Genomic DNA, 57,671 nt, shown 5'->3' on the forward strand with positions numbered 1-57,671 from the left:
TCGAGAACAAGTAGCTGAACGATTAGAGAGGTTAGGGTATGGTAAGCCATAACAAGGCGCAGCAAGCCGACCTCCGGCGGTTGTGCGCGGCGTTAGGTGAAATCGTGAATGTCTCCAGTTTCGTAGAAACTACGTACAATTTATTCGAGTCGTTCGATAAGCCTGAGCACGCAACTAATATTGATCATTGCGAGGAGTGTCGGGATCATAACGACGAAGTGAATGGCGTAAATCGAAGAGATCTATCGCCAGAACAGATCGGCACCGTCTGCTGGGGTATTTCATCATTTTTAACGCCTCAAGCCACGGGGTATTACATCCCTCGTCTTATAGAACTGGCTGTTACGGGGCAAGATGATAAGGATGGTGATCCTTACATGTGTCTTTTTATCAACCAAATCGGCCTGAACTCTGAATCCGAGCAGTTTTCACTACTTACTAACGAACAGCGCTTGGCGGTTTGTAATAGCCTAGGTATTCTTAAAAATAGCTATATCCAATTACTAATCGAGCACTGCTGGGAAGATGAAATTGATAATGCAATTACCCAGTGGACCACCTAACAAGGGTAGGCACGCAGACTTGCTTTAAGCTGCTTTCGCTACTCGCTCAAACAACTTAAAACAAGCTGGTGCTACCGGCGTTACATTTCACAAGGAGTATGCAGTGTCTTTTTTCAAGAATAGAAAACTTAAGAAAGTAGCAAAAGAAAATAGAATTAACTTTGATGGTCCGATGGGTCTATCAATAAACAATAAGCTTGTGAGTGAGTTCGGCTATTTACTTAGGTATTACACAGAAGGTGAGCTTGAGTCTTTTACAGATCGTGGCCAAATACACAGAGTAAAAGATCAAGTTCTTGACGCAGTTGACCAGGACTTATTCAATTCTCAAACAAGAGAGGAAGAGGCCCTAGGTATATCCAGAGCTACTGCTGAGGCTAACCTTCGAAATCTAAAGGCAATAGTTACAGCTCTATCAAATTACCACGAGGCTGAAGTGGCTTAAAAATGTAACAAGGCGCTGCAAAGAATAACTAAGACACCCATAGTTATTATGTCGTATATATTCAGTTCTGGCGTACTCAGAAGTAAATGAATGTGAGTGTCTTGATAAGCTCAAATAACTAAGACACCCATAGTTATTCTGTCGCATATATTCAGTCTTGGCGCATTCAGAGATCAATATAGGTGGGTGTCTTGATAAGCCCTGTATGGGTCAAGATGGCAATGATCAACGGGAACCTTAACGATCCAAATAACTAAGACACCCATAGTTATTCTGACGCATATATTCAATATTGGAGCGTTCAGAGATCAATATAGGTGGGTGTCTTGATAAGCCCTGTAACCCGGCAACTGAATATCCTGACGAACTGATTGAGTAAATGACTAGCCATCAATCATTTACAAAGCTGTATAAACATACAGTTATATTGGGTGTTTTTGCACTCAGCATAAGCGAAGGGAAAATAGTTCATATAATCAGTGGTCTATAGGTACTGCATTTGGCCTATTATTTCCGGAATTGACAAATAATAGGGCAAGCATACTTCGTCGCGGGTTGATCTTGGTAGTCAGCGGCAATAAGAATTGAAATAACAATAGGTTAAGGTAGTATCTGGGGTTGTAAGCAATAAAATCATATATGCAGGCGTCATATACAAATGTTAGGCGAAAGAAGGAATAAGCAATGCACCCCGAACTTAAGCATATACTTGGCGCATTATTCTATACCGTTGCATATGTTATTTCACCAATAGCATTCGTTGTTGGCGTCGGTATTTCGGGGCCACTGGGTATATTACTATGTATCTTATCCATTGCCAGCATATCAATTGGCTATGTTTGGGCAGGCCTTAAAAAGATTCCTACCACGCCAAAGAATGCGGCAATTGAAATGCTTTTTTGGTTTATATGTGGCTGCAGTGTAATTTTCACCATGTGGGCAATAACAATGAGATCATGGCCCGCATTTTCCATGTTGCTAATTTCGTCAGGGGCCAGCCTACTAGTGTGGCGCCTAACAAGTAAATCAATTAGGACGCGCATAAAACGCGCGCCTATTATTTAGGCGTTATATTCCAAGATGAAACTACTCTGCATAGCCGTATTATCAATAATATTATTCTTCGTATCATACGTAGCGCTACATCCGCTATTTGGTGAAAATGCTGCATTGCTATGTCTATTTATGATGTATATAGGTTTTCCAGCTTTATTTCTTAAGTTCTGGAAAAAAGAATGGGAGGGGCCCGTAGTTAAATTTGGTAACTACATGATTGCCTTAGTAGTTCTCGGGTTTTCTATCTGGTACAGTTATCTTGCAATAATTGGTGAAGCTGAAAAATTAAATGCTGTAATGTTTTTTCTTGTTTATGGCTATGGGGCACTTCATTTTCTCACTTTCGGTAAGCTACATTTTCAAATTAAAAGAAGCAATGAAATATAACAAGCGCAAGCACAACAGGACTGCCAACTGCTTGCGCCTTTTGGGTGGCTTCGCCACTTTAACCCAAAAGCCACAATCAATTGTCAGCCCGTGTTGCGGGCGTTATGTGTAATGAGCAATGAGATCAATGAGGCTATCTGACACTCAAATCCTAGAGAATCTACTCGATGCGTTGGATCGCCTCTTTGATAGGGAATGCAAGGTCATCGACTTGCACGCGCTATTGTATGCTTCACAGGTCGCTTTACGTGAAGGTTCTACGGCGATTGAATTGGGCCATTACACGATAGCGGTCAGTGCTTTAGTTCGGGGCGGAGCAGCAGAAGATATTCAGCGCGAAGAGGCGCTGGAGATTACTAATAATTTGAGGGCGGAGCTAAATGAATTACTACCCGCTTCCTAGCTCACATAACAAGACCAAGCACGGCGATAGCTTTTTCATTGCGGCTTCGCCTTCATTACAAAGCTACGCGTGTTGGTGGCGTTACATTCAGGCAGGAATCTGAGAGATTGAATTACTACGAGCTAACAGACGATATTAACTTTCCCAATAGGTGGTACTTGGGAGATATCGCTTTTGCAGATAACTGGGAGTTATCGCAGCACCTCGACCCTGAAAGAGAGTATGAAATTGAAGTTTGTCGCGATGGTTCAGAAATGGATTACACGTGCAATGAGGCATATGGAGTAAGCGTTGTAAGTAAGAAATTTAAAGAAGCTCTTTCTAGTGTTGCTGATATTGAATTTGCTAAAGCAAATATTGTTGGCAAAAAAACTGACAGTGAGTTCTATATCATGGCTGTACCGAAAGAACTTGAGTGCATTAACGAAGAGGCATCAGAATTTCAAAAGTTCAAGGTAAATGACCCTGTACGTCCTGATAAAGCTGGCGAGTATCGGGGTTTCTTCAAAATGGTGGTCAATCCCAAGAAATGTGAAGGTTTCAATATTTTTAGAGTTAAGGGCTTTAGCATAGCTATTGTCGTAAGTGCTAAAGTAAAACAGAACTTAGAATCAGCAGGGGTTTTAGGTGCGCAGTTCAAGAGCGTATAGCAAGTCAAAATGTAACAAGTCAAAGCACGCGGACTTGGTAAAGCTGTCACCTTTTTTGTTCCAAAAAAGCCGCCAACTTCACCAAGCCGGTGTTTGAAGCGTTAAATTCCTATGAAGACAACTTACATCAGGTTTGTAATCGAAGAAAGAGATGAACAATCTAACGAAAATAAGGGATTGTTTATAGCCATGGATCTTTTACATGAAAAGAATGCATTGTACGAATGGGAAGCTGAATTACAGAAAGAAATCTATCAATGGTTCAAAGATAACTTAAAGGTTCCCAAGGTTCAGTCTAGCGAAAGCGGAAAATTGGCCAAAGTAAGAGCGATAAGTTGGTTTAAGTCCACAGCAATTGAACATATTGATAGAATGCGTCAATATGGACAAATACTGGAAGCTCATGATTTTAAAATATTACAGCTAATAACAGAGCGTCCAGGCAAAGTGTTATACGAAGATGACCATCAAATTGCTGCTATTCCATTTGGTGACACATTTGCGTAGAGAGAATTTAACAAGGCACTGTTGTCGGAATGTTTTTCCGCTGCGCTCCAAAACATCCGCAAAGCGCGGCGTTACATACCCATGGAAGTATCGAGTGAAATTTGAGAAAAAGGCTGTTCTTACTGTACTATTTTTAATAATGCCTTCTATTGCTTATGCAAATGGTGGCGGCCCATTACTGTTATTTATCAGTGGCAGCGCATTTGTTTTGGGGCAACTCTGGATTTTATTCGTAGAAACAACACTCCTTAAAGTGGTTTCTGAAATCAGCTTAAAGAGCGCCTTTACCCAAGTGTTTTTAGCTAATCTTATTTCTACCGTGGTTGTTGGTCTAGGATTCCCACTTCTTCTCGCTGTCGTCACGGCTTTCGGTATGCTCCTCCCTGAGCCATATGGAGATTACTCATCTGCCATAGGCACATGGATATATGAAGGTGCACCAGCTTTCGATTATCTTGGCTACATATCTCTTTTGTGGTTGCTGGTGACTTTCATTCTTACAGTATTCTGCGAGAGAGCTTTTTATAGTTGGTATTGGCGAAAATCTGGTTATACCCCGTCATTTTCATTAAATAAGTTTATAATCCAAGCCCATGCTGCCAGCTATGTTGGTTTGCTAGTTGTTGTTATCGTAATGTGGCATGAGTTGTTGGGTATGTAACAAAGCGCTCATACTGACAGCTTTTCCGTCGCTTGAATTTATGGCGAAAAAGACTGCCATAAATCAATCAACTACAAAGCTGCGGTATAGCGCGGCGTTATAGCGCTAAATACTCCACTCTCTAATCATACTCACACAGCCTACCTCACAACGCCGACTAATCCCTAATCGTCGTAAATTCTTACGGCTATCAGCTACTTGTAACTTTCCATCCAGCTGTTAGTAGGGTACTGTATCTCTCAAATAATTAACAACACAGCTTCGCGGCAGTTAGCATGGACTTACTTCACAATCAGCAACAATGTACCAAGCCCAGCTATAACAAGGCCAATCAGCATTGCCAGCAAAGCTGGCTGGACTTCGCTACGCTCAGCCGCTGTTGGCAGCGTTAGCCGAATAAAGAATTAGAGATATGGCGGGAATATTTAGCTTTACATGTTCATGTTGCGGTGAAGTCCACGAAGGTTCACCAAGCTTTGGTTTCAAAGCTCCCGATCCGTGGTTATCACAACCAGATGAAATAAAAGAGCAAGGAAAGATCAGCGACGATCTTTGCTACTACACAGATGAAGATGGTACACATTACTTTGCAAGAGTAATAATAGAGATACCAATTCACGGTGTTACAGACCCATTCATGTGGGGCGTATGGGTATCTTTAAGTGAGCAAAGTTTTAATCATTATGTTGAGACTTGGGATGAACCAGATACTAGTAAAGGTTACTTTGGCTGGTTCTGTAGTGCACTCCCTCATTATGAAAGTACTCATTCTTTATCAACTGATGTAAACCCTCAAAGTGAAGGCTCAAGGCCTACATTATGTCTACATGAAACAGAGCATGAGTTGTATTATGACTTTATCAACGGCATCAGCATAGAAAAGGCGCAGAAAATTGCAGAACTTTGCATGCACGGCTAACAAGCGGCAGCAAAAAGGACTGCTAACTGCTCGCGCCTTTTGGGGTGGCTTCGCCACTTTACCCCAAAAGTCACAATCAGTTATCAGCCTCTGTGCCGGGCGTTAGGTGTAAGCATGAGAAATAAACACATATTCATTATGACCATAAGTTTTGTGCAGCTTATAACTGGATGCGCCACAGGTTACACATTAACGGGGGACCCTGAAGAGATACACAGAACGTCTTGCGCGTCAGGCTGCGCTACTATCCCGAGAATTTACTCTGGAACAGCTGTGGACTTGTGCGGTATTTTTCCAGGGGATGGCGGGCAAGGCTCAGCCATTATGTTTTACGACATATTCTTCAGTTTGCCAGCAGACACCATTGCTCTTCCATATACAATTTATGGCCAATTTACAAAAGGAAGTCTTTCAGTAAGTGATGAATGTGAGTCAAACCAAACACCTAACAAGGCGCTTAAGCGGGACAAAGCAAAAAACGCTTTGCCCCTTAGCTAAGCGTTAAATTTTTAGGAAGAATCTCATAGCATGTACAACTTATTAGTAACGGCGCATCGAGGTGCTTGGGATGAACCATTCTATGAGTTCGATAAAAGCCGCTTCCTTGAATATACAACAGAGTCGACATCAGAAGCATTTAAGACTCTTAGCTCTAGCCTTATAGAAACCCTCAAGAGTTACCCCTGTGTATTTGCTTACGAAGGGGGCGAGGAAGATCTTCGTATAGGTAGATTTACTTCAATCAAGGAGAGGGGAAGAAAACTTCTAGTTGAGTTCGAATTTGATCAAAACATCCCTCCGATTCCATTTGACGACATTAAGCCAATAGCCCCCCTGCTTGATATACGTGATTGGGAAATGAACAGAACTCACTGGGCTGTCAAGGATGAAGACCTGTTTGGACGCCTTTTAAATGCAGGCGTTTTAGATCAAGCACAAACTGAAGAGTCAGAGAAACAGGAAAAGCCACCTACAAAACGATCCAGTAATCCTAAGGTAACAACGGTTCAAGGATTTATTAAAAAAGTCCTTTCTACTGAACGAGAAATAGGCTCAGAGGTCTTTTACCGAGGGCATTCGAATAAGAATAAATATAAGCTAGAGCCGTCTTTGTTCAGAAAGGACGATGATGGGAATTACCTCTATTTAGATAATGAGCACATACTCTACAGAGAGCTAATTGTGTCAAATTCATCAGATTTTCAGTCTGACGAATATACATTGGATCGGCTGGTGAGAATGCAGCACTATTCTTTGCCTACGAGGCTGTTGGACATAACTTCAAATCCGTTGATCGCCCTATATTTTGCATGCAAATCTTCGACTGATGAAGATGGAGAGGTCATTCTTCTTTCTATGCCAAGAAGTGAAGTTAAGTATTTTGATTCTGATGTTGCTAGTTGTATCGCTAATCTAGCACGACTCCCAAAGGAAGAAAAAGACAATATTGAGATCGAAGAAGAAGGTTTTAATGACCAAACTTCAGTGAAACGATTAATTCACTTTATAAGAGAAGAAAAACCGTACTTCGAGCCAAAGATAATCCCTGATGATCTAATGAAAATCATCTGTGTTAAAGGAAAGCAAAGCAATGATCGAATATCATCTCAATCTGGTGCCTTTCTTTTATATGGAATCGACGCTGTCATGGACGAAGAAGGAACACCTGAGATAAGGGTTATGCGAATAACGGTATCTAATAAAGATTCCATGCTTAAAGAGCTTGATCTCCTTAACATAAATGAAAGCACTGTGTTTCCTTATATTGAGAACTCGGCAAAATACGTCGCCGATAAGTACAAATTTAACAAGTCAATGCAGCCGACCGCTAACGCGTCGGCTGATTGAGGCGTTATGCGCAAAGAGAGAAATCGTGAAGATACCCAATGAGACTACTTCATTCCATGATTTCGTTGAGTATGGCGATCTTGAAATAGCTATCCAAGAAAGCGATTCATTCACGGAAGTAGAAGTTGAAAGGCCCTATGCCAACGTTGGGCTTGAAGAAAAGTGGTTCATAAATAGCCTAAATGGAGAAGTGTCAATAACTAAGACACCCACAGTTATTTTGTCGCATATATTCAATTCTGATGCGTTTAGAGGTAATGAAGGTAGGTGTCTGGATAAGCTCTAATCTTGCTTATACCAGCCATCTATCCACACTACCCACTCGCCATAATCGTCGTAAATCCTTACAGCTATCAGCCACTTGTAACTTTCCATCCAGCCGTTAGTACGGTACTGTATCCCTCAAATAATTAACAACAGGGCTTAGCGGCAGTTAGCATGGACTTACTTCACAATCAGCACCGGTCTACCAAGCCCTGCTATAACAAGGCCAAGCAGCAAAGCTAGCTTGACTTCGCTACGCTCATCCGCTGTTGGCGGCGTTAGGCAAATAACTAAGACACCCATAGTTAATTTGTCGTATATATTCAATCTTGTTGCGCTTAGAGACGATGAAGATAGGTCTCTGGATAAGCTCTAATCTAGCTTATACCAGCCATCTATCCACACTACCCACTCTCCATAATTGTCGAAAATCATTACATTAATCAAACTCTTGCGACTTTTCATTCGGCCATCAATACGATACTGTATCTCTCAAGTAATTAACAATACGGATTAGTGGCAGCTAGTATGGATATCTTTACTGCCATTAACAATACACCAAGCCCAGCTACAACAAAGCCAAGCAGCATCACCAGCAAAGCTGGCTGGACTTCGCAACGATCAGCCGCTGTTGGCGGCGTTAGCATCTTTATCGGAAGGTTCTTTTGACATCAAACTGGGTTCTTTTCATCACAATAGTAACCACTGATGTCATGATGCGAGTCATCATGATTTTTGGTGTGGTAGGCGCTTTATCTTGTGTCAGTTTCGATGCTTTCTTCAACCTGAGATATAGCACTGGCTTATCGATTATCGAATCATTTAGAGTCATCTTTGCATTATGTTTATTGTGGTCATGTTTCGACTTGATACAGGTAGCCTGTAGGTACAGCAAGCAAAGCCATTCTCAAAATATTATAACGCTATTGATATTCATAACGCTGTCAATTACCAACTATAAAATGCATCTGGTGTCTTCTGCCTCATATAGCGCAGGAGAAATAACAATAGGGCTTGAGCAGCTATACAACGAAGGGGATCAATGCATAGGAATAGCTTTTTCTCGAGATTAGCAAGTGACAAGGCAATCAATGCGAGCCTGTTATCGTGCCTTCGTCGTACTGGCTCGCTGCGCTCGACTTTAGCACTCCAAACACACAACAACAGTCCGCATTACCGCGGCGTTATGCTCCTAGGAGGATCATGAGAATTTTACTTTTATCACTAGTCTTACTTTTTTCGATTTGTAGTTTTGCGGAGAAAGATCAGGAATTTCATACTCAAATTCTTGAGCCTACAGGAGGCAAGATCGAAGTGCCACAAAACTGGTTCTATCGAGAGCGTCATGGTGGCCCATACTATGTATGGATACTCTCAAAGGAAGACCCGGACAAGGGCCCGTACAAAACCGGCGTAAAAATACAAAGCATCATGGGCATAGAAGAGAAATCTGGCCAAAGCCCAGAAAGTTTCTTGAGGTCTTTTGCAGCAAAGAAAAAGAAAGAGGTAAAAGTATTAAGTGAGTGTAAGGCACAAGATCAGGGCCTTTTCACAAGGATCTGCCTAGAAACTATAGAGCCAGCGCCAGCGTTCGGAGAAAACCAGAATTTTCGTATCCAGTATTCACTATTCTGGGGCAACGGAATGGATCTGGCGGTTGTAATGGTATCTGGCACATTTGAAGAGCTATGGGCCGAAAATGAGCAGATCTTTAATTCTATGCAGGCTTTTGAGTTTATTGATATGAAGCGCTTCGAATGAGCATTAGAATAACTAAGACACCCATCGTTATTTCTGGGCGTTATATGGAAGGGACGTATATGAGAGTCATAATTTTTTTATTAACACTGGTTGCGCTTAATGCATCTTCAAAAGAGTTTATACAAAATGGCTCTGCTATGTTGCCAACCGTCGCGCATGGAGAAAGTGTCGAAGTAAATATAATCGATTCGATATTGAATGATTCAAATCGTTGGGATTTAGTTCTATTCATTAACCCAAACGGCGATTTTAATACTGTTTTGTCTCGTTTAGTTGGCATACCTGGAGATATAATTGATATTGATGACAATGGATTAAAAATTAATGGTGCTATAGCTAAATTACCAAGCTCTTTGAGTGCCGCGGGTATAAAACACGTCTCATTTTTTAGTATCCTTGATTCTCAATATCACAACCACCTTTATAGGTTGCCTGCCAAATTGGTAGATAATGAATGTTTCATATTAGGGGATAATACTCGTATTGCAAAAGATAGTCGTTTCTTTGGTCCTGTATCATGCAAAAGTATTGCAACTGCTACGAAAAATGGTGCCATATAACCAACGCATGAATAATGGACGCCTAAAGCTTGGCTGGCGCTCATTCTTTGCTAATTTTAGCCAAGATTTATTCGCCTGTTATGCGGGCGTTATGTGTCTGAGTAGAAAATGAATATCAAAGGTCAAATTACTTTAAGAGTTCTGTTCTGGGCAATCGGTTTGGGCTTTATCGGAGGTATACTCCAGACCAAGTCAGCTTCCATTGATCAGACAGAAGTCATCACTGGCATACAGATAGGTAGCGTCATAGGTCTTATGGTTGGCATTGCTTTTCAACAAGCCATAAACCGGAAGCAAAAATGAATTGGCCGCCCCAGTAAATAACTAAGACACCCATAGCTACTTTGTCGCAGATATTCAACCCTGTTGCACTTAGAGACGGTGGAGGTAGGTGCCTGGATAAGCTCTAATCTTGCTTATACCAGCCATCTATCCTCACCGCCTACTCGCCATAATCGTCGTAGATCCATCGAGCTATCAGTCACTTGTAACTTTCCATTTGGCCATTTGTACGGTACTGTATCCCTCAAATAATTAACAACAGGGCTTAGCGACAGCTAGCATGGACTTACTTCACAATCAGCAACAATGTATCAAGCCCAGCTATAACAAGGCCAATCAGCATCGCCAGCAAAGCTGGCTGGATTTCGCCACGCTCAGCCGCTGTTGGCGGCGTTATATGCAAATATGATGAAATTCTTACTGAAAATTTTAGTTTATGGCTTATCTGTTTTGATAGGGGTAACTCTGCTTACTATTTTTTCCTATCCTATCATCGATAAATATTTTCCTTCATATGCTAAGCCTCACCATGATCCAAAAAACTGGGAAGTTGGTGTAAATGGTGAACCTCCTTTTATTCACCAAGTAGATTACAATCAGAGTTACACGGTTTTATATAGTGACTATTTAAAAGCAATTGACTTACTTTTTAGCTTCTCAAACCAAGAAGGCTTTCATACGATTCAGTTTGGGGAGTGCTTTAAAAATGTACTTAACTACAGCCATAAAAATGAACAACTGCCATGCGGAGCAGTGTATCTAGAAAAGGGAGCTCCAACTAAGTATTTGGCTCGCCTCGTTATTACAGACAAACAGATTCTGGGGTGTAGGTATTCTGGACCAAACTATATAAACTTAGACATTGTTATTACTAGTTCAGGTAATAACAAGTTGGCAAAAAACTTTTCTAATAGTTCTGAGAAAAAGTTTAAAGAACTAGAAAGTAAGTATTATCAGTTAAAAGAGAGCTGGGGGGAATCAAATTGTCGCAGCATATAACAAGGCCAAGCACAAAGGACTGCCAACCGCTTGCGCCTTTTGGGGTGGCTTCGCCATTTTACCCCAAAAGCCACAATAAATTGTCAGCCTGTGTTGGCGGCGTTATGGTAATAATTTATTTCAACCATTAAGGGAAACATAAAATGATTAAAACAATAACTTTAACAATAGCCATAATACTTTTGGCATCTTGTTCATCAACGCCATTGCCCGAGTCAGTTGTAACAGATGTGAACAATCTAAAAAATGAATATTTTCCTGTTGAGCCCCTAATTGCCAAAAGTAAAATAGAAATTCCTGTTAAGGGCACTATGGTTACCAAAGATATTCGAACTCTTACAAATAAAGAGAAATTAGATTTTCTTGGTGACACTAGAGTAGTTGTAAAACTAGCGAAGGTCACAAAATCAGGTGAGCTTTCATACCTCACGGGGAAAGTAACTTCAGAAAAGGGAAGTTATGTAGCTTTTATGGACTATGCCAATTTTTTTATCGACGATTTATCTAATGGCGATGAGATAGTAGGCCGTGCAAGAGTTGGTGTTGGATTGAGATTGATTGCTAAGGTAAAAACCAACAAAAAAGGGATTGACCTAGGTAGTGTTTTAAAAATCGGATTTGCTGCGAATAAGAATGAGCTTTCTGGTGAATTAGAAGTTAGGGCAATTGGAGTGACATCGAAAGAAATCCAAGATCTATTACCAGGCTCACTTCCGAACTTAGATGAATCTTCAATTCAACGTGCACTTGAAGCAATGGCTGCTGTTAAAACAAAGATTCATGACACAAATACAAGTGTTCAGCCAAGAATCATGTCTGTATCTCTAAACAATAGAAACATGGTTCAAGCAGCTGGAGTAAAGCCAGCATCATAGACTAATAACTAAGACACCCATAGTTATTCTGTCGTATATATTCAACCTTGTTGCGCTTAGAGACGGTGAAGATAGGTGCCTGGATAAGCTCTAATCTTGCTTATACCAGCCATCTAGCCTCACCACCCACTCCCCACCATAATCGTCGTAATTCCTTTCAGCTATCAGCCACTTGTAACTTTCCATCCAGCCGTTAATACGGTACTGTATCCTTCAAATAATTAACAACACGGCTTAGCGGCAGTTAGCATGAGCTTACTTCACAATCAGCAACAATGTGCCAAGCCCGGCTATAACAAGGCCAATCAGCGTCGCCAGCAAAGCTGGCTGGACTTCGCTACGCTCAGCCGCTGTTGGCGGCGTTATGCATCAATCAATACACCGAGAATTACACAATGGAAGAAGTAGAAATACCAGAAGTACTAAAGCAGTTTTCGGACGGTTTAATAGCTAAGCAAAGACCATATGTATCTATCAAGGCAACGCCTTTGCATTGCGAGCTAAATAAGGATCCTTTGGACGTAAAGGGTAGCAAGTTTTTGGGGGTTCCATTTATTCCTGAAGGGATGGAGTATCCAACTGATAAAAATAGTGACCCGCTAGTCTTAATCGCTCAAATTAATTTTTGCGAATTGCCATCGTTGGATGGATTCCCAAATGAAGGAATCCTCCAGCTTTATTTCAGCAAAAAAGAGTGGTGGGATATGTCGGGAGCGGAAAAGTTTATTTATATATCGAGCAATGAGATGAACAAGCCTCAGCGAAGTGATCTTCCGTCAATAGATAAGGATATGTACGAAGATCTTCCCGTTTGGAAAATACATAAATTAGAATTTGTAAAAGCTATAGATACCGGAAGTAGTGAGGATTGTCAGTTTTCATTTGATTTTGGTGGTAAAGATTATTGGGACTTTGAAGAGTCATTATCGGAAGAAGATAAAAAAGCATTTGATGACTATTTTACTGGTGAGGGTCATAAGGTAGGCGGGTATGCTTACTTTACTCAGGGCGACCCACGAGATTACAAAGATCACCAGCGAAATGATCTGCAAATTCTACAAATCGATGTTGATGATGAAATTATGTTTGGCGATAGTGGCATAGGTCATATTTTTATTTCACCAGAACACCTCAAAAACAGAGAGCTTGAGAAGTCCTACTTCTATTGGGATTGTTGCTAAAAATGCATAACAAGTTACTCAAAAGGACGCAAAACGCTTGGCTTGTGCTCCTTCGTCGCCAATTTTAGCCAAGCATTTATGCGCCCATTAGTAAGGCGTTATAGCGCTAAAAGCTTCACTCTCTAATCATACTCGCACAGTCTCTCTTCCAACTCTCACCACTTCCCGTATTCATTGTAAATTCTTACAGCTATCAGCCACTTGTAACTTTCCATCCAGCCGTTAGTACGGTACTGTATTCCTCAAATAATTAACAACACAGCTTAGCGGCAGTTAACATGGGCTTACTTCACAGTCGGCAACAATGTACCAAGCCCAGCTATAACAAGGCCAAGCAGCATCGCCAGCAAAGCTTGCTGGACTTCGTTACTCTCAGCCGCTGTTGGCGGCGTTAGTTCTTACTACTTTGGTAATATTTACTTTTTTTAGATCTATAAGTTAGAAAAATGGAAAGAATAATCACATAATGGACAAATAAAATGAAAATGAAAATCTTCCTTGCTACAGCATTAATTCTCTCAGCATCATTATCGAGCGCTACAACTGTTACTATAAACGATCCGGCGGGGCCGCCTTCTTACCATACAAACTCTAGCTCTTCAGGTCCAGAGCTGCATATTGTTAGTGTTTATGAAACTAGAAGTGATCATAGCTTTGGAGACCATCCGCAAGGCACTGCGAATGTGCATATTGTCAATGGTGGGAGTGCACCGATAACTTTAGTACTTTCATCCTACGAGCCGACGCTGTGGAATTTTTCCATAGACTCAGGTGTAGTCATTGATCAGGTAATATTAAATGGGTACCACGATCAAGAAGCTCAAGGAATTGACAGTGGTTTGATAGTAAACAAGTACGGAGTGGGAAATTATTTTGCCGCTTGTGCTTTTACTTGGCCTTCAGATACGCAAGGCTGCAATACCCCTGGATTAGTGTCTGCTTCCGAAGACTTTACGGGGCTGGAGTTAACCTCATTTTCAGCAGCTTATAGAGCAACAGATTTTACGGTTGTAACAAGTCATATTCCTGTCCCTGCTGCGGCATGGCTGTTTGGCTCAGCAATAATAGGTCTCGCCGGACTAAAAAAGAAGCTTACTTAGACTTTACCCAAAGCTAACAATCATAGAAAGCCATGCAACGCTGTTGGCGCGCATGCTTTTGGCGTTAACCGTCTTGATAAACCCATCAAATATTAAATTTCGGGAATAAGTTGGAAATTTCAGAATAAAATACAGGAAGATTTGATACTGAGAAGACACCACCAGATATTCTTGATGAGGTTTCCTTTTATATGGATACTAAAGATTCGAGAAAGACACCGGCTTTTAATAGTTATCGTCCAGCTAACCATGTAAATGACGAATGTTGCACTTCAGGACTTCATGTCTATATAGATAGAAAGAAGGTCTATCCAGGCGACACAGCTTATGCATACATAACTTTTCTGTCTCCCGAGTATTATCCTCACTGTCTTTGGGCTGACAAGATGAGAAATAACTAACCGTCGCTAATGCACACCACCATCAAATTGTAGCTTTAGGTCATACTGTCAGTATGTTAGACTTTCGCCCATATAAATAACAAGTTATCGTAGCGGCAGCGATCATTAACTTTCTTGCTATCATAAAAGTACAATATGCTAGCTATAACAAAGCTATAAGTAGGGCCCTCGCAAAACTAGCTGGCCATCGCGACGCATAGCCGCTGTTTGATATTAACATACAACCAACTTATGTAATAAGTCCTTAGTTCGCTTTCCCAAAGTCCACGAATAATAAATTACTATAAAGGTAGAAATGATGATTAAAAGATATGTTGCAGCAATATTAGCTTCAAGCGTTGTGTCAACTACTGTTAATGCATTGGACTGCTCAGCCAATGTATTATCTGTCCGTATTATGAAAACAGGAATATTAGAGCTACAAATGAATGGTCCAGTAGAAAATAACTATATCAATATCTGCAACATCACTAAAGACTTTAATGATGTGCCGCCAGAGGTATGTAAAAGCTGGCTTTCAATTGCGCTAACTGCAAAAGCAAGTGAAAAGGAGCTTAAGCTATGGGGGGTACAGGGTGAAACCTGCGCCACAGGGTATAATACAGTACTTGAGAAAGTCAGTATTACACAGTCTTGACTCTTATAGGCATAGCAAACAAAGAGAAATTACAAAGACACCCATAGCTAGATAAGGAAACTAAATCTAGCTTTGACAGGCACTCAAGCACAGAGGCTTCGCCCTTTGACTGTAAAATCAGTGCTAGATTCAATAACTAAGACGCCCATCGTTAGAAACAACTAAGACACCCATCGTTATTTCGTCGCATATATACAATCCTGTTGCGCTTAGAGGCGGTGAAGGTAGGCGCCTGGATAAGCTCTAATTTTGCTTATACCAGCTATCTATCCACACTACCCACTCCCCACCATAATCGCCCCAGCTATCAGCCACTTGTAACTTTCCATCCAACCGTTAGTACGGTACTGTATCCCTCAAATAATTAACAATACGGCATAGCAGCAGTTAGCATGGACTTACTTCACAATCGGAAAAAATGTACCAAGCCCAGCTATAACAAGGCCAAGCAGCATCGCCAACAAAGCCGGTGGAATCTCTACGCTCAGCCGCTGTTGCCAGCGTTATGTAATAGGAACCCAGAAAATCTGATGAGAAGATATATTTTTATTATATTTATCCTTTCTTTGCTACAAGCCTGTGTAAGCACTAGTGATGTAGTCAGTGATAAGTTTAAAGCTGGCGAGCACGCTCAACAGGCAGAAAAGGAGAGACGTCAAGGGGATGAAGGTGCAGCAATTATTCATGAAAATCTCTCGCGACATTATGAAGAAAGATCAGATAGAGCGATGGACGACTTAAGTTTCTTTGATATTATATTGTCAATCATATTTGATTAGCTTATCCATAATTATAACCTTGCACTAGAAAAGTAACTAAGCCCCCCATCGTTATTTTGTCGTATATATTCGATATTTTTACGTTTAGAGACGGTGAAGGTAGGTGTCTGGATAAGCTCTAATCTTGCTTATACCAGCCATCTATCCACACCACCCACTCTTCATAATCGCCGAAAACCCTTTCATTAATCAGACTCTTGCGACTTTTCATTCGGCCATTAATACGATACTGTATCTCTCAAATAATTAACAATACGGATTAGCGGCAGCTAGTATGGATATCTTTACTGCCACCAACAATACACCAAGCCCAGCTATAACAAAGCCAAGCAGCATTGCCAGCAAAGCTGGCTGGACTTCGCTACGCTCAGCCGCTGTTGGTGGCGTTAGGCTCTTTACGAGACTGAATGGATGACTAATGTTAAGTTCAAAAGTAGTCTGATCTATCTTATTCAAGGAGAGAAAACCGGCTTAATAAAAATCGGAAAGACTAATGTTTCCATTGAAAATCGTTTAAACCAAATTCAAGCTCTTTCTCCTGATAAGCTAATTTTTCTCGGTGGCACTTTTGAACCCACTTACTTAGAAGATAGGCTACACCTCAGATTTGAAAGGTTTCGTGAGCATGGAGAGTGGTTCCAGCCGAACAGTGAAGTTATGGATTTCATAAGCACTTCGTGCTTTCAATCATTAGATAGCCTGTATTGGGCGTACTTTAAAGTAAAAGCAGGCGATGCTAGTTACGAAGACTTAATAGCACTCAACAAAGAAACGATTGATAAAATTATTGAGTCCGAAATAGAGGAGTCTGTTAAAGGCCTTTGGAAGTCAGATTATTTTAAGGTCCTTAAATAACGAACAATAACTAAGACGCCCATCGTTAAGCAAGAAGACTAAATCTCGCTTAGATCGACAATCAAGCACAGGGGGTTCGCCTTTTGGCCGTAAATCCCAGCTAGATTAGAAGCAATAGCACAGGGAAAGGTGCAGTTTTCATGAAGGTGAGCGGCATTTGGCCGCAGCGAGCCACGGCTTGAGGGTTAGCCAATAGCAGTATATGTTGTTTTGTTGTTTATCTAACCAAAGAGCGCACGACACGCTGTTGCGCCGTGGCGTCGTCTTCGCTTGTGGTGTCGGCAGTAGTTATCCAGGCTTTTGGTGGCACCTACAGGACCGGTAAAGAGTTGCTCGAACGAGGTTGTTAGCTGTAGCCAGTTTTCTGTCGGGATGTTAAGCCGCGCTAGAACGTCTTCAGCGTTGCTACTGATGCAACCGCGTTTATTTTTGCGTATCACTCGCCCGGTTTGATCGACAAGCGAAACGTAGTCTTTTAAGTTGAAGCACAACCCCTTGGGCATCTGTTGACGCTCGTTGCCAATAAAAGGGAGTAACTCTTTGGGCTGTTCGCCTTTATGAGCGGCGGCGATACGCAACCTGATACTGGTGTGCTCTGACGTTTCGGGCGTCTTCGCCATCTTAGCCCTAACCAGGTTCAAATCCACGTAAGCCATGCACGCGAGCAGAGCCCCTTCATCGAGTAGCGCTTGAGACTTGAAACGCCCCTCCCAGAAACGGCCGGTGCAGCCATCCTCCTGATTGGCCTGCCGTGCGATTGGTTCGTTTAACGCACGCATAAACCAACTAATGTCGGCTAAGCGACGACGATACTCCGTGATGATACTGTCGAGCGTATCCCGCTCGTAAGGTGCGATAGCTTGGCCTCTGGCAAAGCGTTGTGTCAGCAGGTTGCCCTTGTACAATTGATGCCATCGCTCGACGACGTCTCGTTGGCTCCATTGCTGGGCTTCAGCTTCATCTACACGTAGCACCAGGTGGGCGTGGTTGCTCATAACAGCGTAGGCGCAGATATCGATAGCAAATACCCGGGCAAGCTCTAGGGCGCGAGATTCTACCCAGCGCCGGCGATGTTCGTAGCTCTCACCGCTGTACGGATCACTACCACAGAGAAAGGCACGCCGCACACAGCGAGAGACACAATGATAGTAGGGGGTATCAGCTAGGCTGACGAGCTGTTTACGTGGTATTGGCATCGGTAGTCCTCCATGACTTATCTCAGTCTAGGAGGAAACACTTATGTATGACAATAATGGCTAGTGTCTTAATAAGACATCTTTATCATGGGGTGAAGACGATATGTCATAATTATTATAGACGTCTAGCCATCGGCTGGGTTTACCGCTCATCAAATGCCAAATAGCAACCGCCTTTTACCTTTTTCCCGTAAAGTGCAAAACATGCAAAAGAATCTCCACCTTCAAATTCATCGGACAGCAGTCTAACTTTATTATCGATTGTGTCATACTGAATCAGTGCGTAAGTAGCTTTACCATTGTGTGAAATATTTGCTTTAGCTATTACATTAGCTCCGTCATTAGTCCAGCTCAGGTATTTCACCTTAATGTATCCATCAAGCCCCTTCAATATATCAACGCTATGAGTAGACATAGTAGCGATATCGATGACCTGCAATTGTTTATCAAAATATACTGCTGTTAAGCCATCGGGAGACAGCTCATAATCCATCATATCATGATCTGATTGACTATTAATCACAATGACTTCTTGCGTCTCCAATATCACTCGAGTCGCACGTATTGTGTTATCATCAGCGGTGCTATAAATATACTCAATATATGAACCGTCATCAGACCATCGAAAGTCATATAAAATAGAAATATTCTTGGCATAAGTATCAGCTATATCGATAGAGCTACCATTTTTATAAATATTAATTTTAAGTCCATCAGCAAAAGCAGAATCAACCACATACATAATGGCGTTATCCACTGGCGACCACATAGCGGATCCACTGATGCTTGATATTTCATTTATGTCGCCGAAGTTATCATTATCATAATTTATAAGAAGGAGCTTTTTGTTATAGTGGTCACGCACAGTCACCATACTTTTATCGTAAGACCATTGCAGGTCGTCAATTCGCTCGACCCCCCAACTGCTAACATCAATCATTTCACTAACTGGGCTTCCACCATCATCTAGCCTTAGAATATAGAGGTTATCTTTATCATTACTATTATCACGGGCTGAATATATAACAGCCGTGTCATCTATGAAAGACAGAAAAGAAATGCTGTACTTGTCTTCTGCAACTACGACCCTATCGCTGCCATCATAGTTAGCTATATACAGTGAGCTGCCAGCGAGAAAGTCATGTTTTTCGATGAATAATAATCGTTCATCACCCAACCAATACATTCGCCTTACTTCTTTATCTGGATCACCACTTGATACCTTTACATTCTTAGTCCCGTCGCTATTGGAGACGAATAATTCGTAGTGATTATCTGTTTCCTGGTCAGCAATATAGCTGATTTTTTTACCGTCAGGAGAGATCGTTAGCGTGGCGACCTTTGCACCTGTAGTCATCTCATCAGAGATTGCTATTTTATTATTAGTTAAGGTATTTATCTTATAGATTGCTTGCTGATTTTCTTCTACAGCAATAACCACAATGTCATTATCGGTTAGAGGAGCGCTATCCCAAGATGGCTCTTTGCTTTTCACCGCCTCAGTCCTCTCCGGTAAGCCGCCACCGCCACCGCCACCGCCACCGCCACCGCCACCGCCACCGCAAGCAGTTAATTCTGGCACAGATAATATCAATAGAATCCAGACAATATACTTCATTAATTAAAGCCTTATATTATAATTTATTTGGCCAGAAAAAGAGATTTCTCGCTGCTTTTAACTCAGAACAACGATATAACCTGTACCACAAGAATGGTATTTGAGGTGACCAACAGCCTCTTAGGAATTAACTTAAAATTCTAACACATTTGATTGACTTCGATCAAACCAATGGCTTTCTCAGGCTTTCATAAAAAATGGTCGAGATAGCTAAGTCACTAACTCTACAAAATAACCAAGACACCCATAGTTATTATGTCGAATATATTCAATATTGTTGCGTTTAGAGGTGGTGAAGGTACGTGCTGGACAAGCTCTAATCTTGCTTATACCAGCCATCTATCCACACCACCTACTCCCCACCATAATCGTCGTAAATCCTAACAGCTATCATTCACTTGTAACTTTCCACCCAGCCATTAATACGGTACTGTATCACTCAAATAATTAACAACACGGCTTAGCGGCTGTTATCGTGGACTTACTTCATAATCAACACCGGTGTACCAAGCCCAGCTATAACAAGGTCAAGCTGCATCGCCAGCAAAACTTGCTGGACTTCACTACGCTCAACCGCTGTTGACAGCGCTATGTAATTCTAAGGAGTCAGATATGACGATCAATTTAAAAGAAGTCGAAGGTGTAAAGATAGGCTTAAAGCATAAAGCTACTTGCCATTGCGGAACTGTTGAAATTGAACTGGACTTACCTGATGGTTTAATTGATATTCGTCGATGTGACTGCTCAATGTGCCGTAGAAGAGGAGCAATAGCTGCTTCTGTACCTCTATCAGGCATCAGTATTGTTAAAGGTGAAGAGGCTTTAAAGCTTTATCAATTTAATACGAAAGAAGCAAAACATTTTTTTTGCAGTAACTGCGGTATATATACTCACCATCAACGCCGCTCTAATCCCGAGCAATACGGCTTTAACGTAGCTTGCCTTGAAGATATTAACCCACTAACAATACAGGGCATCCCAACCTACGATGGTGTTAACCATCCAGCAGACCGTAAATAAAACACATAACAAGCTCCTATCGTCGATGGTTTCCTGCTGTACTCGAAACTATCGACAAATACGTATGTTAGATTGAAGAGCTCTACATTGAGCTAAAGTCAATACTTAAATAACCTCATGGAAAGAAATGATACGAATTGCAGAAATCAAAGATAGCTCTGATATTGCAGCACTTTCAATACAGGTTTGGCTCGATACATATGCAAAAAAAGGAATAAGAAAGTCCATTTCGCAGTATGTACTGAATGAATTCACAGAGAAAAATATTCAAAGCAAGCTGACATCTAAAAATGATGTCTATTTTGTAGCAATAGAAAAGGGTCATTTGATCGGATATGTCTCTTTGAAACTTTCTGCTAAATGCCCTATCACAGCAAACACAATCCCAGAACTGGATAAGCTGTATATTCAAGAGAACTTCACTGCGAACGGTGTCGGCTCTGTACTACTGCAACAAGCTTTATCATTTTGTAACTCTATTGGGCACGAGCAAGTATGGCTCACTGTATTTCACGAAAATACACGGGCACTAAAATTCTACGAAAAACACGGCTTCCAAGAAGTAGGTGTAACATATTTCGAGCTCGATAACGAAAAACATAAAAATCATGTTCTGTGTAAATCAACAGCTGCATAATCAAATAACTCATAATATAGCTTAGCGTCAGCCAGTATGGAATTACTCCACGACCATCAGTGCTGTACTAAGACCAAGCGACTAGACTTACTTCTACAAACAATTACACAGACAGCCATAGTAAATTAGAATATTAAAACTAGGAGCTTCTGCATTGGCAATTACAAAGCTTATCAAATGCACGATAAAACCTGACAAAGAAGAGCAGTTTCACCAAAGACAGCTCACTTGGAGTGAGCTAAGTAATTGCGATGATTTTGAAGGCCAACTAGGTGGTTGGAAGAACGATGAAGAAGAAACAGTACAATGAAAGATGCAATTGCAGTCAGATTAGCGGCATTTATGTGTGGCAAGCCTGAGTGGGATGGTTAGCCGTAGTAGTATGCTATTGCGCCTGGGTGTGTCTAAGAAAAGAGCGCACGAGACGCTATAGCGCCCTGTCGTCATCTTCGCTAGTGATATCGCTGGTAGTCATTCAAGCTCTGCGCTATACCCACTCTATGCATTCTAATACGTCACTTCAAGCTGGGTTAGCTGTTACCAAGAGGCATTCCATTTATATCTCGCTATAACTTATTTAAGCCAGAGAAATCCTTTTTGCAATGACATAAGATGCATTAACACAAAGCTCTTAGGCATTAACTATTGGCGTTATTTCGAGATTGCTTAGAGTTTGCGAGCCACAAATATATGTTGGTGCCAAAGAAAATGATAACTAACCCCACAATCAGCAAAGCGCAGGCAGCTAACTTGAATACACCAATCGTCTCGTCAAAAAATACCGACGAAGCAGCCATGCCAAAGACAGGCACAAGCAAACACATAGGGACTACTTGTGTTAATTCATACTTGCAGATTAATCCATTCCATAGCCAGTAAGTTAATAGCGTGCCTATATAAGCTTGAAATAAGATAGCGAAATAAAACAAGTCACTTTGCGATAACAGAGAACTAGAAATATTGTCTAAAGCCCCCGTAAACACACAAATCACTAGCAGGGCCATTGAAGCAAAACCACAGCCATACACTAATAAGCTCAATAAGTTATCGGTCTTTAGCTCCTTCAATACAACATTAGATAGACTGCATGCCACTGCTGCAAATAATATTGCACATACGCCAAATATGCTGACACTTCCATCGGCTATCAGCAGCATGCTCAATACGCTCATTAAGGCAACCGAGCAGCCTATTTTTTTTGATAAACCAAAAGACTCTTTAAAGTATATTACACCTAATACAACAGAACTAAACGCCGTAAATTGAACGAGCAAAGAGGCCATTCCCGCTGACACACCCAGCACAATACCTAAATTGACCATCCCCCAAAATGCCCCTCCAAATAAAGACCCATAAAGGGCGAGTTTATGCCAAGGTAAGTTAGGCTTTGGCACAAAAAAGCAAAATGGAACCGCGCATAAAAAGAAGCGCATAAAAGCAACTAGCCAAGGGTCGTGTAAAACAGTAGAAACTTTTAACAAAGAGAAATTAAAGCCCCAAGTAGCGGTAATCATAACCGCTATTAACGTATCAAACTTAGTCATGAGGATGATGCCTTAGATGCATGTAAGCAATAGGCATGAGTTGAAAAGTCTACCTCACCCTGCTCATTTTTCGGCATACAATTGACGATATCAGACAAGTATTCCTGTTGGCTCTGCACAGTAAGGTCGCACTCTCTGAGCTCTGACATCCAGCCTGATATATATTGCTTGAACAAATCTGTGCCACCGGGTAACTTAAAATGCGTTAAGCCATCCGATACAACCTGCATATTATGTTCCTGACAAGCTGATTGAAATATCAGCTCAAATGCAGCTGTATTTTGAACGCCCAGCGGGATGGTATAGTTTTGTGTATAGCGCTTCAAACTATTTTGTCTAGCCTGTGATAGGGTTGTTTGGTCAATAGGTAAAATAATGACCAGATGCCCCCCTGGAGAGAGCCTCTCTATCATGGCGCTAAACACTTGCTTTATTTCGCAGTTACTTAGCCACTGCAGACAAAAAAATGAAGTAACCAACTGGTAGCTCTTGTTGATGCGAGCGAGCTCTCGTGCATCGAGCACTTTAAAATCAGCAGTACCAGGTGCATTGTTCTTTGCTTCTTCTATTAAGCGTGCTGATAAGTCTATCCCAGTACGCAAAATAGATGGCTTATCGATAGAATAAGCATTCATCAACTTGCCATCACCACAGCCGACATCTAACCAAGTTAAATATTTAAAATCATTGCCAAGCATCGATTGTAAATAGTGTTCTGCTGCTTGAAACTGCACATCGTTAGACTGGCTGTAATTTGCTGAAAAGGCATGCTTTTCATTAGTTTTTATCATCTTATATCTCAACTACTCGGCGGCAACAGAAGCCAACTCAATTTCATTGCGAGTACAATTAACCACTTGCTCCCAAAAGTTGACCCAGTGGCGGCCCATTCTTTCGTATTCAGCATAAAACTGTTGCTTTTCAACATCAGAAAAATCCTTATACTCTAGAATATTTAACACCTCTTGATAATGCTCAGGCTCAAGCACGGCATGCAAAGTAAAGAACTCCAGGTCATCTTCCGTGAACACCTTCATTTTCCTGAAAGAATCTAACAGCGGCTGATAGACATCTACCGCTGATTTCTCCAGGAATAGCCAAGTGGCTAGTGACTTTGCTTCATTCGAAGTTAACGCATTAAAATTCTCATACATTACGCTTAAATAATCTTTAATAGCCGGAATCATCTCCCCTTCTAGCTGCACTGCTGGAATTGACAACCCCGCTGCTTTAAAAAACTTTTCAAAAAGCGCTGAATGGGTTTTATCAGGATTGCCATTACCCCACTCATCAGCGATTGCTTCAGCCATGGGGGCTAGAGCACGCCGATCATGAGGTTGGATTAGCGTTAGAATTTGGCTAAATGCATGAATTTGTTGCAGTGAAAAGTAGTAATAATTTTTGCAATATACGGATAATGCGATGTCTGGGCGCTCGCTTGATTCAAATAGCTGCGTAAGCTCACTGATATGCTGATTAAACGCAGATTCATCATACAGTGCTAGAGCTGACTCTAAATTAATATCCATATTATAAAATCCTTATTATTTGTTACTTTTATTTTTATCAATAACGTATCACCGTAGGTTTACGAGGTCAATTCCGTCTCAAGCCACGCCATGCCCCATCAGCCAGTTGTAACTTTTCATCCAGCGATTGGTACTGTAGAGTATCGCATGAATAGTCAACAACAGAGCATGACGGCAGTTAATTTTGGCATACTTTACAGCTACACTCAGTCGATTATGGCGGTGTTATATGTTGCTAGTCATAAGGCGTCGCAATTAGAGGATTTACGTGTTTACAATAACAAAGGCTGACGATTTAGGTTTTGAATCGCTATACGAGCTGATCTATCAAAATATGTACCAATTACAATCCGAGCTTGGCTTAGCTTGGAACACCGAAAATATAAAAAACCATTACAGGAAAAAAGATAATTGGCTACTTAAAATTGACGAAGTTATTGTTGGTGGCTTTTCAATTGAAGCGATGGAAAATTGTCTATTTATCCATTCACTACAGATAGCCGAGACAGAGCAAGGCGGTACATTAGGTTATAGAGCATTTAAACACATTATTAAACAAGCGCATTCACTGCAAGCTTCTTTTATTAAGTGTTGTGTATTTGACAACAACAAAGCTAAAGAATTGTATAGTTCTATTGGCTTTGAACAGTTAAATATATCGAAAGGCATATTAGAACTGCAGCTTGATTTAAAGGATAAAAACAATATATTTTTACGTAGATTGAATAAACTACAAAGACAGTCATAGTTAAATACAATTTATTGATCGACACAACGATACCGGAGGCAAGTCACTAAGAGATAGTTTTGAAACCTATTTAATGTAACTAGACGTTATCCTGCACCACTTTAACAGCACATTCATTTTTTCTTCTATTGCCGAGTGCTGACTTCACGTCCACTCGCAGAATAAGAAAGGCTGACACACCGACAATCAGCCCCCAAAAGGCCGCACCCAAATTAAACAAAGTAAGACCCGATGCTGTAGCAAGAAACGTAATGATGGCAACATCACGATCGGGAGCGTGCTGCATGGACATGGATAACGCATTTGCAGTGCTGCTAAACAGAGCAATACCCGCTATACCAAAGACAAGCTCGCTGGGCAGCACCTTCAGAAGGGCGCCTACTGTTGCCCCAAAGAATCCCACCAATATGTAAAACAACCCAGCAGCAATACCAGCAGTATAGCGTTTCTGCTTTTCTTTGTGAGCCTCTTCACCCAAACAAATTGCTGCCGTTAAGGTTGCAAGATTCAATGCAAAAGCACCAAATGGCGCTAGCAATAAAGTGCAGACACCAATAAACCCAACAACGGGTGACAGCGGCAAGTCAAAGCCCGCATTTTTTGCTACCGTATACCCCGGTACATTCTGCGATGCCATTGTGACGAAAAATAAAGGAATACCTAGACTTAGAATAGTACTCAGTGAAAATTCTGGGGGGACAAATACTGGTGCTGATAGCTGCAAATCTACTGTTCCTATATCCGTACGGCCTTCAACAATAGTAATGAGTATTCCGACTAACAGCGGCATCAGTACTGCGTACCTTGGCATGATGCGCTTTGATACGAGATACGCCAGTAACATTGCAACGACCAACAAAGTGCTTGTATTGATTGAATTGAATACATCAAGGCCGAATCGCAACAAGATCCCTGCCAGCATTGCTGAGGCAATGGAGTTGGGAATCCGCTTAATTAGCCTTTCAAACCATCCCGTATAGCCAAATAGTATTGTTAGCAATGCACAGACAATAAAAGCCCCAACCGCCTGCTCTAGTGTTGCACCTGCCGCACTCGTCAATATCACAGCGGCACCCGACGTAGACCAGGCCACCGTAATAGGCATACGATAGTAAATAGATAATAATACTCCGGGAATTCCCATACCCAAGCCAAGGGCGAGAATCCAAGAGCTTATCTGAGCTTCGCTTGCTCCAAGTGCTGTGGCAGCTTGGAAAACAATGACCACTGAACTGGCAAACCCCACTAAAACGGTGGTAAAACCAGCGTTGATTGAAGAGACTGAAAAGTCATTTAATATGCCCATTAACCTCACCCTATATTTACGACAGCCTAAGAAAAAACTCACCGAAGTAATTTTACATAAGCCGCCATTCGCAGTATTGACTAGCTAAACCCACATGCCATATAGCTTTCCTCAGAGCCAACAAGACGCATTGATTAACGTTTTTCACGGCCTTATTCAAACAGATCGCAGTAGATTAACAGCTCACCATTTTCGTTAAAGACATCCAAGTGGAACTTTGCAGGTTCTTCGTAACCAGCCCCCTGATCAATGGCAATTAAAGCAGTTATAATTACAATTCAGTTTTTTCCATATCCAGCGCTTTTATGAATGAAGGTCTTGAAATAATACTTGCAATCATTTCTTTAGCCTTTGGCGGAATAACTATATCAACAGGGAACATCTCTCCCCAACGGGAATATACAGCCAACATGAAGTCAGCCGCAGATGGCTCGCTTCCACCCAGGTATACTTTATTTTGCAATTCCTTTTCCACAGCTTTCCATAGATCGTTAATCATGTTTGTGGCTTTAGCCATCGAATCCAACTTAACCTGATCATCTTCCACCGCTTGATTCAAAAAAAATAGTCTTCCATAGGCTGGATGCATCGTCGCGTTTGCAAACATGATATTCTCTATGGCAGATTGTCTCGCATCGCCATTTTCCGGCAGCATATTGCTTTCATGTTTATCCAACAAGTAGATTATTAGTGCTGCGCCTTCACGCCACACAGTACTTCCGTCATCTAATGCCGGAACAGCGCCCACTGGATTAATGGACTTGTATTCAGCAACTTTTTCTTTATCAATGATGCGAACGTCTTCTACACCAATTTCATTTAACACGCTAAGTGTGGCTAACGAACATGATCCTTCCATGTAGTACAAAGTGTACATATTGTCTTCCTCTTCATTGAATTACTTGTACAAGCTTACCGATTGACATCGACACTGTGATTAGCTTGGCAAATTTCCTAGCACGTTTGCGAGTGTAGGTTATGGCCGCTCAAGCTTATATCCTTTATAATTTCAAACTGTGTTCGTCGTAGGGAAACAATCATGAACAAGCTTAGGGCCATACAGCTTTTCGTTCGAGTGTCAGAATTAGGTAGCTTCACCAAAGCAGCGGAAGAATTCGCGCTTGCAAAATCCATTGTCAGCAAAGAAATTAGTCGTTTAGAAGAAAGCCTAGACGCTAAATTATTGTATCGTTCCACCCGCACTTTAAGCTTAACCCCCCTGGGTGAAGGCTATTTAAGGTATTGCCACGAGGCCCTAGCCAAACTGGAGGAGGCTGAAAACTATGTGTCGCGTAGCCACTGTTCTCCTAGTGGAAAACTTAAGATTAATGCCCCCATGGCAATGGGGCTTACCACTTTTGACGTGATTGTCGCCAATTTTATGGAACGATATCCCAACGTAGAATTAGAAATCTATCTAAGCGATGATAGCCTAGATCTAATGCAGATGGGATTTGATTTAGCCCTGCGTATGGCAAGCAGAGAGTTTGATTCACCCTATGTAGGCGTACCTCTAGCAAACTTTCCCTATGTAGTATGTGTAGGTAAAAACTATTTTGATGACCACCCTGCCATAGAATGTGCAGATGACCTAAAGCAACACAATTGTTTCGAATACTCCTATTTTCGTAATAAGAACTCGTGGCCCATTGGCGATGGCGTAAGAATAGCTGGAAATCTTAAGGTGAATAGCACTCTTTTTATGAAAACTGCGATCAACAATGGTCAAGGCGTCGCGTTTTTGCCCGATTTTGTCTGTGCGAAAGAACTGGATAAAGGCGAATTTATTGAAATACTGGCTGATTTACCCCGGCCGACGCTAAGTTTTTATGCATTGTATCCTGATAGAAATTTTGTCTCCCCGCAGTTAAGAGCCTTTATTGATTTTTTACGGGAATGGTTTAACAAGCCTTTATAATATCACTTTGATCTTGCCCCTAGGTTATCTAACCAAAGAGCGCGGTGTCTTCGCTGGTGATGTCGTTGGTAGTCATCCAGGCTTTATGCCCTATCACAGGAAACAAAACCCCAGAACTGGATAAGCTGTATATTCAAGAGAACTTCACTGCGAACGGTGTAGGATCAGCACTACTAAAACATGCTTTATCATTTTGTCACTCTATAGGGCACGAGCAAGTGTGGCTAACTGTTTTCCACGAAAATACACGGGCACTAAGATTCTACGGAAAACACGACTTCAAAGAAGTAGGTGTAACATATTTCGAGCTTGAGAACGAAAAACATAAAAATCATGCTCTGTGTAAATCAACAGCCGTATAGCAGAAATAACTAAGACCCCCATAGTAATTACGCATATAACAATGTTTTAAGAGTGACTCTCACCGCATGGAATTTTTCGTTTGAATCAGCTTTAGAGTTCACGACACTATAGCTTAGGCCTGGCGGTGCCGCTGACCACAACATAACGCAGCGCTATATGCGGAAGTAAATGCGAGAAATAGATTGACTTGCCCCTCTGCTGTCTATATTCTGCGCTCTAGCTCGAAAGCAAGCCTATTCTTTACTCTCTCCGTTTCGTTGTCTCTTAGTAGTTCTTCGTCCTGTAGTTTTTAAATTTTTTGTTTTTTTCCCGCTATTCATGCCTCATGAAGGCAACTCTATACTTTATTTACAGGATATCTATTATGTCTAATACAACTACTGGCACCGTTAAATGGTTTAACGAATCCAAAGGCTTTGGCTTTATTGAACAAAAGTCAGGCCCAGATGTATTCGCCCACTTTAGTGCAATCGTAAGCTCTGGCTTTAAAACACTAACTGAAGGCCAAACTGTTGAATTTGTTGTTACTCAAGGCCAAAAAGGCCCACAAGCTGAGAATATTACTGCTATCTAAGTAGCTGATAAATTCTTATATAAGGTAAGCTGTTATGGCTTGCCTTTTTTTATGCTTTAGAATTACAACGGCATCCATAGTTAAATAATAAATTTCGCTTACACAGATAATCAAGCAAAGGTGCGATTGCAGGCAGGTAAGTGGCATTTAAGTGTAACGAGCCACGACGGGCGAGCTAGCCGTACTAGCAAGCTATGTTGATCTTAGGTTTCTCTAACCAAACAGTGCACGACACGCTGCTAGCCCGTCATGCGATGGCTTCGTTTAACATGTGCATACACCAACTGATGCCTGTTAAACGGCGGCGGTATTCACTGATTACACAGTCGTGTGTAACCCACTCGAAAAATACCTAACATATAAAGCAATACGCTGTATAAATGCGTAACTTCTCTAGACGCTATGCACTAAGAGTTACGGAACATTAACTAAAAAGACGATATTTTAATGGTATGTTAATAGAGCTAAAAGCGATAGTTGTTTATGCGTTCATTTTTGGCTGCCGCCATAATCGTCGCATCAACAAAATTCGGAAATACTAATAATAAACCTTGGACATACCCTTTTCTTTTATCTTCTTATTAAAGCGTTAGATACAAGATAAGTACAACACTGAAATTATTTTAGTGTTCACAGACATCATGTCATGTAAAAGAAAACAATAATATAATAGGAACTAACAGTGAAAAAACTTGTAATAGTACTTGCGATGCTAGCGGCATCACCTCTAACAAACGCAGGTGGTCGCGGGGAAGGAGCCAATCTTATGGATAGGTTCCTAGAATCAAAAACAACAGAAACAAAAGTCGTCAAATTCAATAAAAGATCGGATATGCTTGCAGGGGGTGAAATAGCAGAAGCTTGTGCTAACGCAGAAAAAATCAACCCAGAGGGCAGCGCACTGGTATTTAACAACCTACCCTTACTTGAAAGCAAATTTAGCTTCGATGCCGTCTTACAACAAATTATAGCGACTTCCCCCGTAGCAAGTCACCTGCAACCAGATGAGGTGGCCACCAGCAAAACAAACCTACTCGATAGTCTATTGCAGTCATACACCAAGGATTCTGCCAGCAATCAAGGCGTGGCTATGGAGCTAGACCTACGGCCTGACGATGCAGCTTTAGCCAATGACGGCCAATTGTTCTCTGATATGAAGCCTTTGGGTTTATTTAATCGAATAGATTTAGCCGATAGAGATGGTAAACACTGTGGTGAGTACAGGATCGCTTTTGGTCGTATAGCTGGATCCGAGAGCGATATTAATGGTAATAGTAATAGTAATAATAATAATAGATTTTTAATGATTTTCGAGGGGCAATATCCTAACCCGCAACCTGAATTAGGTCTAGCGGGCTGCGCACCTGTCGTCAACTACTGGGCATCTTTGGATGGCCTTAGTGATGAAAAAGCAGTCGTAGAACTCCATAAATTTTTCATGACAGGCACCGTGCAAGATGGCGTGACACTTCCGGCCGTTGTCAATTATCAGAATTATAGTGCGGATCGTGGTCAAGTCAGAGTAAATTCCATTGTATTAGTTGAGGGTCCGACTCCGAACCTGAATCAGGCCAGATGGCAATTACGTGAGTTTAAAACGGCGATAGGCACAGAAGACAATTCCGTCGAATTTTCACACGTGACAGTAAAGGCAAACCCTCTTGCTGAATTATATGCCTATAGCACCAGCACAAACACAGAGGCATTCAATGCACTCAGTGATAGCTTTAAACAAGACTTTGTCACTAACATGCTACCTCAGCTTCTTGCACCTGAATTAAAAGGCAAGACTTCGCCCAGTGATATTATCAATGGCATTTTTCTCGACAACGATGATAAATACAATGAGTTTCAGTCGAATTCAGAAACACCAATTGATGAAACGGATGCGATCAATGTCGCTACTGTCTCCGAAAACTTCCTTAGCGATCAAATGATCAACGACTTCATCAATGAAAGGACCCAACAGAGCGGTGTTAATCACGGTATCACGCGTGAAATGGTCATAAACCGGGCAAATGCCATGACCTGTCAAGGCTGCCATATGACGGCGCTTGCTCAATATGTTGCGCCTGGTCTAACGTGGCCATTAATGGGGCCCGGTGGCTTTGTTCAGATTAGCGAAAGAGAGAACGGTGCTCTATCAACTGCACTAAAAGATCAGTTTTTACCGGCAAGAAAAGGCGTGATGGAAAACTTTATCTGCAACCCGCCAGCGGTTGCAAGTAAGTAACTAATCTATCACTACCTTGCTGCTCGATTAATTACTTTACGGTTAATACGGGCAATAGGTGGGCTATTTACGCCTACTGGGCAATTGATTGAGCAGACAGTAGAGCGTCTACTGTTATTTGCCCTAGCAGCAGAATCTACACAACCCCCTTATCGACATAGATATCAATCGTCGATAGGGGATTTCTAAACAGTGTCGCTGTTACTGATGCCATTAATCACAGGCGTTGATTAAACCAACTTAACTTCAATTGCTTACAAAGCTTGTTTAGACTTGCATGGATTGCAATGAACCGCTGACAATAACGCGGCCGTTATATCGACTGTATATCGCGCCTAAGGCCGCCTTTTAACATTGCCGTTAGTATTTTTGGAGCATTATGCACAAGGCTATATTTTTTGACCTCGATAACACACTTGTTCACAGGAACAAGAGTATTTCAGTCTATTCGAAATGTTTTATAGCAAGCTACGCAGATTCTTTGAAGTCTGTTAGCTCAGAAGATATCGCAGCGGTTATATGCTCACAGGATAGAGGGGGTTACCTCAGTGAAAACTCTCCCTACAGCACTATTAAGGAAGCGGTATCAAACGAGCTTCACAAAAGGTTTGTCCGCAGTAAAAAGCTTACCGTCGAAGATATTCTCGGGCATTGGCTACAGAACTTTCCCCTATGCGCGCAGCCGATGAGCAGAGCCAACGAGCTCCTGGCGCAGCTATCGGCCCAAGGCTATCATATTGGCATTATCTCCAATGGCGCGGATAAAACCAGGCTAGCAACGGCCAAAACCTTAGGGGCTTTCGATTCTATTAAGCAGCTAGTGAGTTCTGAGGCTGCCGGCATAAAAAAACCTAACAGTGCGATATTTACACAATCAGCAAATGCATTCGGATTATCACCAGATCAGTGCTGGTATATTGGCGACCACCCTGTAAACGATATTGATGGCGCCAGAAAGGCCGGTATGCAGGCTATATGGCTGAGAGGATTTCATGATTGGCCAGCACACATCGATAAACCGCGCCATGCAATAACCTGCTTGTCGGAAGTAACTGGAGTATTGGCGTCTAGCCCTAACAAGCTTAGGCAAAGCGAGACGTAACGCGCGCGCTCTTCGTTCGCTAGACTATTTTCATCTGCGGAGCTCATATTGCTGAGTATTACTGCGTAAAAACAGCAATTGTTACGGAAAGCGTAGTCTAGTAAGAAAAAATTAGTCCAAAGTTTACGCAGCGGCTTATCGCCGTGCTATAGGGCAAAATTCCAACACTATAATCTTGCGCCTTTCAGCCTACCGCCTCATCCCCTCCTCTCCGCCTAATCGTTGTAAACCCTATCAGCTATCAGCCACTTGTGACTTCCCATCAAGTCGATAGTACGATAACGTATTGCTCAAATAATTAACAATACAGCTTAGCGGCAATTAGTCTGAACTTACTAGCCATTCATCACGGGCATACTAGCCCCTGCTATAACTAGGCCAAGCAGAGCTACCAACTTATACTGCGCTCAGCCGTGACTAAAGGTGTTTATCAATAATGATTAGATTAGCCCAATTATCAGATGCAAATGAAGTGGCCCAGATTCATGTAAAGACCTGGCAGGCAGCTTATCAGGGAATCATACCAGACACTTATCTTGACTCATTGTCTGTTGAAAACAGAGAAGGGCTATGGAGGCAAGCAATTGAGTCTGGCTATCCTGAGCTCTGGGTAATGGAAGTCGAATCAAATATTATTGGCTGGGTCGCCTTTGGGTCGAGCCGAGATAGTGATGCTGGCCCAGAAATAGGCGAAGTCTTAGCCATTTATGTGCTCCCTAGTTTTTGGTCCACAGGCGCAGGCAGAGGGCTGTGGACTAAAGCCATGGCAAGGCTTAGTGATTTAGGCTTTCAATCAATAACACTTTGGGTTCTCACTGGAAATAAGAGAGCTATTGATTTTTATAGTAAGTCTGGATTTAAGCCTGAAGATGATGCTATTAAAGAAGTGGAAGTCGCTGGTAAGGTTTTGCAAGAAATTAGATATACTAAAAAAAACGATTAACAAATAGATGCGCAGCGTAAGTTCACGCGCGACACAATTAAAGCTAGTTTAATTGTGCCTATATTTTTTAGCTTACGCTGTTTGCACGATAAAATTGATTGTGTTGGTAATGACGTAAAGATTAGTTTGCTCACCCACTCCCTACTTTCAATAACTTTATGGCTTATAGTTTTCGTAGCGCAGTAACAATCATCGAGCTAATCAAACTACACAGTTCTGATTTTCAGCTGGGGATAGCGGCACTATCGATCAAACGACAGACTTTTTTGCTGCTCCAGCATAGCCAGAACATCAAGACGGCACAAACGGCTAGATCGCTGCGTCAATCCAATCCGGACAACCCTTCGGCTTCATCTCCGCCTCTATTGAATGCTTGTAACCAGTCTCAGCACAAAGGTAACGAGTAAATAAAAGCACTAATTCTTCGACAAAGCTATCGTCCTTAATATAGCCAGGCTCCTCGTCTAAGGTCATACGAAGCATGCCCGACAACCCTCGTGCTATTAGAAAGGCGGTTTTATCTAGGTCATTAATTAACAACGAGTCACGATTACATTCGAGAAAATCACGGATGGTAGTTGTCAATAAGCTGGATGATAGCTGTGAGCCGAGTGAGTAGTCTCGGTGGCTTTTCAAATAAACCTCTCCATGGAGGCTCATCATACTTCTATGCCTTTCAATAGAACACTCAATAATCTTTCTTATACCCACCTCTAATGGCATTTTTTTTAACGCGTCAAACCATGGGGTAACTCGCTCAACAAAAGCTAGATCATCTTTGGTTTGCTCTTCATAAATAGCAGCCACAACTTCCTCTTTGCTAGAGAAGTAGCGATACAAGGAACCGACACTAACACCGGCTCGATCGGAAATCCGTGTTGTCGTCAGCTTGCTTGGCCCATCTTCTTTTAGAATCAATAGGCCTGCTTGTTTTATTGCGTTGACAATCGCTCGGGATCGTTCTTGCTTTGGGGTACATCTTTCTAATTTTTTATTTGAGCCACTTGGTTTCGGCGCTGCATGGATAGAAATTGAGTCTTTCATTATTAATCAACCTGTTCGTTTTCTGTATGGTACTGTATTTTTATCCACGACGAAAAAACATTGAAATACAGCGCGCTTAATCAGGCGCCGACCAATCTCGATTGACACTGTGAAAAAGCTTCATCCCATCCTTAAAACCTGAATACCTATAAAAAAAATAACGACACAGACAACAACACCAGCCAATACAACAGCCTGCAAACAAAAACAGTAAGAAACAAAAGTTAAAAGGCGAATTGAAGTGAATAGACAAGGCTGCCAAAATAATTGTCTCACCCACACCTCGATGCACTCAACACGTGAGTGTAATAACGGAAATATAACAATTAATAAAAGGAGATGTTATGAGGTATAGATTTAAGTCACTCGTCATTATTTCAATGATGCTATTCGCTGCCAACACGCTTGCAGGGAGTTGTCCCGATTACGATCCTGCTCAGAACCCGCCGAATCTTACCATGCCTGACAAGGAAGGCTTTAGGAAATGGCAAAACATATGGCTCAGCCAACGATATAAGCCCTATCATATGATCCACGATTCGATTGCCGTCACCGGCAGCACCGCTGTTGTGGTGGGCAAGTTTGATTATGATTATGTTCTTCATAAAGACCTGGAGGGGGAAGATATCAAGGTCTACATCTATGGCACCGACATGCCTGACTGGGAATATATTGGAGAGTACCGAACAAACACAGATGGAAAGATCAACGTATCAATTGACCAAGGGCCTGGCGAATACAGAGTTAGAATGGTTGTTTTAGGTGATTTAAGCGTTGTAGATGGCTATTTGTCTGTTGTTGATCCTGGCCGAGAAACCGTATTGTTTGATGTCGATGGAACACTCACATTGGGCGATCTAGAAGTTGTTGGAGAGTGGCTTGGCATTGATGACGCAGACGCTTATCCATACGCTGTACAAGTTGTTAATGAGTATATTAATAAGGGCTATCAAATCGTTTATTTAACAGGTCGATCTTACTGGATAACCGAGGCCTCTCGCTCATGGTTCGATAACCAGGGCCTACTTCCCTGGCACTACCACTCTAAGCCCGGCAGTATTGACACTGAACAATACAAAACAGACTACCTCAATTACCTAATTAACGATGTCGGTCTAAACATTGTCAGAGCCTATGGTAATGCCAGTACTGATATTGCTGCCTATGAATCAGCCGGGATAGATAAAGCGCAGACATTTATTATTGGTTCAAATGCCGGAGGCCGGGGAACACAGGCTATCAAAGGTGACTATAGCAAGCACTATGCTGACATTGTACTAAATACTCCGGCTGTAAATTGCCATTAGCCGCGGGTTTAACAGTAAAAAACAGCTATAGTGAAGTCAGATCTGTGAGACCTACTCTCAGACGAATACCACCTATGTTTAGCCTTTATATCTATCCAGGCAAGGCACAACACGTGGAGCAGCCGTATTATCACACTGCTTGTGGCATCATGGTGGTCGTCCAATTTTGACTTCGCTAAACGCGTCCACAAACCAGTCGAAGTAAGTTGAGTATCGGCATCGCCATGATGTTATTGAGTGCATGGCGCGATAAATTCCCCGTGCATAGCGATAGTAGGCAACCTGTATGCTGCGATACTACTGCTGACCACTTGCAGGCTACTGACTAGCTTACCTGGTGTTGACATAACAGCAGTCCCTGGCTCATTTCTGCCTAAGAGTGATCAGCGTCTATGGCTATGATAGTTACTGCTCTTGAGGTGGTAAGAACGATATTAACACATTCAAAGTGCCGAACGGATAAAACTAAATTAGCGTTAACACGACACTCATCATTATACTCCAGCAGTTAAAGAGACATTGCCAATCCAATCTAACCGTTATGTCGCACAAAACCTTCGGTGTTTTTGTCTATTTCACACCACTCATTACTCGCATAATGTGGCGCCCAAACAGAGTGTAAAAACAAGATAAAATATTGAAGCATAGATGGCACACCACAAGAAGTGCCGCCAAGAGAATAATTGAAACAGTCTGAAACTCAATTTTAAAGGATTAAAATGAGAATAATATTCACGGTCAACGCGCTCCACACCATAAAGTTCATGGAGCTTATCACCAAAGAGCATGATGTATTAGCCATTACCACAGGCAAGCACTTCCACGCCGCCTGTAACAAGATAAAACTGATCCCCTCTTTCAATGTGATCCAAAATATCGTAGATGAGTTTAACGCCGACATTGTTATTGCCTCTGACATTGAGTATACGCTACCAAGCTTTCAATCATTAACAGGGGCAAGCCTATTTTACTCTGACAGCCGTTCTTGCAATATTCTTGATGATAAAATCTCATTCACCCACCTTTGTCGCGATCTTGAGCTACCTTACCCAGAAACCATAATTCTCGATAATGACGATATTCAAAAAGGCATCAATAGTATAGATAAAAAATACCTTTCTGGAGATTACTTACTTAAACCCAGCAATCTTTGTAATGGCAGGGGGATAGTGAAATTAACGTCAGAAACACACAGTGACCATTTCAATCAATCATCATCATGGATGATTCAGCAAAGAATACACGGAAAAGACCTCTCTCTGACAGCAATATGTAAGGACGGCAGAATATTATCTTTGATCGTTTATGAGTCAATATTCTCCAACAAAAACTCCTCTATGATCATAAGGAAAGTAATTCAAAGCAACAGAATTACTGAAGAATGCCACACGCTAACGCGTAAAATAGTAGAGCAGATGAGATATACAGGTTTTTTAGGTCTTGACCTAAGAATTACCGAGCAACAAAACATCTATTTGCTCGAGGCGAATCCTGTCTTGACACAAGGGATTCTTTGGATGCCGCCTATTTCTACCAGCCTACTCAGATCCATGGCAGGCAATACTCCTCACCATCATGAAAAACAGCTTCACAACGAAAATAAATTATTAATCGATAACTTCTATTTACTAAGAACTATAATCAATCACCCATTAACGATTATCAAGCACCTTCCATCGATTGCAATCCATGGCAGGTCAGACTATTCCCTTCGACAAGTGGCGAAGCTAATACAGTATCTTGTCGGTGCTCATGGCCTATTAAAAACAGTGAGATTCTTCAAACATGGGCACTTTGATCTCTTACCATCATTCGATGACAGTATAGAGACATAATACATTGAACAAACAAATTATATTAGTCGCCATCGTCGTCCTAATATCGGATATTGGTATTTTCCTGCTCTTCCCTCTCATCGAACCGTTATTCCTCTCCTCCGAGACAGGGCTACAGCAGGGCGAAAACACGGAAAATATCAAAATAGCTTTGCTAGGGCTTACCCTTGCACTATACCCCCTAGGATGCTTTATATTTTCACCGCTTTTTGGCAGCCTTTCTGACTGCCACGGCAGAAAACCTTATATATTATTAAATTTGCTCCTCCAGGCATTCTGTTACGCCGCCATGGGTGCAGCCATTGCTTGGCATAATATCTATGGCTTTATGTTCGCCTACTTCCTTGCGGGGTGTTTCAGCTGTAACTATTCCTTATCATTAGCGATAGCGTGCGATGACAAGGGGAATAAAATACGCTCTTTGGGGATAGTATCCGGCGCCTCCTGTATTGCATGTACATTAGGGATACTATTGGCAGGAATGCTAACAAATAACACTCTAGTTTCATGGTTTAACCTCTCTACACCTTTTTACGCCACCGCTATTATCTCGTTCATTGCGCTATTTATCGCAGCGTTGTTTCTCAAGGAAACGGTAACAAAAAAGACAGCATACTCTGGTACGACTGCGGATACGCTAAACCTATTAAAAAAATCTAAACAATTATACGCAAGCAATAAGACGTTATATTCGTTGCTTATAGTCAACCTCGGTCTACTAATAGGCGTACAACTTATCTATAAGTTTATCTCTCTCTATTACTCTAGCAACTGGGCAGCATCACCTAGCGAAATATCCTACTATCTGGCTATATTCTTTACATCAATGAGTATCACAGAGATATTTATTGTAACCAAAGTATCACATCGATACTCAACTGCCACTAGTATGTTGATAAGCTCATTCTGCTTATCCATGACGATCTTATTACTCTTGGTCGTTAGTAATACGGTACAGCTTCATATCATCACTATTTCTCTAGGTGCCTTAATCGCATTATCAACCACGCTTATTGTCTCAGACATCTCCGACAGCTCACACCGAGACCGTCAAGGTGAAACACTCGGTATAAATTCCTCCTACAGACAGATCGCTAATATGTTAAGCAGCCTCGCAGGTGCTGCACTAGGCATCGTATCCATCAATCTAGTCATCCTTGCAGCGAGCTTGTTCATAGCAGCCGCTACTTTCGCCTATTATTCTATTCATCATAGCCATGGAAAAAGAGAGGCTAACGAGACCTTCTAACACGCAATATTACTAACAACACCGTTAAGTCCGCCATAAATTATTTACAAGCACACCCCTCACTATTGCCAAAATCCACAAACATTAATGTTTGTTATCTCATAGTTATCATCATGCTGTCTTACGGTCACCAGCTAGCAGGCCACAACCAATAGTGACTTTTAAATCACAAAGTTATGCGCACGCCTTATGTTTACCATCAAGCTCTCACTGCGATAGTGTATCTATCAAATAATTGACAAAACAGCTTAGCGGCAGTTAGGATTGGCCTGCATCACAATCAGCACCGGTGTAGCTAAGAGCAACGACCAAAAACCTCGCCGAAACGCCTGCACAATTGACTCGCATTCGCGATTTTTAATCGCCTCTTGTGAAATCAGAAAACACATTCTTTACATTACAAATAAAATTATTATGGATATTCTTAAACACAATAGAGCCGCATGGAACAAAGAATCCTCAGAGGATGGTGAGTGGTCTAGACCGGTTTCAGGTGACACCATCAGGTCCGCTCGCGAAGGTGACTGGAACGTCATTCTTACTCCGTTACGTACTGTGCCAAAATCATGGTTTGGCTGCCTGCAAGGTAAAAGCGTCCTTTGCCTAGCCTCTGCTGGCGGTCAACAGGCTCCTGTGCTCGCTGCTGCAGGAGCTAAAGTGACTAGCTTCGATCTTTCTGATGTACAGCTTGAGAAAGATCGTATTGTGGCAGAGCGGCACAACCTCGACCTACAGTGTATACGCGGGGATATGGCTGACCTATCCGAGCTTCCGGATGAAAGTTTCGATCTTATTTTTCACGCTGTCTCCAATATTTTTGTACCCGATGTAGAAGCGGTGTGGCGAGAGTGTTATCGCGTGCTAAAGCCGAAAGGGGAGTTACTCGCTGGCTTTATGAACCCCAGTTTTTTCCTTTTCGATCACGATCAATCGATCAAAGATAAAATAATCGAAGTAAAGCATAAGCTGCCTTATGCCCAGCCCGATCACTTAGACTCGGAGGCCATCCAAGAACTAGAAAGTAATGGCCGTGCCGTCGAATTTAGCCATACACTAGAAACGCAGCTGGGAGGACAGCTTAAGGCAGGCTTTATGATTGCCGACCTCTACGAAGATTATTGGACAGACGAAATACCGTTCAACGCATTCAGCCCCTCTTGCATTGCTACGCGGGCGACAAAACGTTGATAAAACTCAGTGGATATCTCGCCGACAGCCAATCACAAAAGCGCTAGGCGGGGTCTTCTTTAACTGGTACAGAGAACTAGCTATTGAGGTAGACGCGAATGAATTAACCTGTGCTGTCTATCAGGATAACCCTGCGAAAAAATTTATCTAAAACTAGGATTTATTGCAACGTCTATGACAGATGGCGTAGTGAAAATGACCTTATCATTAGCCAATGACTTTGCCAGTTCACACGAATAATTGACGACACAGCATGGCGGCTGCCAGCATCAGCAATCTCACCATCATCTGCAGTGTTACAACCTCTGCTGCACCGCTAGTACGTCTACTGGCCTAGCCACTACTTATCGAATATTTTTAAAGCATGAAGAATTATATCAAGAAAGAAAAGGTGATCCAGATTGATGACGCCGAGATTTACTGCAATATTACCGGAGAGGCATCTGCTCAAGCGCTGGTATTGCTACACGGAGGTATCGGTAGCATTGAAGACTTCGAGCCGCTAATCCCGCTACTATCAAAAAAATTTTTACTTATCAAAATAGATAGCCGTGGCCATGGCCGCTCGACACTAGGCAAGGGAAAACTGACATATCAACGATTAGAGCAAGATGTCCTAGCAGTACTCCAGCATCTTAATATTAAAGAAACCGCCGTGCTCGGTTTTAGCGATGGTGGCGTAGTCGGGTATCGCCTCATGGCTTCAACTTCCGTCTGTATTACGCAGCTGATTACAATCGGGGCTAACTTCCAGCTAAAAGAAGACTCTGCTGTGCATGATGTTTTATCGACAGTCACCGCACAAAGCTGGAGAGAGAAGTTCCCAGATACGTACCGCCTTTACAGTCAACTTAATCCCCAGCCAAACTTCGATAGATTAGTTACTGAGGCCGTCGCAATGTGGCTAGACACAAGCTCAACGGGCTATCCAACAGGCACCATCGATAGCACTGACGGCAATGTGCTCGTTATTCGTGGTGACAACGACTTTTTATTGCCCATCTCATCGGCACTGGAACTAACAAGCCGGCTCAACAACGCTAGCTTTGCCAACACCCCCTTTGCAGGGCATGAAGCCCACAAAGAAAGGCCGGAGACTGTTTTTAATTTCATCCGTGAGTTTTTATCGAGCTAGTAATTATATTTTAATCGCCCCCTTATTAACTCATATAAGTCACTATGACAGCGCTATATTACCCTTGCAGAACTTCTCAATATCACCTCTTTTGCTAATGCCGTTGCACATTTCTGTTCGCTGTAACTTTTAATTACGCAGCGATTGCGCTACCGTAGTAAAAATAATAAATAACTTATCGCAGTGGCAGTAAGAATGGATTCACTTCAAGCAGAATGCAATGATGAGAAAAGGAAAGCATTCTTTATTAAAAATAAATCTCTTTAGCGTTAAATCAGCAGAGGCTAACCAAGACCTCTAGATCATCAAGCATAAACAACAACTGAGTTAGCAGAGGCTTTTTGCCAACTTTCTCAAGGATGTTTTTGCTTGCTAACCTCGCACCCGACGATCACTGCTTCACTTGTTTCAGCCCTCAATAGGAATAGGGCAAGACAACAGCGCTACGGTCAAACGGTGCAAACACCAATGGATGGATGATTAATGAAAATCAGTAAAACGCTCACTGTATTCGCATTTGCCTTATCAGCCGCACTGGCCGGAACCAGCGCCCAGGCCGAAAGAGTAAAATGGAAGATGCACAGCGCCTGGGGTAGCCAGGTACCTCACCTAGGAACTGAAGCGGTACGCTTTGCCGACGACATCGTTGCACTGTCTGGCGGCGACTTTAAAGTCAAGTTTTTTGAGCCCGGTGCTTTGCTTTCAACCTACGAAGACTTTAACGCCACGTCAAATGGCAGCGTAGAAATGGCTTGGTCAACAGCGGCCTATGATGTAGCGAAATTCCCCGCCTTGGCGTATTTCAGTGCCGTCCCTTTCGGCCCGAGTTTCAGCGAGTACATGGCTTGGATATGGCATCACGGTGGCGCAGATATTCGCGATCGTATTTACGATCAGAACAACATTAAAGCCATGCATTGCCTAGCAGTCGGCCCCGAATCTTCAGGTTGGTTCAGGGAAGAAATCAGCGAGCTTGATCAACTGCGTGGCATGAAAATGGCTTTCTCTGGCCTAGGAGCCCGCGTCATGCAGAGGCTTGGCGTCAGCACCCAGCTGTTAGCTGGCGGCGACATCTTTCCTGCTCTTGAAGTGGGCGTAATCGATGCCGCTCAGTTCTCGATGCCTGAAACAGACATCAAGTATGGTTTTTATCAGCTTGCCAAGAACAACTACTTCCCAGCTTGGCACCAGCGGATTACTATCGGCACCCTGAAGATCAACAAGGACAAATGGAACTCACTGTCTGATCAGAACAAGGCCATCATCGAAACAGCCTGTCGTTCCAGCCTCGCTCGCTCCTACGTCGAAAGTGATGCCAACAGCCCTAGCATGCTGGCCAGGATGGGTGAAGAGCGCGGTGTAATCACCCGCCGATGGAGGGACGATCAGCTTGCCGTCTTTGAGCAAGCCTGGACAGACGTAGTCAATGAGGATTCAGCCAAAGACCCTCAGTTTAAAGAGGTCAGCGACAGCTACATGCAGTGGCGCAAAAAATACAGCAAGTGGGCTGATGCTCAGAACTTGAAGCCGACTTACCTCAACTGATTATTGTCGTTATTTACGGCATATTATTTGTGCTTAAAAATACGAAGGTATACGCACTGGGGCCATAATTTGGCCCCAGCCATTATGATAAATCCTTCTTAGCTACTTCGTCACCCCTGAATGTAAATAACAAAACCAGCAACCACCAGCTGTTCTTGTAAATAATGTTTATTATGACGCACGGACATACACAGGCAATTCGGCACCGATTTTCGTTAACGCAATCTGCCATAAACTCAAATCACGGCTGCGAAAAGCGCCTGCACAACTGAGCAGGTAGAATCGCCACATACGATAGAATTTCTCGCTGTATTGTGAGGATATTTTATCCCAGTTCTTCTCGAAGTTAGCCTCCCAAGCGACTAAGGTTTTATCGTAGTCAGGGCCAAAGTTATGTATATCTTCAATATTTAACAGACCTTCAATTGAACTGCCTAACCGAGCCATTGATGGGACAACGCCGTTGGGAAATATATATTTATTGATCCAGGGGTCTACGCTGTGCTGACTATGTGGGCTGCCAATGGTATGCAGCAAGAAGACGCCATTATCAACCAGAAATGAGCTAGCACATTTAAAGAAATCATCGTAGTTACTAGGCCCGACATGCTCAATCATGCCTATGGATACAACGCGATCATAAGCCTGCTCCGGCTTAAACTCACGGTAATCTTGTAGAATCACATTGACCGGCAGATTGTTATCATTAGCCATTTTTTGGCCTAATTGCTGCTGCTCTACCGACAGCGTTAAGCCATCACAGATTACGCCGTATTTTTCCGCAGCGTAGTTCATAAAGCTCGACCAGCCGCAGCCAATGTCAAGTAGACGCATACCTGGCTGTAAGTTTAGTTTGCGACAAATAAGGTCTAGCTTAGCTTCTTGAGCCTCATTTAAATTGCTAGCGTCTTTCCAGTAGGCGCAGGTATACGCCATTCGGTCATCTAACATCAGTTCAAACAGATCATTGCCTAGATCATAGTGAAAAGGGACGTCTTGCTTTACCTTAGCAATGCTTTGAGGGTTAACAAAGGATTTTATTTTACTGAGACCAACCTTTATTTTATTTAGGGCACCGACCTTTTCCTCGACATTAATCTTCAGCAAACGATTTAACAGTTCATCAATCCTTTCACAGTCCCACAAACCATCCATATAGCCTTCGCCGAATGCAATAGAGCCTTGCAGCATTATTTGATCAAATACTTTGTCGTCATGAACAACTATATCCCAAGGCCTATCGCCATTGATTTTGACGTCAGCTTCATTAAATATATTCTCAAATATTTCTCGATTGGACACGTTTCTACTCCTCACATTATATTGAGCTTATGACCTTGAACCAATAAAATAACTCAATTGATTTAGTGCTTTATATCTGTCGAGAAGCCAACTGCTGCATGGATGTTATAGAGCTTACTACACGCAGGACACACTGGCCAAATCACTGTAGGTGATTTAAAATAAATCGAATCATTTTTCCTTGTAGACACCAAACCATAAAAAATAAAATAATCTTACAAAAAAAATGGCTAACGATAATTTAACAGCCACATCATACTAATTAGCCATTCCACATTACCCCGCAATCTACAAGCAAACCAATATGGCGTCAATATGCTAAGACTTATACTGTCTGTTAATAGAAATAGGATGTCTGTTTCTCAAAACTTTCTCTGCTACAGTGGATAATAGCCGTTGTTTTATTCGACTTAAGGCGCTTCATGAACGTAGCTATCGAATAACAACGCTATCCGCATTGCTCATCTATCTGACGATCGTTTTAGCGCCTCTCTACGCTTGTTAAGCACATTCGATACCCTTCGGTGGTATAACTATTGTCATTATACTGAGGGATAAAGGACACCTATTGTTCACCACTAAGCAACCATGTTCTGACTGACACACCAACCCAATTGAGTCGATATCGACTAGTTAGCCCATAGCTATCAGCTCGCCCCTATGACTTTTCATCTCACCGGGAGTACAGTACTGTAGCTAGCAAATAATTTAACAACTAACTTTAGCATGGACTTACCTCATAACCATCGGCAGCGCATCAAAGTGATGCTATTGCAGACCCAGTAACAAGCCGCTGATGACGGTGACAGATGCTAGTCATTTCAGGAAGAATTATGATTGTCGTTTACGGTATCAAAGAAAAATTAAACCCAATAAAGGCACAGCTATCCGATATTATCCATAGCTGCATGCAATCCATCCTAGGCATGCCGGAAGATAAGCGAGCACATCGGTTTATCCCTTTGCAGAAAGAGGACTTCTATTATCCGGGTGGGCGTAGCGACGCGTACACCGTCATCGAAATTAACATGATGGCCGGCAGAAAAGCTGAGACGCAAAAGGCGCTTATTAAGGCGCTCTTCAACAGTATCGAGTCAGAGCTCAGCATCCCACCGATTGACATAGAGATTACCATCAAGGAGCAAGCGCCCTATCAATGGGGCTTTCGCGGCATAACTGGCGACGAGGTCACAGACCTCAACTATAAGGTGAATGTCTAGCGAGGCAGCGCTTTGACCGCACATCGAAATACTATTGCAGCAATATAGCCAAGGAAGATGCCCCCCTCCTTAATCACACACGCCAAGTGATAAATTCAATAGCATCTTTCAGTATATATTCCACACCCCCGAAATACACGGCTAGGGTTTGCCAATATATATCGCCCTACAATACCTTCTGGCCCATCATCTTTCTTTTCTTATCGCCGATCGACCAGCCGCTCTAACTTATGCACAGGCCAACTAATTTCTGACAGACACTGATAATAGATAATTTAGCCGAACACATTTCGTTCATAATCCAATTAACTCACACCCTGACGATTCGCCATTCATCAGACACAATAAACTTAATCTAATCTACAGAAGGCAATGCTCAGCACAACATGAATAATTTATTATTATTTCTATTGCAAAAGCACCATTAATTCATTAGTTTCTATCCTGCTCAGTTTAAAAGTTGAGCAATTATAATTTGAAACGCAGAGTTTTTAGTCGATTTAATTAAACGCTATTCGTGCATCAAGGACAGATACTAAACAGTAACAAAAATATAATTCAAGGAATGAATAATATGACAAATTATGAAGTTTTAATCGGCACCGGGGACAACGACTCAGATTCAAAGATTCAAATATCTCTTATTAATTCTCAAGGTGAAGAAACAGCTCTTGTTAAGCCAACCGCCTATGCAACACCAAATCGTGACAACTATGAGAAGGGGTCTATTGAAATATGCCAGAATGTGCCTTTTGATTTAGAGGGTGACCCCTGCTCTGTTAGAATAAAGTTCTCGGGCGATGAGTGGCGGCTTGGCGGTATATGGATCACCAATCAAGAGAACTTAAAAACATGGTATGCCATTCCTAACCAGATGATCACAACCAATGACGAGGTTATTGAACTACAGACAATCTCAAGTGGTGAGGCGTCTGAAAGTTATGAATCGTTTACAGGCGATATTTCTACAGGGTCAAACGGCACTAATGATAAAGTTTTCTTAAAACTTTTCGATGGAAACGGGAGGTCAACTCTCGCACAAAGACCGGGTGCACCTGATGGCGCACTTGACGTGATTAATGATTGGGAAGAAGGCACCTTACAAGCCTATACTGCAAGTGCACTTTCGGAGAAAATCGGCGATATAGAGTATATATTGTTATCCAAATACGGCAGTAACAGATGGACACCTATAGCTGTCACCGCAAAGGGTGCCGGCAGCGTTTCATCTGAAACAAGGGTTTTCAACAAACTTCACAACTTGAACGAAGATGAAAACAAGTGGGTTTTCTGTAAAAGAAAAGAAAGTAAATAGAGGCGATGACTGTAGTGCTATCATTGTTAGACTGACGATTGTCCTATATGATAACACTGCACTTGCTTAGCCAACACAGGCCAATATAGTAGTATAATAAGACTGGGAGAAGGCCTTATTTGAACACATAGATCGCATGTGATCTTTAGGTATGAGTAAGACAATCTAGTTTTCCTTATTCACAGCTATAGCCATATTCCAGCTTGTTTTCTGCTCGCTACGCCATTACAGTTCACTAATGATGTAATGGCCTGGTGAGCAAGCCTTGTACCTGCATAGACCGAGAGGTTTATAAGTAAATAAATTACCCCCCTCATAGGGCTGAGCCCTATTGCACACCTGTTCTATTCGCCTCACTGATTTGGCGGCTGCCTGTATTAAAGCGCATCTTTTAACTCTCTTTAAAAACTGGAACGATGATGTCTTTAAAATCGAACTTTGAATTAATGGCTGCCTATAATCAAAGAATTAACAGCAGCATCTACAACGCTGCTGCCACACTCAGTTCAGATGAACTTAAACGCGATCGTGGCGCTTTTTTCTCTTCAATTATTGGCACACTGAATCATATTATTGTCGGCGATACGATCTGGCTTAAGCGCTTTGCCAACCACCCGGCGAGCTTTCCGTCACTCGATTATATCCGTGCTCTTGATACGCCATTATCGCTTGACGCCATCATATACCCACAATTCAGCGCATTAACAGCAGCAAGAAATAAAATGGATGATGTCATAGTCCAACTCACATCAGAGCTTAGCGACGATGACGTTGCTTGCACATTAGAATATAGCAATACCAAAGGGCTAGTTTTCAGAAAGAATTTTGGTGCCTTATTACAGCATTTATTCAACCATCAGACGCATCACCGAGGTCAGGTATCGACCCTGCTATTCCAGGCAGGTATTGATATCGGTGCCACCGATTTACTGATGAACATTGCTGATGTGGAAAGCCCTTCGCAAGCGTAAATACAGCGATTAAGCCCTGTTAACGGCACTATTCGTGCTCCGCGCTGAGCGGAACACAGTGACTACTTCAGTAACTGTACTGCCGCGGTTTGCAACTGATCGATCAACGCGGCATCCTGCAACGCCCCTGTTGCCTCGTCATAGCAATCATAGAAGTTGGGCACCGATATCGCCGCGCGAATATCTGCCGCAAAGAACGGCGCCGATGCCTTCGCGGCAGCCAGCACGCTAGAGGCACCGCCGGGGCCCGGTGATGTCGCCATAATCACCATCGGTTTACCCTGATACACCTTCATATCAATCCGCGAGGTCCAATCGAATAGATTTTTATAGGCGGCCGTATAATGGCCGTTATGCTCGGCGAACGAGATCATGACGGCATCCGCCTGTCCCAGCTTTTCATAAAAAGCTCTAGCCTGGGGCAGCTCGCCCAGCTCTGCCTCACGGTCCTCACTGTACAGCGGCATCTCATAATCGTTGATATCCAGTAACTCAACCTTGGCATCCACGACCAGTGAGGCGGCATAGCTGACCAGTTTCTGGTTAATGGACTTTGAACTGCTGCTCGCGGCAAAGGCTAATAATTTCATGGTAAATTCCCTCTTTCATTTAATGGTATTGTCATTCTTTCGCCGAAACGGCTGATAGCTTACGTATCGCTGGTAGTAGCGGCTACTGATTGAGCCGTGGTCCAGTTTCTCTTAAATGTTCTCTGCTCTAGGTTGATTCAGCGGCCGAAGCGACGACGGCTGTAGCATCGCTGGGCGTGCCGTTAAGCGCATTAATAGCAGCGCGCCGATGATCAAGGCAATGCCGCCCCACTGGGCAACACCGAGCATCTCATGCAGCAGACCGACGCCCAGCAACACAGCGGCCATCGGGTTCAACATCGCCAGCATCGCCATCGTCTCTGCTCCCAGCACCTTAATCGAGCGGCTAAAAGCCCAGTAGGCAAAGGCGGTGTTGGGCAGTATCAACCACAGCAGCCCCGGCAGCGACTCGCCAATCACCATCGCCGGCATGCCGGCAATCAAATAAGCGAAGGGCAGCAACATCAGCCCCCCGAGCAGCAACTGCCAAGCGGTGAGTGATAGCAGGTCGGTCACGGGCCATTTCTTAATCCACAGCGATGAGACCGCCATAAAGCTGGTGGCGATCAGCGCTGCAGCCGCACCCAGTGGGTCGATATCCGCGGAGGGGTTAAGCAACAACACGATGCCCATCAACCCCACCAGTGCCGATGAGATCGCCACCAGACTCGGCCGCTTACCCTCGATCAACCACATTAATAGCAGCACCTGCAGGGGCAGCGTCGCCCCCAGCGTTCCCGCGACAGCGCCGGGCAGTCGATAGGCAGCGGCGAACAGCAGCAGAAAGAAGGCGGTGATATTAAAGAAGCTCAGTAGCAGCATTTTCGCCCACGGCAGCGGTGGCATGCGCGGTCTCAACGCCAGCAGCAGTAGACCTGCTGGCAGTGCGCGCCAGACAGCAACCCAAAACGGCGACATGCCCTGTAAATACAACCCCACCGCCGCATAGGTGCTACCCCAAAGTAGCGGCACGCTTATCGCGATTAAATAATTCATTGTAAGCTTCCCTGTGACCCGAACAACTCTTATAGAAAAGTATCTTTCATGTAAGATACATTATTGCTATTCTATTTTGACGTCAAGTATCATTTGCAAAAGATATCAGGAGCTATATATGCCAAACGATCATGTAGATCTACTGCTTGAGCAGTGGCGCGAAGTCAAACCAGATATCGACTGTTCGCCCATGGCCGTGATAGGTCGTCTCGCCCGTGCTAACGCTCTCATCATGAGAGGCTTGACGCCGGTGTTTAAGGCGCACCAGCTCAGCGGCATCGAGTTTGATATCCTCGCCTCACTGCGACGCCATGATGTCGCCATGACTCCCACCGACCTCTATAAAGGGCTCATGCTATCTTCCGGTGCGATAAGCACCCGCCTCGATAACCTCGTCCACCGAGGTTACATCGAGCGACACGCCTGCGCCCAGGATCGTCGCAGCTGTACCGTCGTGTTAACCGCAGAGGGCACCAAGCTCATCGACCAGGCCGTCGCCGCTCACGTCGACAACGAGGCGCAACTGCTCTCTTCCCTCAGCCGCAGTGAACAGGAAAAACTGGCGCAGCTACTGCGCAAGTGGCTATTGGCTAACGAGTAACGAGTAACGACGGCGAATAGCCGCGAAAGTTGTGGTGGGGTTTGAACTAATAACGCGGAAGTTTATGCTTAATTATTCACTGTTCATAATAACCACAGGACTAAAGCCGTAGCCCTCTTTATTATTATCAGAAAAATGAATTTTGAAAGTGCTATCACCGTTTCCATTGTTAACCACATGACCGATTCTGGCCATTGGCACTATGATCGTCTCACCGTTTTCAACAGCCGTCATAAACCGTAGCTCGACAATTTTTTCTTGCTTATCGTCTGTTTTAAACACCTTAAAAGCCACCTTGCTCTGCGCGATATAATCTTCCAGGCAGTCGGCTAACTCTGTTAAAGTAGCGGCGTCCGGCGCTAACACCAGCCGGTGCCCTGCCGCCCCCCACTTATGTTTCCAGACATAGTCTTGGTATTTTAACCGCCCCTCTTTAAAGTGTTGCGCCACCTCCGCCAACTCATAACAATCAGGGTTACAGGGGTGTTGGATGTACGGCGACAGCCGCTTCGACACCTCAAACTGCTTTATTGGGTGATTAATGAATTTTAGCGCTTGATAGGCTTTATCGAAACGGAAGCCCCAGGCCTCGCTATTGTTCGGGTAATCGTCTTCAAACAAGGCCTCTGCCAATAATATGCGGTTGTAAAACCTGCTGAGCTTCAGCGGCGTTGGGTTCGGTGGCAGCGTATAGAAGAGCTCGCCATGGTCTTCAAAGATATCTTCCATGTCGACAATGTCGACCGGGACCGCCAATTCTTGCTGAGTGGCGAAGAACTCAAAATTGGTTTTCTGCCCCTTCACCTTGCGATCCACCAGCGCCACCCGCTGGTTGTTCTCCCCCGCCAGCAAGCGGCCGTATAACCGGGTAAAAGACTGCCAATCTGTCTGCGGGCTATTAGAAAAAATATAGCCATCATCTAGCGGCAGATTATCCAATAGGTATTGATTAAGCTTGGCGGCACTGATTGGGTAAGTGGCGACCGATTGGAATTCGATATTTTTCATACCGCCGTCCGTCACCGCCAGATCGAAGCTCGCCAAGGTAAACCCTCCCTTTAACTCCGCCTCCAGCAGGTTGTTAGGCGACGGTTGAAAACCGTCTGGTGCTGGCATAGTGGGGAATTGTTGCTGCTCTAGGCCCTGAATGGTCTCCTGTATAAACGCGACCATTTCATCGTTGAGCGCACGACTGATTTTGACAAAGTAATTACTCAGCCTCATCTTCTCGCCGTTATTAAAGTGATACTGGCGAGCAAACATCGCCACCATGCCATCGTAAATGGCATCGGGTATGCGCTCCAACAACACATCATCATCCTGCAGCCCACTAGTCACCTCGTGTGACAGGACTCTCCTTTCCATGCTCGTCATGAGTTACCTAATCTAGAATTAAATTTTTATTACGCCACTTTATAGCGATAGCTAAACGCTTCGTTCTTGAAAGCGACATGCTGTAAAAAAGCCTTCATACCCCGTTTTTTAAACACCTCTATCGCCAAATCGGCGGGCACCTGACGCTGTTCTATACGCTCATAAAGTGGCTGTAAAAACACCTCCTCGCCTAACTGCCGTCCCTGCAACCCCGCTTTGGCAATATCCAAAAATTCGCCGAGAAGCGCCACAATATGCTTACCCTCGACTGTCGCTTCAAGCGCATCTCTAGCCGCCTGTATGCGTATCTCACGCCATGTTGATAAGGAATATCTTGTCGAAAATTCGTGGGCTGCCTGTAAGTTCTCCACCAAGCCTAGTGTCAACGCCGACGGTGTCAGCATTTCATTTTGCGGCTGCTGGCAACACATTCGGCTTTCGACGGTGCCGTATTTAGGCACCAGCCGCGCATTAAACCAACCAAAGGGGATCAGCTGCTCAATGTCATCGGCGCGAGGCTCAATTATCCTCTCCTTACCCTCTAGCGACACGCCAGTCGCCGGCACTTGATTCAGTAAGAAGTCGCTAAAGCTGTCTCTATTGATGATTTGGAAGTATTGCCCCTCTCGCTTAACCAGCAGCGTCTTAAAATTGAGCAGATAGGCGATATAGCTCTCTGCGCTAGCAAATGCTGGCGGGATACCAATCTGCTGCAACCGATTAGGAAAGCAAACATCCCACATCATCTCCCGATTGGCCTTGCGATTAGCGTCGACACTCCCCTCACAGATGGGGGAGTTGGCGTGTAGCGCAATCTGCAAACCGGAGAGTGCATTCAATACATTCGCCGCGATCAGCCCGTCCTCTAAGCCGATCTCGATATGGCATTGATTAGAGGCGGTGATATTGAGCAGGGAGGAATCGGCACCGGTCTGTTGCTTCACCAGATGATTGGTCGATAACTTTTCAAAAAAACAATAGCGCTCCTTCGGCATCAACAACTTGCGGGAGGGAGGGCTAATTGGCTGAATGCCACAACCCAACATTAAGCAGTTTTGGCTATCGAAGAAAGTCTTCAGCAGGAACAAAACCTCCTCTAGCTGCGACTGAATATCATGCAAGTTATGTTGCGGCGCTAATACAACTTCGAGGGTGCTATAGGCCGTATCGGTGGTGATGGTGTCTGTGCAGTAAGGAAAATTTTCTGCGCTTTTAGCGTTACGCCTAGTCGCGGCGACGATCAGGCCGGAGTAATCATCATAGTCTAATTGAAAACCTATTTTCTCCAGATACAGAAACATATTCTGTATGCCTCGCAGAGAGACAGCCTCCCCGGCCTCTTCGACAATGGGGATCTCACACTCGACGCCAATGCCTCGCGAAGCAGTTGTCTTATCAAAGTTAAAAGCTCTTTTGAATTCACTAATCACTTGTTGTTTTATCATGTTTTTTGCGTTTATCTTGTCAGAGGATTTTCTCTTTAAGCCGCACGCGCAGAATACGCACGACAAAGACTCACACAGCCCTGGCGTGCTAATGCGTCAGAGACGGTGTTGACGACATATGAAAAATTGAATTTTATTGAATCATTCGCAGGCAGTAACGGGCAGCCCTTCCTGGGCAACAACCATGATCCTTCATAGCGTTTTCTCTTGTCGATTAAAAAATTATTATGCACTCTAACACGGAATCAAGCTCGAACCAGCATAGTACATCCACTGTTTACCAAAGCCGCCATGCTTTTGCAGCGACCGGTTGCTTTTAGAAAATAGCTGTTTTAGGATAAAAATATGACTTACCAAATTGCACTTACCCAGCTTTGTTGTTGCTGCTGTTATCGTTCAGATATACGGCGGCCTTCGCATAGCTATTAGTTAGCAAAAAATTCCCACACACGATCAAGGCCGCTGATGTTTACATCCGCGGCCTTTTTTATTGATGAAAAAAAATGATGAAACAACCAGAGCTTGTACTTTTCGACACGATGAAACGAGAACTCACCCCCTTCTATAGCATCGATGGTAATACGGTGGGGCTCTATGCCTGTGGCCCCACCGTTTATGACTATGCTCACGCAGGCAATCTGAGAACCTACCTTTTCGTGGATGTACTCAAGCGTGTGCTTGAGCTCAACGGCTATGAGGTGAAACACGTGATGAATATTACCGACGTCGGTCACTTAGTCTCCGATGGCGACAGCGGCGAAGACAAAATGGAAAAGGGCGCCCGCCAACAAAAAAAGTCTGCCTGGGAGATCGCCAGCTTTTTCGAACAGCATTTTTTTATCGACATGGATCGCCTCAACATTAGCAAGCCCTCTATCACCTGTAGAGCAACAGAGCATATTAAAGAGCAAATTGAATTCATTCAGTCCCTCGAGGAAAAGGGTTTTATTTATCAAACCAGTGACGGCATCTACTTCGACACCGAAAAGCTGCCCGACTACGGCCAACTCGCCCGGCTCGACAAACAGGGTTTAAGGGCCGGCGCTCGCATAGAGATGGCAGAGAAAAGACATCAAACAGACTTTGCGTTATGGAAGTTTAGTGGCGACAACGATCGACAGATGGAGTGGCAGAGTCCCTGGGGCGTCGGTTTTCCCGGCTGGCACATTGAGTGTTCAGCCATGGCAGAAAAATACTTAGGCGAGAGGTTTGATATTCATGTCGGTGGTGAAGACCATATCCCCGTTCACCACACCAATGAGATTGCCCAGTGCCAGGCCAAGAACGGTCATATACAAGCCAACTTCTGGTTACACGGTTATTTTCTACAACTAAATCGTGAAAAGATCTCTAAGTCGGGTGTTTCGCTAAGGCTAGACAGTTTAATTGAGCAAGGCTACGACCCCCTAGCCTACCGCTACTTGACCTTAACCAGCCACTATCGGAGTCATTTAAATTTTACCTGGGAGGCGTTAAAGGGCGCACAAAAAGCCCTGCAACGATTGCGTAAGAAAGTCTCTGTGCTACCCGATGGCGGCAGTATCGATAGCGACTACCAAGCTGAATTTATTGCTTTCATCAACCAGGACATGAACATGCCGCGGGCACTGGCTCTCGTTTGGAAACTATTTGATAGCGACTTAGCGCCTGCCGACAAAAAATCGACCCTGCTATTTTTCGACCGCATCTTCGCACTGGATATCAACAAGGCGGAGGCAGTCTCCCCCCCCGAACAGGTTCAGGCGCTAGTAGCACGTCGACAGCGCTTGAAGGAGCAAGGGCAATACGCGCAAGCCGATGAGGCTCGTGCACAAATCCATCGGCTAGGCTATCAACTCAACGATACTGGCAACGGCTGCAGTATTAGCCCGCTACCACCCACCGTCGACGCTGAATAGTTAGCCATGCTAACTCAGCTCGCTCTATCGCCTCAACCACACCGCTATAGAGCGACGCTGGCGCGGCCGATTTGATCAACGGATTCTGTTCAAAAGCCTGTGCACAAAGTCGACATAAGCCTGATTTCACTTTCTAAGTCATGGCGTTAGACCAATCGTTTGCTTTTTAGTCAACCGATTAATCCACCGCTCTTTTAACAGCACTTAGATCAATTTATACGCTGTTTCCATTACCCTTTTATGTCGTGCGTTGCCAGCAGAAACAACAAACACACGACAGCGCTTAAAGCTAAAACGGCGAGCGGCTTTTGACGGTGGCGAACTGCTGGAACACCTCTAACACTTCTTGTGCGTCAAAAATCTCATGGTAACTCAGTTCGCTGAGGCGACTGGTGATGCGCTGCAGTTCGTGTGAGCGGTGCTGTGCTCGCAACTGGTAACGCCGCAGCGCGCTGTCCACGTCGTTGAAATTCGAGGCGAGGCATTGCGCCAGAATAAATGCGTTCTCGATACCCAGGCTAAAGCCAATACCCACGGTCGGTAATACCGCGCAGCAGGCGTCGCCGACTAAAACCGCGTTGTCCCGGCTCCACGACTCGAACGGCGCGGTGTCGACCAACGGCGAGGCGACAATTTGCGACTCCGGTGTCTGCGCGATCATCTCCAATAAGCAGGGAGCATAGCTGGAGAACTCCTGCAGGATACGCGCTTTATCCAGCACCTCGTGTTGCGGCAGCGGGCAGGCGGCGAACCAAAATTTTGACTGCCGCTGACGATCGTAGGTATAGGTGACAACCCTCGATTTAGGGCCGGCAAAGACATAGCACTGGTCGTTGGCAATCTCATCACAGGCGAAGTCGACCACGCCACGACAGGAATAGACACCGGGGGCACGAATACTGGTCTGCGGAGCGACAAACTTACGCACCTGAGAGAAGACGCCGTCGGCGCCGACGATCACGTCGGCCTGCAACGGCTCATTATTGAGCAAGATGGTATCGTCTTTGACGCTGCAGTCGCGGCCGCTGATCACGTTATCGGCACCGTAACAATCCAGTAATAGCTGATGCACGTCGGCGCGATGAAACAGCCCCAGTGGCGCATTGACTTGGGTATCGGCTGTCTGCATCGACACCTTTTGCAGCGGCGCAAAGCGCTCCGTGACGATCGTCAACCAATCGGCCTGATTGCCGATGCGCTTCACCTGTTCGACACCGGTCAGCGCCGCTAATACCTGCATGCCCTCCGGCCACATCATGATGCTGGTGGCTTCCAGGCGCGGCTGCTCCACCTTCTCATAGACCTTCGCCTCGATACCAAACATACGCAACGCGATCGCCAGTGCCAAGCCGTTCAGGCCGGCACCGATGATGGCGACATCCAAGTCATTCTTTGCCATCTCTTATCCTCTCCTCGAGTCATCCATAACCGTCTTCATCACAGCCTGCTGCTAACAATAGAGCACGCAACATCGACGGCAGGCATGACGAGTGAATCATCGGCCGCCGAGCACAGGCAAAGAACGGAGTCGTGTTGCTAGAGAGTCTAAAACAATGCCCGATATCACCCTAGAGTGACCGCTCGCTGTTTCCCTGTGCAACACGCTATTCTAACCGTAACGCTCAGTTTCAACAGCCACTGTCACCGGCCAAAAGCCGTTGTATTAGCTTCATGTTAGCGTAGGATGTCGACAACAAAGCGGCGTGCCGATACTCGCTAGTTGCGTAAAATAATTTTTATATTTTTGGAGTAATACATCATGACTTACCCAATATCAGGCGCCTGCCAATGTGAACCGACTACACTGCGACGAGTATAGAGCTACATATTACGTCGATACTCACCGCCGACCTCGTACAGCGCGGCGGTTATCTCACCGAGGCTAGCCTGCTTGGCCAGCTCGATTAACACCTCGAAGGTATTGCCCCGCGCCTGCGCCACGGTTTTCAAACGTGCCAGCAGGCGCTTTTTATCGTCGCTGCGACGCTGCTTAAACTGCTGTAGATTATCGATCTGCCACTGTTTCTCCGCCGTGCTCGAGCGCATCAGCTCCTGCTCGGCTGTCACTTCCTCCTGCTGTTGGGTGAAGGTATTGACGCCCACCAGCGGCAGCGTACCATCGTGTTTACTGCGCTCATAGTGCATCGATTCATCCTGAATCTTACCGCGTTGATACTGACCATCCATCGCCGCCAAGACACCACCGCGCGCCGACAGCGCCTCAAATTCAACATACACCGCCTCCTCGACTTGTTCGGTCAGCTGCTCGATAAGAAACGAGCCCTGCCAAGGGTTTTCGCAGTAATTCAGCCCCAGCTCTTGGTTAATGATTAATTGGATCGCCACCGCTCGGCGTACCGATGCCTCTGTCGGCGTCGTCAGCGCCTCATCAAAAGCGTTAGTATGTAGGCTATTGCAGTTATCCACCAGCGCATAGAGTGCCTGCAGGGTGGTACGGATATCGTTGAACTGCGCCTCCTGGGCATGTAACGAACGGCCCGAGGTTTGAATGTGATACTTCAATCGCTGCGCCTGGCTCGAGGCACCATAGCGCTCGCGCATCGCCCGTGCCCAGATGCGTCGAGCTACCCGGCCGATCACCGCATACTCCGGGTCCATGCCGTTGCTGAAGAAAAAGCTGAGGTTGGTCGCGAAATCATCGACGGCCATGCCTCGCGCTAGATAATACTCCACCAGAGTAAAACCGTTAGCTAGAGTAAAGGCCAGCTGGGTGATCGGGTTCGCCCCGGCCTCAGCAATGTGGTAGCCAGAAATCGACACGCTGTAGAAAT

At 43.7% G+C, this 57,671-nt stretch carries 59 protein-coding genes (1 of these 59 running past the window's edge); 44 read left to right on the forward strand and 15 right to left on the reverse strand.

Translation table 11 applies throughout. The features are described 5' to 3' along the window. Nucleotides 1-38: 38 nt before the first annotated feature. From EDC56_RS17365 to EDC56_RS17475, 22 genes are all read left to right on the forward strand, one after another. Nucleotides 39-563 (forward strand): DUF6714 family protein, encoded by a 525-nt coding sequence (locus tag EDC56_RS17365; protein ID WP_123713862.1) that lies wholly within the window; start codon nucleotides 39-41, stop codon nucleotides 561-563. Nucleotides 564-666: 103 nt separating this feature from the next. After that, nucleotides 667-1,008, forward strand: coding sequence for a hypothetical protein (locus EDC56_RS17370; RefSeq protein ID WP_123713863.1), 342 nt, complete (start codon nucleotides 667-669; stop codon nucleotides 1,006-1,008). A gap of 1,080 nt (nucleotides 1,009-2,088) precedes the next feature. Beyond that, nucleotides 2,089-2,451 (forward strand): hypothetical protein, encoded by a 363-nt coding sequence (locus EDC56_RS17380; RefSeq protein ID WP_123713865.1) that lies wholly within the window; start codon nucleotides 2,089-2,091, stop codon nucleotides 2,449-2,451. A gap of 127 nt (nucleotides 2,452-2,578) precedes the next feature. Further along, the gene (locus EDC56_RS17385; protein WP_123713866.1) at nucleotides 2,579-2,854 is read left to right on the forward strand and encodes a hypothetical protein; all 276 of its coding nucleotides are present in this window, start codon (nucleotides 2,579-2,581) and stop codon (nucleotides 2,852-2,854) included. A 158-nt stretch (nucleotides 2,855-3,012) separates the two neighbouring features. Next, nucleotides 3,013-3,504, forward strand: coding sequence for an imm11 family protein (locus EDC56_RS17390; protein WP_148059445.1), 492 nt, complete (start codon nucleotides 3,013-3,015; stop codon nucleotides 3,502-3,504). A 111-nt stretch (nucleotides 3,505-3,615) separates the two neighbouring features. Continuing rightward, the gene (locus tag EDC56_RS17395; protein WP_123713868.1) at nucleotides 3,616-4,011 is read left to right on the forward strand and encodes a hypothetical protein; all 396 of its coding nucleotides are present in this window, start codon (nucleotides 3,616-3,618) and stop codon (nucleotides 4,009-4,011) included. Between the two features lie 94 nt (nucleotides 4,012-4,105). Then, the gene (locus EDC56_RS17400) at nucleotides 4,106-4,672 is read left to right on the forward strand and encodes a hypothetical protein (RefSeq protein WP_123713869.1); all 567 of its coding nucleotides are present in this window, start codon (nucleotides 4,106-4,108) and stop codon (nucleotides 4,670-4,672) included. Between the two features lie 412 nt (nucleotides 4,673-5,084). Further along, nucleotides 5,085-5,591 carry a DUF2199 domain-containing protein gene (locus EDC56_RS17405; protein ID WP_123713870.1) on the forward strand — a complete coding sequence of 169 codons (507 nt, stop codon included), beginning with the start codon at nucleotides 5,085-5,087 and terminating at the stop codon, nucleotides 5,589-5,591. Between the two features lie 114 nt (nucleotides 5,592-5,705). Beyond that, nucleotides 5,706-6,089 (forward strand): YceK/YidQ family lipoprotein, encoded by a 384-nt coding sequence (locus tag EDC56_RS17410; protein WP_123713871.1) that lies wholly within the window; start codon nucleotides 5,706-5,708, stop codon nucleotides 6,087-6,089. A gap of 30 nt (nucleotides 6,090-6,119) precedes the next feature. Beyond that, nucleotides 6,120-7,439 carry an FRG domain-containing protein gene (locus EDC56_RS17415; protein ID WP_123713872.1) on the forward strand — a complete coding sequence of 440 codons (1,320 nt, stop codon included), beginning with the start codon at nucleotides 6,120-6,122 and terminating at the stop codon, nucleotides 7,437-7,439. Nucleotides 7,440-7,464: 25 nt separating this feature from the next. Next, nucleotides 7,465-7,725 (forward strand): hypothetical protein, encoded by a 261-nt coding sequence (locus EDC56_RS17420; RefSeq protein ID WP_123713873.1) that lies wholly within the window; start codon nucleotides 7,465-7,467, stop codon nucleotides 7,723-7,725. A 1,181-nt stretch (nucleotides 7,726-8,906) separates the two neighbouring features. Continuing rightward, entirely contained in the window at nucleotides 8,907-9,464 is a 558-nt protein-coding gene (locus tag EDC56_RS17430; protein ID WP_123713875.1) for a hypothetical protein, read from the forward strand. Further along, on the forward strand, nucleotides 9,461-10,024 hold the full coding sequence (gene lepB, locus EDC56_RS17435; protein WP_123713876.1) for a signal peptidase I: 564 nt from the start codon (nucleotides 9,461-9,463) through the stop codon (nucleotides 10,022-10,024). The genes EDC56_RS17430 and lepB overlap by 4 nt, the downstream gene beginning before the upstream one ends. 562 nt (nucleotides 10,025-10,586) lie before the next feature. Next, entirely contained in the window at nucleotides 10,587-10,715 is a 129-nt protein-coding gene (locus tag EDC56_RS20000) for a hypothetical protein (RefSeq protein WP_281273376.1), read from the forward strand. Further along, on the forward strand, nucleotides 10,712-11,305 hold the full coding sequence (locus EDC56_RS17445; RefSeq protein WP_123713878.1) for a hypothetical protein: 594 nt from the start codon (nucleotides 10,712-10,714) through the stop codon (nucleotides 11,303-11,305). Before EDC56_RS20000 ends, EDC56_RS17445 begins: the two co-directional genes overlap by 4 nt. A 143-nt stretch (nucleotides 11,306-11,448) precedes the next feature. After that, nucleotides 11,449-12,180: a hypothetical protein gene (locus tag EDC56_RS17450; protein WP_123713879.1), complete on the forward strand. Its 732-nt coding sequence runs from the start codon at nucleotides 11,449-11,451 to the stop codon at nucleotides 12,178-12,180. A 249-nt stretch (nucleotides 12,181-12,429) separates the two neighbouring features. Then, complete coding sequence (locus EDC56_RS19685) at nucleotides 12,430-12,588, forward strand: hypothetical protein (RefSeq protein WP_162844232.1); 159 nt, start codon at nucleotides 12,430-12,432, stop codon at nucleotides 12,586-12,588. Then, nucleotides 12,576-13,361 (forward strand): YwqG family protein, encoded by a 786-nt coding sequence (locus EDC56_RS17455; protein WP_123713880.1) that lies wholly within the window; start codon nucleotides 12,576-12,578, stop codon nucleotides 13,359-13,361. Before EDC56_RS19685 ends, EDC56_RS17455 begins: the two co-directional genes overlap by 13 nt. 479 nt (nucleotides 13,362-13,840) lie before the next feature. Then, nucleotides 13,841-14,461, forward strand: a complete 621-nt coding sequence (locus EDC56_RS17460; RefSeq protein WP_123713881.1) for a hypothetical protein — start codon at nucleotides 13,841-13,843, stop codon at nucleotides 14,459-14,461. 696 nt (nucleotides 14,462-15,157) lie between these two features. Then, nucleotides 15,158-15,499 carry a hypothetical protein gene (locus tag EDC56_RS17465; RefSeq protein ID WP_123713882.1) on the forward strand — a complete coding sequence of 114 codons (342 nt, stop codon included), beginning with the start codon at nucleotides 15,158-15,160 and terminating at the stop codon, nucleotides 15,497-15,499. 392 nt (nucleotides 15,500-15,891) lie between these two features. Beyond that, the gene (locus EDC56_RS17470; RefSeq protein ID WP_123713883.1) at nucleotides 15,892-16,278 is read left to right on the forward strand and encodes a hypothetical protein; all 387 of its coding nucleotides are present in this window, start codon (nucleotides 15,892-15,894) and stop codon (nucleotides 16,276-16,278) included. A gap of 411 nt (nucleotides 16,279-16,689) precedes the next feature. Then, a complete protein-coding gene (locus tag EDC56_RS17475) occupies nucleotides 16,690-17,133 on the forward strand; it encodes a GIY-YIG nuclease family protein (protein WP_123713884.1) in 444 nt (147 codons plus the stop codon). Nucleotides 17,134-17,354: 221 nt separating this feature from the next. Here EDC56_RS17475 and EDC56_RS17480 read toward each other — a convergent pair whose 3' ends face one another. Together EDC56_RS17480 and EDC56_RS19845 are read right to left on the reverse strand one after the other, a co-directional pair. After that, entirely contained in the window at nucleotides 17,355-18,329 is a 975-nt protein-coding gene (locus tag EDC56_RS17480; RefSeq protein ID WP_123713885.1) for a transposase, read from the reverse strand. A gap of 142 nt (nucleotides 18,330-18,471) precedes the next feature. After that, nucleotides 18,472-19,947: a TolB family protein gene (locus tag EDC56_RS19845; protein ID WP_211333745.1), complete on the reverse strand. Its 1,476-nt coding sequence runs from the start codon at nucleotides 19,945-19,947 to the stop codon at nucleotides 18,472-18,474. Between the two features lie 612 nt (nucleotides 19,948-20,559). Here EDC56_RS19845 and EDC56_RS17490 point away from each other — a divergent pair. The 3 genes from EDC56_RS17490 (at nucleotide 20,560) to EDC56_RS17500 (ending at nucleotide 21,914) form a co-directional block, all read left to right on the forward strand. After that, nucleotides 20,560-20,967: a GFA family protein gene (locus EDC56_RS17490; protein ID WP_123713886.1), complete on the forward strand. Its 408-nt coding sequence runs from the start codon at nucleotides 20,560-20,562 to the stop codon at nucleotides 20,965-20,967. A 127-nt stretch (nucleotides 20,968-21,094) separates the two neighbouring features. Continuing rightward, a complete protein-coding gene (locus tag EDC56_RS17495; protein ID WP_123713887.1) occupies nucleotides 21,095-21,604 on the forward strand; it encodes a GNAT family N-acetyltransferase in 510 nt (169 codons plus the stop codon). A gap of 154 nt (nucleotides 21,605-21,758) precedes the next feature. Continuing rightward, the gene (locus tag EDC56_RS17500) at nucleotides 21,759-21,914 is read left to right on the forward strand and encodes a DUF4937 domain-containing protein (protein ID WP_162844233.1); all 156 of its coding nucleotides are present in this window, start codon (nucleotides 21,759-21,761) and stop codon (nucleotides 21,912-21,914) included. Between the two features lie 328 nt (nucleotides 21,915-22,242). Here the strand turns inward: EDC56_RS17500 and EDC56_RS17505 are convergent, their stop codons facing one another. Genes EDC56_RS17505 through EDC56_RS17515 form a run of 3 tightly spaced genes read right to left on the reverse strand, consistent with a single transcriptional unit; the run spans nucleotide 22,243 to nucleotide 24,677 of the window. Beyond that, complete coding sequence (locus tag EDC56_RS17505; RefSeq protein ID WP_123713889.1) at nucleotides 22,243-23,148, reverse strand: EamA family transporter; 906 nt, start codon at nucleotides 23,146-23,148, stop codon at nucleotides 22,243-22,245. Then, on the reverse strand, nucleotides 23,145-23,939 hold the full coding sequence (locus tag EDC56_RS17510; protein ID WP_123713890.1) for a class I SAM-dependent methyltransferase: 795 nt from the start codon (nucleotides 23,937-23,939) through the stop codon (nucleotides 23,145-23,147). Before EDC56_RS17510 ends, EDC56_RS17505 begins: the two co-directional genes overlap by 4 nt. A gap of 12 nt (nucleotides 23,940-23,951) precedes the next feature. Beyond that, nucleotides 23,952-24,677, reverse strand: a complete 726-nt coding sequence (locus EDC56_RS17515; protein ID WP_123713891.1) for an iron-containing redox enzyme family protein — start codon at nucleotides 24,675-24,677, stop codon at nucleotides 23,952-23,954. 147 nt (nucleotides 24,678-24,824) lie between these two features. Between EDC56_RS17515 and EDC56_RS19690 the strand changes: the two genes are divergently transcribed. Continuing rightward, nucleotides 24,825-24,968: a hypothetical protein gene (locus EDC56_RS19690; protein WP_162844234.1), complete on the forward strand. Its 144-nt coding sequence runs from the start codon at nucleotides 24,825-24,827 to the stop codon at nucleotides 24,966-24,968. Beyond that, nucleotides 24,946-25,425 carry a GNAT family N-acetyltransferase gene (locus EDC56_RS17520; RefSeq protein ID WP_123713892.1) on the forward strand — a complete coding sequence of 160 codons (480 nt, stop codon included), beginning with the start codon at nucleotides 24,946-24,948 and terminating at the stop codon, nucleotides 25,423-25,425. Before EDC56_RS19690 ends, EDC56_RS17520 begins: the two co-directional genes overlap by 23 nt. Nucleotides 25,426-25,504: 79 nt before the next feature. Here the strand turns inward: EDC56_RS17520 and EDC56_RS17525 are convergent, their stop codons facing one another. Both EDC56_RS17525 and EDC56_RS17530 read right to left on the reverse strand, forming a co-directional pair. Beyond that, the gene (locus EDC56_RS17525) at nucleotides 25,505-26,731 is read right to left on the reverse strand and encodes a benzoate/H(+) symporter BenE family transporter (protein WP_123713893.1); all 1,227 of its coding nucleotides are present in this window, start codon (nucleotides 26,729-26,731) and stop codon (nucleotides 25,505-25,507) included. 271 nt (nucleotides 26,732-27,002) lie between these two features. Next, entirely contained in the window at nucleotides 27,003-27,608 is a 606-nt protein-coding gene (locus EDC56_RS17530) for a glutathione S-transferase family protein (protein WP_123713894.1), read from the reverse strand. A gap of 162 nt (nucleotides 27,609-27,770) precedes the next feature. Here EDC56_RS17530 and EDC56_RS17535 point away from each other — a divergent pair, with 162 nt between their 5' ends. The 6 genes from EDC56_RS17535 (at nucleotide 27,771) to EDC56_RS17560 (ending at nucleotide 33,864) form a co-directional block, all read left to right on the forward strand. Continuing rightward, complete coding sequence (locus EDC56_RS17535; RefSeq protein ID WP_123713895.1) at nucleotides 27,771-28,649, forward strand: LysR family transcriptional regulator; 879 nt, start codon at nucleotides 27,771-27,773, stop codon at nucleotides 28,647-28,649. A 59-nt stretch (nucleotides 28,650-28,708) separates the two neighbouring features. Further along, nucleotides 28,709-29,011: a GNAT family N-acetyltransferase gene (locus tag EDC56_RS20135; protein WP_123713896.1), complete on the forward strand. Its 303-nt coding sequence runs from the start codon at nucleotides 28,709-28,711 to the stop codon at nucleotides 29,009-29,011. 365 nt (nucleotides 29,012-29,376) lie between these two features. Then, nucleotides 29,377-29,586 (forward strand): cold-shock protein, encoded by a 210-nt coding sequence (locus tag EDC56_RS17545; RefSeq protein ID WP_123713897.1) that lies wholly within the window; start codon nucleotides 29,377-29,379, stop codon nucleotides 29,584-29,586. Nucleotides 29,587-30,268: 682 nt separating this feature from the next. Then, nucleotides 30,269-31,819: a hypothetical protein gene (locus tag EDC56_RS17550; RefSeq protein ID WP_148059447.1), complete on the forward strand. Its 1,551-nt coding sequence runs from the start codon at nucleotides 30,269-30,271 to the stop codon at nucleotides 31,817-31,819. A 379-nt stretch (nucleotides 31,820-32,198) separates the two neighbouring features. After that, on the forward strand, nucleotides 32,199-32,921 hold the full coding sequence (locus tag EDC56_RS17555; protein ID WP_123713899.1) for an HAD family hydrolase: 723 nt from the start codon (nucleotides 32,199-32,201) through the stop codon (nucleotides 32,919-32,921). 436 nt (nucleotides 32,922-33,357) lie between these two features. Beyond that, complete coding sequence (locus tag EDC56_RS17560) at nucleotides 33,358-33,864, forward strand: GNAT family N-acetyltransferase (RefSeq protein ID WP_123713900.1); 507 nt, start codon at nucleotides 33,358-33,360, stop codon at nucleotides 33,862-33,864. Between the two features lie 309 nt (nucleotides 33,865-34,173). On the opposite strand, the gene EDC56_RS17565 is transcribed toward EDC56_RS17560, so the two are convergent. Beyond that, a complete protein-coding gene (locus tag EDC56_RS17565) occupies nucleotides 34,174-34,908 on the reverse strand; it encodes a TetR/AcrR family transcriptional regulator (RefSeq protein WP_123713901.1) in 735 nt (244 codons plus the stop codon). A 344-nt stretch (nucleotides 34,909-35,252) separates the two neighbouring features. Here EDC56_RS17565 and EDC56_RS17570 point away from each other — a divergent pair, with 344 nt between their 5' ends. The 6 genes from EDC56_RS17570 to EDC56_RS17595 all read left to right on the forward strand — a co-directional run bounded on the left by EDC56_RS17570 (nucleotide 35,253) and on the right by EDC56_RS17595 (nucleotide 43,167). Further along, nucleotides 35,253-36,215, forward strand: a complete 963-nt coding sequence (locus EDC56_RS17570) for a lipin/Ned1/Smp2 family protein (protein WP_123713902.1) — start codon at nucleotides 35,253-35,255, stop codon at nucleotides 36,213-36,215. A 719-nt stretch (nucleotides 36,216-36,934) separates the two neighbouring features. After that, nucleotides 36,935-38,050: an ATP-grasp domain-containing protein gene (locus tag EDC56_RS17575; protein WP_123713903.1), complete on the forward strand. Its 1,116-nt coding sequence runs from the start codon at nucleotides 36,935-36,937 to the stop codon at nucleotides 38,048-38,050. Between the two features lie 4 nt (nucleotides 38,051-38,054). After that, nucleotides 38,055-39,299, forward strand: coding sequence for an MFS transporter (locus tag EDC56_RS17580; protein ID WP_123713904.1), 1,245 nt, complete (start codon nucleotides 38,055-38,057; stop codon nucleotides 39,297-39,299). Between the two features lie 414 nt (nucleotides 39,300-39,713). Beyond that, complete coding sequence (locus tag EDC56_RS17585; RefSeq protein ID WP_123713905.1) at nucleotides 39,714-40,487, forward strand: class I SAM-dependent methyltransferase; 774 nt, start codon at nucleotides 39,714-39,716, stop codon at nucleotides 40,485-40,487. Between the two features lie 364 nt (nucleotides 40,488-40,851). Continuing rightward, nucleotides 40,852-41,622 carry an alpha/beta fold hydrolase gene (locus EDC56_RS17590; protein ID WP_123713906.1) on the forward strand — a complete coding sequence of 257 codons (771 nt, stop codon included), beginning with the start codon at nucleotides 40,852-40,854 and terminating at the stop codon, nucleotides 41,620-41,622. A 483-nt stretch (nucleotides 41,623-42,105) separates the two neighbouring features. Further along, nucleotides 42,106-43,167 (forward strand): TRAP transporter substrate-binding protein, encoded by a 1,062-nt coding sequence (locus EDC56_RS17595; RefSeq protein WP_123713907.1) that lies wholly within the window; start codon nucleotides 42,106-42,108, stop codon nucleotides 43,165-43,167. A gap of 171 nt (nucleotides 43,168-43,338) precedes the next feature. On the opposite strand, the gene cfa is transcribed toward EDC56_RS17595, so the two are convergent. Then, a complete protein-coding gene (gene cfa / locus EDC56_RS17600; protein WP_123713908.1) occupies nucleotides 43,339-44,469 on the reverse strand; it encodes a cyclopropane fatty acyl phospholipid synthase in 1,131 nt (376 codons plus the stop codon). Between the two features lie 833 nt (nucleotides 44,470-45,302). Between cfa and EDC56_RS17605 the strand changes: the two genes are divergently transcribed. From EDC56_RS17605 to EDC56_RS17615, 3 genes are all read left to right on the forward strand, one after another. Next, nucleotides 45,303-45,689 (forward strand): tautomerase family protein, encoded by a 387-nt coding sequence (locus EDC56_RS17605; protein WP_123713909.1) that lies wholly within the window; start codon nucleotides 45,303-45,305, stop codon nucleotides 45,687-45,689. Between the two features lie 574 nt (nucleotides 45,690-46,263). Then, entirely contained in the window at nucleotides 46,264-47,004 is a 741-nt protein-coding gene (locus tag EDC56_RS17610) for a hypothetical protein (protein ID WP_148059448.1), read from the forward strand. A 416-nt stretch (nucleotides 47,005-47,420) separates the two neighbouring features. Continuing rightward, a complete protein-coding gene (locus EDC56_RS17615) occupies nucleotides 47,421-47,975 on the forward strand; it encodes a DinB family protein (protein WP_245980741.1) in 555 nt (184 codons plus the stop codon). A 62-nt stretch (nucleotides 47,976-48,037) separates the two neighbouring features. On the opposite strand, the gene EDC56_RS17620 is transcribed toward EDC56_RS17615, so the two are convergent. Together EDC56_RS17620 and EDC56_RS17625 are read right to left on the reverse strand one after the other, a co-directional pair. After that, nucleotides 48,038-48,565 (reverse strand): NADPH-dependent FMN reductase, encoded by a 528-nt coding sequence (locus tag EDC56_RS17620; RefSeq protein WP_123713911.1) that lies wholly within the window; start codon nucleotides 48,563-48,565, stop codon nucleotides 48,038-48,040. A 111-nt stretch (nucleotides 48,566-48,676) separates the two neighbouring features. Then, nucleotides 48,677-49,561, reverse strand: a complete 885-nt coding sequence (locus EDC56_RS17625; protein ID WP_123713912.1) for a DMT family transporter — start codon at nucleotides 49,559-49,561, stop codon at nucleotides 48,677-48,679. 118 nt (nucleotides 49,562-49,679) lie between these two features. Between EDC56_RS17625 and EDC56_RS17630 the strand changes: the two genes are divergently transcribed. Continuing rightward, nucleotides 49,680-50,162 carry a MarR family winged helix-turn-helix transcriptional regulator gene (locus EDC56_RS17630; RefSeq protein WP_123713913.1) on the forward strand — a complete coding sequence of 161 codons (483 nt, stop codon included), beginning with the start codon at nucleotides 49,680-49,682 and terminating at the stop codon, nucleotides 50,160-50,162. 72 nt (nucleotides 50,163-50,234) lie between these two features. Here EDC56_RS17630 and EDC56_RS17635 read toward each other — a convergent pair whose 3' ends face one another. Continuing rightward, nucleotides 50,235-51,527, reverse strand: coding sequence for a condensation domain-containing protein (locus EDC56_RS17635; RefSeq protein WP_123713914.1), 1,293 nt, complete (start codon nucleotides 51,525-51,527; stop codon nucleotides 50,235-50,237). 38 nt (nucleotides 51,528-51,565) lie between these two features. Beyond that, complete coding sequence (locus tag EDC56_RS17640; protein WP_123713915.1) at nucleotides 51,566-52,981, reverse strand: glutamate-cysteine ligase family protein; 1,416 nt, start codon at nucleotides 52,979-52,981, stop codon at nucleotides 51,566-51,568. Nucleotides 52,982-53,484: 503 nt separating this feature from the next. Here EDC56_RS17640 and cysS point away from each other — a divergent pair. Further along, nucleotides 53,485-54,879: a cysteine--tRNA ligase gene (gene cysS, locus EDC56_RS17645; RefSeq protein ID WP_211333746.1), complete on the forward strand. Its 1,395-nt coding sequence runs from the start codon at nucleotides 53,485-53,487 to the stop codon at nucleotides 54,877-54,879. 289 nt (nucleotides 54,880-55,168) lie between these two features. On the opposite strand, the gene EDC56_RS17650 is transcribed toward cysS, so the two are convergent. Further along, entirely contained in the window at nucleotides 55,169-56,278 is a 1,110-nt protein-coding gene (locus tag EDC56_RS17650) for an FAD-dependent oxidoreductase (protein WP_123713917.1), read from the reverse strand. A gap of 422 nt (nucleotides 56,279-56,700) precedes the next feature. After that, nucleotides 56,701-57,671 carry the 3' end of a methylmalonyl-CoA mutase family protein gene (locus EDC56_RS17655; RefSeq protein WP_170162817.1) on the reverse strand. It continues 2,434 nt past the right edge of the window, so only the last 971 of its 3,405 coding nucleotides appear in the window; its start codon lies off the right edge, out of view; its stop codon occupies nucleotides 56,701-56,703.

This window comes from Sinobacterium caligoides, assembly GCF_003752585.1.
Taxonomy (GTDB): domain Bacteria; phylum Pseudomonadota; class Gammaproteobacteria; order Pseudomonadales; family Sinobacteriaceae; genus Sinobacterium; species Sinobacterium caligoides.

What these genes read in the sequence shown, in the direction of transcription:
- EDC56_RS17615 (WP_245980741.1), top strand. Translation starts at nt 47,421, where the DNA reads ATGATGTCTTTAAAATCGAACTTTGAATTAATGGCTGCCTATAATCAA.
- EDC56_RS20135 (WP_123713896.1), top strand. Translation starts at nt 28,709, where the DNA reads ATGTCGTTGGTAGTCATCCAGGCTTTATGCCCTATCACAGGAAACAAA.
- lepB (WP_123713876.1), top strand. Translation starts at nt 9,461, where the DNA reads ATGAGCATTAGAATAACTAAGACACCCATCGTTATTTCTGGGCGTTAT.
- EDC56_RS17575 (WP_123713903.1), top strand. Translation starts at nt 36,935, where the DNA reads ATGAGAATAATATTCACGGTCAACGCGCTCCACACCATAAAGTTCATG.
- EDC56_RS17630 (WP_123713913.1), top strand. Translation starts at nt 49,680, where the DNA reads ATGCCAAACGATCATGTAGATCTACTGCTTGAGCAGTGGCGCGAAGTC.
- EDC56_RS17565 (WP_123713901.1), bottom strand. Translation starts at nt 34,908, where the DNA reads ATGAAAGACTCAATTTCTATCCATGCAGCGCCGAAACCAAGTGGCTCA.
- EDC56_RS17530 (WP_123713894.1), bottom strand. Translation starts at nt 27,608, where the DNA reads ATGTACACTTTGTACTACATGGAAGGATCATGTTCGTTAGCCACACTT.
- EDC56_RS17450 (WP_123713879.1), top strand. Translation starts at nt 11,449, where the DNA reads ATGATTAAAACAATAACTTTAACAATAGCCATAATACTTTTGGCATCT.
- EDC56_RS19690 (WP_162844234.1), top strand. Translation starts at nt 24,825, where the DNA reads ATGAATAGTCAACAACAGAGCATGACGGCAGTTAATTTTGGCATACTT.
- EDC56_RS17385 (WP_123713866.1), top strand. Translation starts at nt 2,579, where the DNA reads ATGAGGCTATCTGACACTCAAATCCTAGAGAATCTACTCGATGCGTTG.
- EDC56_RS17650 (WP_123713917.1), bottom strand. Translation starts at nt 56,278, where the DNA reads ATGGCAAAGAATGACTTGGATGTCGCCATCATCGGTGCCGGCCTGAAC.
- EDC56_RS17605 (WP_123713909.1), top strand. Translation starts at nt 45,303, where the DNA reads ATGATTGTCGTTTACGGTATCAAAGAAAAATTAAACCCAATAAAGGCA.
- EDC56_RS17560 (WP_123713900.1), top strand. Translation starts at nt 33,358, where the DNA reads ATGATTAGATTAGCCCAATTATCAGATGCAAATGAAGTGGCCCAGATT.
- EDC56_RS17380 (WP_123713865.1), top strand. Translation starts at nt 2,089, where the DNA reads ATGAAACTACTCTGCATAGCCGTATTATCAATAATATTATTCTTCGTA.
- EDC56_RS17610 (WP_148059448.1), top strand. Translation starts at nt 46,264, where the DNA reads ATGACAAATTATGAAGTTTTAATCGGCACCGGGGACAACGACTCAGAT.
- EDC56_RS17490 (WP_123713886.1), top strand. Translation starts at nt 20,560, where the DNA reads ATGACGATCAATTTAAAAGAAGTCGAAGGTGTAAAGATAGGCTTAAAG.
- EDC56_RS19685 (WP_162844232.1), top strand. Translation starts at nt 12,430, where the DNA reads ATGAGCTTACTTCACAATCAGCAACAATGTGCCAAGCCCGGCTATAAC.
- EDC56_RS20000 (WP_281273376.1), top strand. Translation starts at nt 10,587, where the DNA reads ATGGACTTACTTCACAATCAGCAACAATGTATCAAGCCCAGCTATAAC.
- EDC56_RS17535 (WP_123713895.1), top strand. Translation starts at nt 27,771, where the DNA reads ATGAACAAGCTTAGGGCCATACAGCTTTTCGTTCGAGTGTCAGAATTA.
- EDC56_RS17590 (WP_123713906.1), top strand. Translation starts at nt 40,852, where the DNA reads ATGAAGAATTATATCAAGAAAGAAAAGGTGATCCAGATTGATGACGCC.
- EDC56_RS17525 (WP_123713893.1), bottom strand. Translation starts at nt 26,731, where the DNA reads ATGGGCATATTAAATGACTTTTCAGTCTCTTCAATCAACGCTGGTTTT.
- cysS (WP_211333746.1), top strand. Translation starts at nt 53,485, where the DNA reads ATGATGAAACAACCAGAGCTTGTACTTTTCGACACGATGAAACGAGAA.
- EDC56_RS17460 (WP_123713881.1), top strand. Translation starts at nt 13,841, where the DNA reads ATGAAAATGAAAATCTTCCTTGCTACAGCATTAATTCTCTCAGCATCA.
- EDC56_RS17555 (WP_123713899.1), top strand. Translation starts at nt 32,199, where the DNA reads ATGCACAAGGCTATATTTTTTGACCTCGATAACACACTTGTTCACAGG.
- EDC56_RS17465 (WP_123713882.1), top strand. Translation starts at nt 15,158, where the DNA reads ATGATGATTAAAAGATATGTTGCAGCAATATTAGCTTCAAGCGTTGTG.
- EDC56_RS17570 (WP_123713902.1), top strand. Translation starts at nt 35,253, where the DNA reads ATGAGGTATAGATTTAAGTCACTCGTCATTATTTCAATGATGCTATTC.
- EDC56_RS17365 (WP_123713862.1), top strand. Translation starts at nt 39, where the DNA reads ATGGTAAGCCATAACAAGGCGCAGCAAGCCGACCTCCGGCGGTTGTGC.
- EDC56_RS17545 (WP_123713897.1), top strand. Translation starts at nt 29,377, where the DNA reads ATGTCTAATACAACTACTGGCACCGTTAAATGGTTTAACGAATCCAAA.
- EDC56_RS17495 (WP_123713887.1), top strand. Translation starts at nt 21,095, where the DNA reads ATGATACGAATTGCAGAAATCAAAGATAGCTCTGATATTGCAGCACTT.
- EDC56_RS17515 (WP_123713891.1), bottom strand. Translation starts at nt 24,677, where the DNA reads ATGGATATTAATTTAGAGTCAGCTCTAGCACTGTATGATGAATCTGCG.
- EDC56_RS17620 (WP_123713911.1), bottom strand. Translation starts at nt 48,565, where the DNA reads ATGAAATTATTAGCCTTTGCCGCGAGCAGCAGTTCAAAGTCCATTAAC.
- EDC56_RS17640 (WP_123713915.1), bottom strand. Translation starts at nt 52,981, where the DNA reads ATGATAAAACAACAAGTGATTAGTGAATTCAAAAGAGCTTTTAACTTT.
- EDC56_RS17505 (WP_123713889.1), bottom strand. Translation starts at nt 23,148, where the DNA reads ATGACTAAGTTTGATACGTTAATAGCGGTTATGATTACCGCTACTTGG.
- EDC56_RS17480 (WP_123713885.1), bottom strand. Translation starts at nt 18,329, where the DNA reads ATGCCAATACCACGTAAACAGCTCGTCAGCCTAGCTGATACCCCCTAC.
- EDC56_RS17395 (WP_123713868.1), top strand. Translation starts at nt 3,616, where the DNA reads ATGAAGACAACTTACATCAGGTTTGTAATCGAAGAAAGAGATGAACAA.
- EDC56_RS17625 (WP_123713912.1), bottom strand. Translation starts at nt 49,561, where the DNA reads ATGAATTATTTAATCGCGATAAGCGTGCCGCTACTTTGGGGTAGCACC.
- EDC56_RS17475 (WP_123713884.1), top strand. Translation starts at nt 16,690, where the DNA reads ATGACTAATGTTAAGTTCAAAAGTAGTCTGATCTATCTTATTCAAGGA.
- EDC56_RS19845 (WP_211333745.1), bottom strand. Translation starts at nt 19,947, where the DNA reads ATGAAGTATATTGTCTGGATTCTATTGATATTATCTGTGCCAGAATTA.
- EDC56_RS17470 (WP_123713883.1), top strand. Translation starts at nt 15,892, where the DNA reads ATGGACTTACTTCACAATCGGAAAAAATGTACCAAGCCCAGCTATAAC.
- EDC56_RS17455 (WP_123713880.1), top strand. Translation starts at nt 12,576, where the DNA reads ATGGAAGAAGTAGAAATACCAGAAGTACTAAAGCAGTTTTCGGACGGT.
- EDC56_RS17445 (WP_123713878.1), top strand. Translation starts at nt 10,712, where the DNA reads ATGATGAAATTCTTACTGAAAATTTTAGTTTATGGCTTATCTGTTTTG.
- EDC56_RS17430 (WP_123713875.1), top strand. Translation starts at nt 8,907, where the DNA reads ATGAGAATTTTACTTTTATCACTAGTCTTACTTTTTTCGATTTGTAGT.
- EDC56_RS17635 (WP_123713914.1), bottom strand. Translation starts at nt 51,527, where the DNA reads ATGGAAAGGAGAGTCCTGTCACACGAGGTGACTAGTGGGCTGCAGGAT.
- EDC56_RS17405 (WP_123713870.1), top strand. Translation starts at nt 5,085, where the DNA reads ATGGCGGGAATATTTAGCTTTACATGTTCATGTTGCGGTGAAGTCCAC.
- EDC56_RS17510 (WP_123713890.1), bottom strand. Translation starts at nt 23,939, where the DNA reads ATGATAAAAACTAATGAAAAGCATGCCTTTTCAGCAAATTACAGCCAG.
- EDC56_RS17595 (WP_123713907.1), top strand. Translation starts at nt 42,106, where the DNA reads ATGAAAATCAGTAAAACGCTCACTGTATTCGCATTTGCCTTATCAGCC.
- EDC56_RS17585 (WP_123713905.1), top strand. Translation starts at nt 39,714, where the DNA reads ATGGATATTCTTAAACACAATAGAGCCGCATGGAACAAAGAATCCTCA.
- EDC56_RS17410 (WP_123713871.1), top strand. Translation starts at nt 5,706, where the DNA reads ATGAGAAATAAACACATATTCATTATGACCATAAGTTTTGTGCAGCTT.
- EDC56_RS17415 (WP_123713872.1), top strand. Translation starts at nt 6,120, where the DNA reads ATGTACAACTTATTAGTAACGGCGCATCGAGGTGCTTGGGATGAACCA.